The organism is Leifsonia sp. CL147 (assembly GCF_900114565.1).
GTDB lineage: Bacteria > Actinomycetota > Actinomycetes > Actinomycetales > Microbacteriaceae > Leifsonia.
In genome coordinates, this window is the sequence record NZ_FOTM01000001.1 from 392,214 (window position 1) to 449,884 (window position 57,671).

Here is a 57,671-nt window from a genome sequence, read left to right on the forward strand (position 1 = left end):
CACTGATGGCCGGCTTGCAGACACCCAAGGGACGCGAGATGCATCCCCTCAGCGGCGACCCCGACACGCTTGCGGGCGAGGTGACCCGCATGAAGAACGTCGCCTCCACCATCGAGAAGCTGACCGGGATGCTCGACCGCGTGCACTCGAGCAAGACGTCGCAGAGCCAGAAGGTCGACCAGATCCGGGATGCCGCGGGCCAGGCCAAAGACGCTCTGGCCAAAGCGAAGGAGATCTACAACAACACCGGCTGGGCGCTCGACGACTACCGCAAGCAACTGGCGACGAGCGTCGCGAACGCCAAGGCGGCCTACGACAACGCGGTCGCCATCCTCCCGCACGTGAACGCCGCAGAGCATGCCCACAGTGCGGCCGTCACGGCGAACGCGCAGGTCTCCGCCACCGCTTCGACGGACACGGCGCCGATGACCCCGGAGCAGACCGCCGCACACAACACGAAGGTCCAGAATGCGGCCGACGAGCTGACGACGGCGACCAACGACCTCGCCGGCAAGCAGGCGACCCTGCTCGGCTACGCGAAGCAGTGGGACACCGCCAAAGACGACCTCGACGCGGCCGCCGAGACGGCGCGGGGGCGCATCCGCTCGGCCATCGACAAGAACCCGGCGAAGGACAGCTGGTGGGACGACTTCGCCAGCTTCCTCTCGGCTCTCACGAGCATCCTCGGCTGGGTAGCGCTGGTGCTCACCATCGTCGCCATCTTCCTCACTGGACCGCTCGCCCTCGCGTTCCTGGCGATCGCTACTGCGATCACTCTCGTCAACCTGATCGCTCACACCGCGCTCGCCGCCACCGGCAAGGGGACCTGGGCCGACGTGGCGTTCGACGCGATCGGCCTGATCCCGTTCGGCAAGTTCTTCGGCCGCGGACTGTCGATCGCCGATCGGTTCGGCAACGTCGGCAAGGGCATCCTCGAGAACGCGAACGTCGTGCAGAAGTTCCGCGATGTCTCCCGCCTCCCAGCCCTCCTGGACGCCGCCGTCTCCAGGAACGCACTGAGCAGGAGCGGCCGGCTCTGGCAGAGCTGGGCCGATAACGCCAACCGGATCGTGGATGCGTCGAGCGAGAACGCGCCCTGGTACAACGCCTGGAAGTCCATGCAGGCGGGCGGATCGGCTCACTTCGCGCAGATGGCGGATGTGCTCGAGAACCTCCCGGGTCGCAACGGCCCGGCGCGCGAGGCCATCGAGACAGCGCTCGAATCGATCGGCGGCAAGCCGAGCCTCGCGACAGGGACGAACGCCTCCGTTCTGCTCGCGGCCGGCGCGGGCTGGCAGGGACACGGTGTGGCGACGGGAGGCGACTGGACCGTCAATCAGGTCGTCAACCTCTTCAGCCACGATCCGTCGGCTTCCGACCTGAAGTCGCGCATCCTGACGCCGTCGCTGGCGGTTCCGGCAGCACCGATCGCCGATCCGTACAAATGAGCGCTCCGACAAGGCCCGCAGGCCCGCGCCTAGGATTGACGCGTGGACCAGGTCGCTGAGGGAGCAGCCGAGTCGTACGAGATCGTGCTGCCGCCGGGGTGGAAGCAGCATCCCGTTCGACGCGGAATCGCCGAGGAGCTCTACGCGCACGTGCGCCAGGTTCTGGAGCCCACCGGCAACCGCGAGCTGATGGCTCAGCTGCGCGGCGCGATCCACAAGAGCATGCGCGACCTGCAGGAGCGCGGCGGCATCGACATCTTCCTGCCGGAGCGCCGCCCGGACGGCACCCTCGTCCCCGCTTCTCTCACGTCGAACGTGGTGAGCCTGGGCGATCGCGGGCTGGAGACCGCGCTGCGCGCGATCACCCGGGGGAAGGAGCCCGACGCTGTCGAGGTACCGGTGGGGACGGCGTATCGCTGGGAGACGCCCACCAGCGGCACGGGCGACCTGGCCGGTATCGAGACGAGCAACGTGCACTACCTGTTCGCGGTGCCGGGGGCGAAGAAGCCGGCCGGGCTGATGTTCACCTTCAGCATCCTGCGCTCGGACGACGTCCCCGACGAGTATCGCGAGATCCTGATTCTCATCTTCGACGCGATGATGCAGTCGCTGAGCTGGAGGTAGCGTGAAGACGATCACGATCGACCAGGACCCCGAGGTGTGGGCCGAGGTGCCCCTGGAGTACCCGGTGGGGCCGTACGCGACCCAGGCCGACTGGGCACGCGGGCTCGCGGAGGCGTATTCCGTCGGGCGGGACGACGCCGACGAGGTCGAGGCGGGTCTGTACGCCATCGCGAGCGCGCTTCCGGTCGCTCCACGGCTCGGACTCTTCGAGCTGCTCTGGCACCGCCCGGCCATCGGCACGATGCCCCTGCTCGTCAACGTCTATGTCGCGCCCGGCGACGGACTCGAAGACGTCTCGCTGACCGAGCTCGCGGGCGCGTACGAATCCGAGCCGGCGCGGCCGCCGATCGTGGACACGCTCGAATCGGGCGTCTTCGGCTCGGTGGCGCGGGTGCTGAGCTTCACCAAGGACGAACAGCGCGACCGGCTGCTGATGCACCTGAGCGCCGTCGGGCGATACGAGGACATCCTCGTCCGCATCGACGGGTACACGAACGACCTCGGACGCGGGACGGCGGCCGCCGACGACTTCACGGCGCTCCTGGAGACGTTCCGGTTCGGGGATGCGCCCGACTGAGCGCCTGCGCTCGCCGCCGGCGCGGAGTGGGGAGTCCTCCCCATCGACCCGCGTGGGGGGCCTTCGATAGCTTGGTCGCAGTTGGACATGCAGACCCGCACTGGGGAAGCCTCGACGCAAGAAGAAAGGTCGCATCACGATGAACGACATCAGCCTGACACCGGAGTCCATGCGTGGCACGGCAAGCAAGCTCGATGGCGGCCAGGGGGAGATCAAGGCTCTCCTGGCTCGTCTCCAGGGAGAGGTCAACAGCCTGCTCGGCAGCAACTTCGTCACGCAGAAGGCGTCGCCCGCCTTCGGAGAGGGCTACAGCAAGCTCAACTCCAGCATGGGCCAGGCCGTCGACGGCATCACCCAGATGACGGGCGCTCTGCGCAACATGGCGCAGTCCGCCGAGGACTGGGATGCGCAGAACGCGCACAGCTGATCGCTTCGCGCATCGCGCGATCGGAGTGGGTGAACCGGACGGCCGGTTCGCCCACTTCGTGCATTGCGATCGGTGCTCGTTAGGCTGTGCCCCGTGAGTTCTCCGAATCGGACGAAGAAGCCGCCGCCGGCGCCGACGCGCTCCCGTCTTCTCCGGTTCGTGGACAGGACCGGGCCGACCGAGCTGCTCATCCTCGCTCTGACGGTGGCGGTCGGTGTGTGGAGCTGGCTGACCTACGTGGTGGCGCAGCCGCAGGACTTCACCGCCTTCGCCTGGATCTTCTTCGGCGCGAGCATCGTCGGCTCGTTGATGCAGGCGGTGATGTTCACGTTCGTGCGTGCATCGGGAACGTTCCGGGAGCGCGCGTCGCTCCGGTCGTTCTCGCAATCGGGCTCGGGCTCGGGTGTCGTGTTCTGGGGTGTGCCGATCCTGTTCGCCATCGGTCTGCTGATCGTCACGCCGCCGTCCACTCCTGCGGCGGCGTTCGACCCGTCGATGTCGATCTATCAGGTGATCCTCTTGCTGTCGGGATTGAGCCTGGCGGCCTGCCTCCTGGGAGGGTTCGCGCTGTTCGGTCTGGTCGTCCTCCCGGTGATGTGGATCATCGCCGGAGCGCTGCCCGAGCGCGCACCCGCGCCGGGGAGGCCCGCTGCGGCCATGTCGCGCGGTGAACTGGTGACCGGCGGCCTGCTGCTGTTCGCGGTCGCCGGCTTCGGCGTCTCGATGTACGCGGTGGCACCGGAGGTCACGGGCGGCGCGTTCGGCACCCGGTTGCGGATGCTCGAGCAGCTCGGTGCCCTGGTGACGCTCCGGGGCGACCTGCCGGCGTCCGCGATGGTCGTGATCTGCCTGGTGGCCATCGTCGTTCTCGTCGTGCTGAACAGTCGTTACGCAGCCCGTCGCGTCGGGGCGAGCAGGACCGCGCAGCGGTAGCAGGCCGGGAGCGGACGGATGAATGCTGTGATCGATGTCAGCGCCCGCACCGATGTGGGGGCGGTGCGCCGGGTGAACGAAGACAGTCTGGTGGCGCGCCACCCGCTCTATCTCGTCGCAGACGGCATGGGTGGACACGCGCGCGGCGATGCGGCGAGCCAGACGGCGGCGGCCACGATGGCGCGGCTGCTCCCGGCGTCCTCGACGCCCACTCCCGATGACGTCCTCGATGCGATCAGGAGCGCCAATCGCGAGGTCCGCGCCCTCTCGCAGGCGGGCGCCTCCGGAGAGGCGGTCGCCGGAACCACCTTGAGCGGTGTCGTGGCCGTGCGGATCCCCAGCACGGGCGAATCGGGCTGGCTCGTCGTCAACGTGGGCGACTCGAGGGTGTATTCCTGGGACGGACGCGCCCTGCGCCAGCTCAGTCACGATCACTCGGCAGTGCAGGACCTCGTGGACTCGGGGATGATCTCGCCCGCGGAAGCGGCACACCATCCCGAGCGCAATGTGATCACGCGAGCGCTGGGCGCCGCCGACTCCGTCGAGGTCGATGCGCTGCTGGTGCCGGTCACCGGCCGTCAGTCCTTCCTCATCTGCTCGGACGGCGTGACGAAAGAGCTTCCGGATGAGCAGATCGCCCGGATCCTCGCCGATTCGCCGGCCGGTGCGCTCGCCGACGCGCTCGTCGAGGCTGCGGTTCTGGCGGGCGCCCGGGACAACGTGACGGCGATCGTGGTTGAATCGGTGTCGGGCGACGCGGAGCAAGCATCGCTCGAGACAGCCGATCGTCCGGGGGAGGACGCTTTCCTTGAGGACACCAGACCACGGAGATAGGAAAAGAGCGTTGTGGTCGAAGTGAGACAGTCGACCGCCGGGGGATGGGTGGTCGTGGCGGTTCAGGACCGGGTGCTGCTCGCTGAAGTGGGCGAGTCCGCGACCGCCGAGACGGTGACCGTCCTGCTGGACACGCTGCGCGGCGCCGACGCCTTCGAGCGCACGATCGAGAGGCTGACGGCTCAGGGGCTGGTGGCGACGCCGGCCTTCGCGTTGGTCGACCGGGATGCCGGGTCGACCGTGCGGTGTGTGCTCCGCGGGCCGGTCCTCTTGCGGGTGACGACCGCTGAGTGGCTGCGCGAGGTGCGTGCCGAGCAGGTCTCGACCTGGCTCGAGACGACGATCGCCGGCGTGACCTCGTTCCGCGTCTCGGTCGTCGGTGCCGTCGCGGAGGGCGTCGGCGCCCTCCCACTGGTCGAGGGAGCAGTGTGGGCGGTCGAAGCCGGCACGGTGGAGGCGTCGCTCGAGGATGCCACGGTGGTGGTGGCGCCGCGGGTACGCTCGCAGACTCCGGCCGTCCCTGCGGTCCCGGCTGTCCCGGTCCTCGCCGCGGAGGCCCCCGCGCAGCTCGCCGAAGCGACGATCGCCGACCCCGCTGTCCTCGACACCCCCGACGTGACGCTGTTGCGCGGCGCGGAGAGCCACGACGACGCCGAACCGGCCGAGTCGGCAGAACCGGGTGACCACGACGGCCTGACCATCATGTCGAGCGAGCTCGGCGGACGTCGCAGCGTCGCACCGCCGGCCGCCGACCCTCGGCCGCCGATGAAGGCCTCGCCACGCTATTTCGTGGAGCTGGCCGACGGGCGGCGCGAGGACCTCGCCGTCCCCATCGTGGTGGGCCGGGCGCCGAGCGCCGATTCGGCCTCCCGGTCGGCGCATCCTCGTCTGGTGGTCGTCCCGAGTGCCGAGCAGGACATCTCGCGCAGCCACGTGCTGGTCGCTGTCGAGGGGGACACCGTCGTCGTCACCGACCTGCACTCGCGGAACGGCACGGTCGTCGTCAACCCCGGCGCGCAGCCGCAGAAGCTGCGACGGGGCGAACCGACCGCGCTGATCGTCGGTTCGGCGATCGATCTGGGTGACGGCGTCGTCATGACGGTGGGCGCTGAGTCGTGAAGCGCTCCCCGTCGGTCGCCCCTGAACTGCCCGGCTATCGCTTCGTGCGGCTCCTCGGCTCGGGCGGTTTCTCCGACGTGTTCCTCTACGATCAGCAGCTCCCGCGGCGCAAGGTCGCGGTGAAGGTGCTGCTGGCGGAGAACCTCGACGAGTCGACGCGCGCGCGGTTCGTGACCGAGGCCAACGTGATGGCGCAGCTGTCGACGCACCCGTTCATCGTGACGATCCATCACGCGGCTGTGGCGGCCGACGACCGACCGTACTTCGTGATGGAGTACTGCTCAGGCCCCTCCCTGGCGGACCGCTACAAGCGGGAAGTCTTCAGCGTGGAGGATGCGCTGCGCACCGGCGTGCGCCTGTCGAGTGCCATCGCCACCGCTCACAGCGTGGGCATCCTGCACCGCGACATCAAGCCCGCGAACGTGCTGACCAACGACTACGGCTGGCCCGCCCTCACCGACTTCGGCATCTCCTCGGCGCTCGAGGAGGAGTTGCCGGTGCATACGACCTCGCTCCGGGAGCTCCAGCGCGAGGCGCGCGAGGTGGAGAGCAGCGGAAGCCGGGGGGTCGGCCTGAGCGTTCCGTGGTCGCCGCCGGAGATGTTCGAGGACGAGCCGCGGCCGGATGTCCGTTCCGATGTGTTCTCTCTCGCGGCGACCATCTACACCCTCCTCGCCGGGCGCACACCGTTCGAGATCCCGGGGCGATCGAACGGAAGCCTCGACCTCATCGGACGCATCGAGCGGGGCGCGATCACGCGGCTGGATCGGGCCGACGTGCCCCCGACCCTCGTCGCGGTGTTGCAGAAGGGGATGGCGACGGATCCCGGGAGCAGGTTCGGTTCGGCCGTCGACTTCGCTCGGGCGCTGCAGCGCGTCGAACTGGAACTGGGCTACGCCCCGACGGCCATCGATGTGCCCCACCTCGCGGTCGCGGCGCAGCCCCGCACCGACGACGAGCCGGAGGATGAGACCCGCGCGCGCTCGGTCGTCACGGTGGAGGCGCAGAAAGCGCAGCCGGAACGCATCGAGGTCCCCCCGCTGCCCCCGAAGGACCTCGACGTCACCCAGCGGCGGGCCCCGGCGCCGGTGGTCTTTCACGCCACCCCGCACGAGGAACGGACGGTCGCGCGGCCGGAGGCCGTCGCTGCGGTGCAAGCGCCCGCTGAACCTGCTTCGCTGACGGCTCCGGCTTCCGCAGCGGCGCGCTCGCGTCGGCCCATGCTTCTCGGCGTCGCAGGCGTCGTCGTCCTTGCCGTCGTCGTGGGTGCCGGTGCGCTCATCTCCACGGTGCTGCCGACGCCGGCGGTGGCCCCGGCCGCATCCACGGGTGGAGGCGACTCCGGTGGCGGGAGCATCGACGTGTCGGTCGTGCCCGACGCCGAGCTGGTGTCCGCGAAGGCGTCGCCCGACGGAACGAGCGTGGCCTTCGTATGGAAGAACCCGAAACCGAAGCCCGGTGACCAGTACCAATGGGTGCAAGAGGGCACCACCGACCCACCGGCCGTCACCGCCCGGCCGCAGGCGACGGTCACCGGTCTCACGCCCGGAGCCCGGGTCTGCATCGACGTGACCGTGATCCGCGACGGACGAACGTCCGCCAACCCGCTGAGGGCGTGTTCCTCGTGAGGCCCCTGACCATCGACTTCTGCGGCGAGCTCCACACCGTCGACGGGGAGCGCGAGTTCGGCATCGGACGCGAATCCGACTTGACGATCGACGACAACCCCTACCTGCACCGCAGATTCCTCAGCATCTACAGCGACTTCGGGATGTGGTGGCTGGCGAACGTCGGCACGCTGCTGACTGCGACGGTGACCGACGCGACCGGGACGGTGCAGGCGTGGCTCGCTCCCGGAGCGAAGCTCCCGATCGTCTTCCAGACCATGTACGTGATCTTCAGCGCGGGCTCCACGACGTACGACTTCACGATCCGCAGCGAGGAGGACTTCTTCAACACCTCGCTTCCGCTGAACGCGTCGGCCGGGTCGACCACGATCCTCCCCGTGAGTCTCACGACCAGTCAGCGTCAGCTCATCGTCGCTCTCGCCGAGCACGTGCTCACGCAGTCGGTGCCCGGAAGGGGGACCATTCCGACGTCGGCCGAGGCCGCGGCGCGACTGGGCTGGAGCATGACGACGTTCAATCGCAAGCTCGACAACGTCTGCGACAAGCTGGACAAGATCGGCGTGGCCGGGCTGCGCGGTGGCCGCGGGAAGCTCGCGACCAATCGACGCGGCCGCCTGGTCGAGTACGCGGTGGCCACGCATCTGGTCTCTGCGGAGGACCTTCCCCTGCTGGATGCGGCGCCCGCGGCCTCCACCGAAGCGTGACCCCAAAGACCTCGCATGTTAGCGTGGGGGAGTTCGTGGCGGTATTCGCCTGTTCAGGTTCAGCGGGGGTTCTGAGACGTGGGTGGGGTTTCGTCCTGGGTGCAGGGCCGCAAGACCGTCGCCTCCATCGCTGCCATCGCGTTGATCGCCGGAATCCCCCTGACGATCGCCGTGCTGCACAAGGGGTTCCCGGTCAGCGCCGTCAACCTCGACACACGTGACGTCTGGGTGACCAACGGCGAGAAGCTGCTCGGCGGTCGCCTCAACCATCAGATCGACGAACTGGACGCGGCTGTGGCGGGCTCGTCGCCGAAGCTCGACGTGCTGCAGGACGGCGGCGCCTATTTTCTGACCGACCCGGCCCAGGGCACGGTGAATCGCATCGACCCGGCCTTCGTGTCGCTGGTCGACAAGATCCAGGTGCCGGAGAACTCCCAGTTCGGTTACGGTGCGAACACCCTCAGCGTCCTCTCGCCCGATGGAAGACTCTGGGTTCTGGATGCGGCCGGCCGCCTCGACTTCGACAAGACGAAGACCAAGCCGACAGCGGCGCTCGGCACGGGCGCGAGGATCGCGGTGAGCAAATCCGGCACGACGTTCGCCGTCTCGCCGGAGAAGAAGGCTCTCTACACCGTCGACCACCCGGGAGCGGCCCCGGCGAAGTCGTCGTTCCCTGCTCTGGAGGCGTTTCAGCTCACCGCGGTCGGAGACCAGCCGGTCGTGCTGGACACCAAGGCGAACGACATCGTGAAGGCGGACGGCTCGAGGTTTGCGCTTCCGGCGAAGGGGGTGCGCCTCCAGCAGCCGAGCGACGGGGGCTCGTCGGTCGTGGTCGCCGGTGCGGACGGTCTGATGACGGTGCCGCTGGCCGGCGGCGACGTCACGGAGCAGGCGAGCGGGGCGAAGGGCGCGCAGGATTCTTCGTCCGACGTGTCGGCGCCGGTCCGGCTGGGAACCTGTTCGTACGGCGCCTGGTCCTCGACCGGCCGCTACCTGTATGCCTGCGACGGGCGGAAGCCGGTCTCGGTGCAGATCGACCAGTCGGTGACAGGTGACGCGCTCGAATTCCGCGTGAACCACGGAGTCATCGCCCTCAACAACCTGCGCAACGGCAACGCGTGGGTCGTGTCCTCCGACATGCGGCTGGTGCAGAACTGGGCCCAGGTGAAACCCAATGACACGACAGTGCAGGGAACGGCCGGCCAGGAGAAGCCGGTGCAGCAGTCCTACGCCGACACGCTCGCGCAGCGTTCCGCGAACAACCGGCCGCCGGTCGCGGTCAACGACCAATTCGGCGTGCGGCCGGGGCGCACGACGCTGCTTCCCGTGCTCGCCAACGACTCGGATCCGGATGGCGACATCCTGACGATCACCGATGTCCCGACGCTGCCTCCCGCCCAAGGCCGGCTCGACCTCGTCGAGGGCGACCGCTCCATCCAGTTCACTCCGGCCGACGGCAGCAACGGAACGATCTCCTTCCGGTATTCGATCAGCGACGGCCGCGGGGGAACGGCCTCCGCGCAGGTGGACGCCACGATCCGCCCGATCGACCTGAATGCGGCGCCCGTCTCGACCCGCACCAGCAACACGCAGGTCGAGCTCGGGCAGTCGATCTCGTACAACGTCCTGAACGACTGGATCGACCCGGACGGCGACGATATCTACCTGGTGGGGGCCGCTTCCACCTCCGGGGACAGTGTGCAGTTCAGCCCGGACGGAACGATCACGTTCCTGAGCACCACGGGTCAGACGGGCTCGAAAGAGGTCACCTTCACCGTCTCGGACGGCCGGGCGAGCGCGACGGGGAGCCTCCTGGTGACCGTCAAACCGTCCGGCAGCCTCGATCCGATCGCGGTGCCGGACTCGGCGACGGCCTTCGTCGGCCAGCCGGTCACGATCAAACCCCTCGCCAACGACGTGTCGCCCTCCGGCGATCCGCTCACGCTGGTCGGCATCGCCACGGACGCGGGATCCGGACTCACCGCCACGGCCGATGCCACACGGCAGACCGTCGGCCTCGTCGCCGCCACCGAGGGGACGTACTACGCCACCTACACGCTCGGCGCCGGCGCGAAGTCAACCAAGGGCCTCATCCGGGTGGACGTGTCGTCCGGAGCCGCGGGCGACGCGCCGCCGATCGCGGTGAAGGATGTCGCCTATCTGCGGCCCGGCGAACCGGTGGACGTTCCCGTGCTCGACAACGACGTGTCGCCGGTCGGCCGCGTCCTGGTGCTGCAGTCGGTGAAGCCGGCCGACCCGGCCAGCGGTCTCAACATCGAAGTCCTGGCGAACTCGATCGTGCGGATCACGTCGCCCACCGTCCTCCCGGCGCAGGCGCAACTCAGCTACACCGTCTCCGACGGCTACCACACGGCCTCGGCGGGCATCACGGTCGTGCCCATCCCGCCGCTCGTGGTGCACCAGCCGCCGATCGCCGTCGACGACGTGGCCACCGTCCGCGCCGGCGACATCGCGACAGTGCCCGTGCTCGCGAACGACTACTCGCCCGACAAGGAGCCGTTCACGCTCGATCCGGCGCTGGTGAAGTCGGCCGACATGGGCAACGGAGCGGCCGCATTCGTGAGCGGCAAGAACGTGCGCTACCAGGCGCCCGACCAGCCCGGCCAGTACTCGGTCACCTACGGCATCACCGACAAGTTCAAACAGACCTCGACCGCGACGGTCACGTTCGTCGTGCTCGCGAGGGGCGGCGCCAACGACCGGGCTCCGGAGCCGCAAGCGCTCACCGGGCGCGCGTTCGCCGGGTCCTTCGTGACCATCGACGTCCCGCTGGACGGAATCGACCCTGACGGCGATTCGGTGAGCCTGGCCGGCATCGCCACGCAGCCGACGCTCGGGCGCATCTCGGCGACGAGCAGTACCTCCTTCACCTACGACGCCTATCCGGGTTCGGCCGGGACCGACTCGTTCACGTACAAAGTCGTCGACACCTACGGCAAGACGGCGACCGGCACGGTTCGCATCGGCGTCGTCAAGCGGCCGGATGCGGTTCAGCCGCCCATCGCGGTCAACGATACCGTCGAGGTGAAGCCCGGAAAGGTCGCCTCGGTCCCGGTGCTCGCGAACGACTCCGATCCGAACGGCTACACCATCGCGCTGGCGAAGAAGCTCGTGAGCGTCGAGGCGCCGCTGAAGGCGCGGGTCGCCGGGCAGCTGGTGCTCGTGGACGCTCCCGGCCGGCAGGGCGCGTACCTCGTGCGCTATCAGATCGGCAACGGCCAGGGCGGTGTCGCGACCGCGTACATCCAGGTCATCGTGACCCCCGACGCCAAGCCGGTCTATCCCACCGCGGTCGACCAGGTCGTGGAGCCGTTCGCCGTCGCGGGAAAGTCGGAGGTGAAGGTCGCGGTACTCGATGGCGCGGTGAATCCGTCGGGCGTGGCGACGGACCTGAAGATCGGGCTCGCCGGCCCGCACGCCGATGCGGCGACGGTCGGATCCGACGGGACGGTCACGGTGCGGCCGGGAAGCGCGCGGATGGCGATCTCCTACACGCTCACCGACCCTTCGACGGGCTTGGCGGGCGAGGCCTTCATCGTGGTGCCGCCGAAGGGCGACGCCTCGGCGCCGCCGCACCTCAAGAACGCCCTGCCGGAGCAGATCGTCGCGACGGGCGCGACGAAGTCCTGGAATCTCTCCGACATCGTGGACGTCCCGTCAGGCCGGCCGATCAAGATCACCGGAGCCGCCGGAGTCACCGCGACGAACGCCTCCGTCCCCGGGTATGTCGACAGCCACACCATCCAGTTCGCCCCGAAAGCGGGTTACCGCGGACCGGCGTCGGTCACGTTCGAGGTGAACGACGGCCGCGATCCCGGACAGAGCAAGGACAGGGTGACCGCGCTCGTATTGCCGATCACCGTCGGCGATCCCGACCAGGCGGACGTGCCGCCTACGTTCACCCCGCCGAACGTGACGGTTCAGCCGGGAGAGGCCCCGGTCACGGTCGACCTCCGGGCATCGAGCTACCACCCCAACCCGGCCGTTCTGAACAGGCTCACCTACTCCGGCTTCAGCGGCTCGACCTCGGCCATCACCGCCACACCGAGCGGATCGACGCTATCTGTCGCGGCACCGCTCGGCGCGCTGCCGGGCACCTCGACCGTCATCCGCTTCACCGTCACCTCGGGCGCGCTCTCGATCCCGGGCTCCGTCAACGTGAAGGTCGTCAGTTCGAGCCGGCCGCTGGCGACCCAGAAGAACCCCCCGCAGACCTCCGACCTCAAACGTGGCATGAGCTACACGCTCGCCGGCGCCTCCGGAGACCAGTACTGGGTCAACCCGTTCCCGGGAACGCCCCTCGTCATCACCGATGCGAAGGCGTCGAGCGCACCGGCCGGCGTCACCGTCGGCCACACGGCGAACTCGATCACGGTGACGGCCACCTCCGGCGCATCGATCGGGTCGGTCAACGTGGTGTACCACCTGCAGGACGCCACGAAGGACCCGAACCGTACCGCGAGCACGATCGGCCAGTACCAGGTCACGATCCATGATGTGCCGGCCACGATGGCGGCGCCGGGGGCGCTCCAATCGGACACGTCCGACTCCTCGGTCAAGGTGTCGTTCTCCCCGCCGGCGAACAATGGGAAGGCGATCACCCAGTACAAGGTCACGGCCAAGAGCGGCGGTGGAGGCCCGTGGACCTTCACGAGTGCGGGAAAGCACCAGCTCTCAGGGCTGACCAACGGCACCGGCTATTCGTTCGTGGTGCAGGCCGAGAACGCCGACGGCTGGAGCGCGGAATCCCCGGTCAGCAACACCGTCACCCCGTACGGGACCCCGGCCAGACCCACCGGCCTCACGATAGCGAACAACAGCACCTACGCCCCGTCCACGTTCACCCTGAGCTGGGACGCGCTGACGGGACAGGCGACCGGCGGTGGAGCGGTGGACTACGAGTACACCTTCGACGGCTCACCCTGGACGAACGTCGGCAGCAGAACCACCGTGACGACCGGCCAGCGCGGAGCGGGAACCTACAGTTTCTGGGTTCGCGCGGTCAACCGCGGCAGTGGCCAGACCGGACCTCAAGCGAACTCCGCCAGTCGCACCATCACCGATCCGCCTCAGCCGTCGCCGTCCGCGGCGGTGGTCAAGGGTGCGCCGGTCCAGGGGATGCACTACCTGTGCGGGAGCTACGCCAACGCGCCCGCCGGAACGTACACGGTCACCGGGCTCCTCAACGGGTCCTCCACCTGGGCGAACGGCACCAGCCGGACGGTGTCCATCAGCAACTCGGGAACGGTCTGCCTGGACGCCTGGCTCGGAAAGCGCAACGGCGACACCATCCAGATGCGGTTCAGCGGCCCCAAGACCTTCACCGGCACCACGAACAACTGGGATACGTTGCCGGTCACCAGCAACCATTACTAGCTCACGTACGTCAGCATCGGGAGAGACAACATGGCAGTGACTCAAGAGCAGGCCGACTGGTTCGCCGACGCGTTCCGGCAGCTCGTCGCCAACATCGACAGGGCGATCCTCGGCAAGGAGGAGGCGATCCGTCTCGTCGTGGCCGCCATGCTCTCGAACGGGCACGTGCTCCTGGAGGATGTGCCGGGCACCGGCAAGACGGTGCTCGCCAAGGCGCTCGCCAACACGGTCGACGGCACCCAGTCGCGCATCCAGTTCACCCCCGACCTGCTGCCCTCCGATGTCACCGGCGTCTCGATCTACGACCAGAGCAACGGACGCTTCGAGTTCCACCGCGGACCGATCTTCGCTTCGGTGGTGCTCGCGGACGAGATCAACCGGGCCAGCCCCAAGACCCAGAGCGCGCTGCTCGAGGTGATGGAGGAGGGAGTGGTCACGATCGACGGTGTCGGCCATCCCGTCGGTGCGCCCTTCCTGGTCATCGCGACCCAGAACCCGATCGAACAGGCGGGCACCTACGCGTTGCCGGAGGCGCAGCTCGACCGTTTCCTGATCAAGACGGCGCTCGGGTACCCCGACCATGCGACGACGGTCAGCCTGCTGCTCGACTCCTCGAACCGGGCGCGTGCCTCGTCCATCCAGCCCATCATCGCCTCGGAGTCGATCGTCACCATGTCGCAGCTGGCGTCCGAGGTGTACGTCGACCCGGCTGTCATGGGATACCTGAGCGAGATCGTGACGGCCACCCGCGCCGACAAGGACTCCGCGCTCGGCGTCAGCATCCGCGGCGCCCTCGCCCTGGCGCGCGCCGCGAAGACGTGGGCGCTCGCGGCAGGCCGCACCTATGTGACGCCCGACGATATCCGGGAGCTCGCCGTACCCGTGCTCGCCCACCGCGTCATCGTCGACCCGGAGTCGGAGTTCGCCGGGGTGAGCGCGGAGGACATCGTCGTGCGGTCCATCGCCGAGGTGGATCCGCCCGCGTACCGGGCCGCGTGACGATGCCGGCCGCTTCGTCTGCGAAGAGCTCCCCGCTGCGCTTCGTGCTCGCCGAGTCGCGACGTTCGGGGGCGGCCCTGGCGGGAGGGCTTTGGGCCGCCGCGCGGAGGGCAGGATCGGGAGCCGGACGGTTCATGGCACCGGTGGTCCGGCCGATCACGGCGCTGGGATGGCTGGTCGCCGGTTCGGCTCTGGTCTCGCTCGCGCTGTGGTCTCTGCTGGGCTGGGCCGAGTTCGGCTTCGTCGGAGCGACCCTGCTCGCCGCGTTGGCGATCGCCGCCGGGTTCGTGATCGGCCGCGCCACCTATGCGGTCACGGTGGAGCTGGAGCCGCGCCGGGTCGTCGCCGGCGCGCGGGCGATGGGCCGGCTGGCCGTGACCAACTCGGGAGCGCGGCCTCTCTGGCCGACCCGGATGGAGCTCCCGGTCGGCTCGGGTGTCGCCGAGTTCCTGATCCCGCGGCTGACACCATCGGCCGAGCACGAAGAGCTCTTCGCCATTCCGACGAACCGGCGGGCGCTGATCGTCGCGGGGCCGGCGATCTCCGTGCGCGGCGACCAGCTCGGCCTGCTGCGGCGGAGCGTGGCCTGGACCGATCGCGTCGACTTGTTCGTGCATCCGAAGACCGCGCGGCTCGCCGCGACCGCCCGCGGTCTCGTCCGCGATCTGGAAGGCCAGACCACCGCGACGATCACCGACAGCGATCTCGCGTTCCACGCGCTGCGGCCCTACGAGTCCGGCGACGACATCCGCAACGTCCATTGGCGCACGTCGGCGCGAACCGGCCAGCTGATGGTGCGGCAGTTCCAAGAGACGCGACGCTCGCAGCTGCTGCTGCTGCAGAGCACGGAGTCCGCGCACTACGCCGGAGACGACGAGTTCGAATTGGGCGTCTCCGTCATGGCGTCGATCGGTGTGCAGGTCATCCGGGAGCAGACCGACATCGACGTGGCCTGGGACGGAGGCACCCTTCGCACCCGCACCCCCACCGCCCTTCTGGACGACTGCTGCCGGATCGAGCCCAGCCAGACCATCCATCCCACCCTCCGGGAGTTCGCACGCAGTGCCGGCCGCCGGGTGGGGACGCCGAGCCTGGTGATCCTGGTCGTCGGCTCGCTGGCCGAGCTCGGTGCGATCCGGTCCGTCTCCACCCTGTACGGGCCGGATACGACGACGCTCGCCGTGCGGGTGGAGGACGGCGCCGATCCCCGTCTGGCGAAGGTGGGCGACGTGATGGTCATGACCGTCGGCCGGTTGGGCGACATCGCCGGGCTCCTCGATCGGGTGGGCCGATGAGCGCGCAGGTACGGAAGACGTCGCAGGCGCCTGGCGTCCTGCCGGCGTCGTCCTGGGGCGATCTCGTGGTCATCGCGGTGCTCTGCCTCCTGGCCGTGTTCGGATTCGAGCCGGCGTTCGGGCAGTACTGGTTTCTGGTCGCCGCGGTCGGCGGGCTGCTGGTCGGAGGCGGTGCCGCCGTCCTCGGCGCCGTTCGCCGGTGGAGCGTGCTGCAGACCGTGGCCGTCGCCATCGCCGCGTACTTCCTGCTCGGAACGCCGGCGGCCGTTCCCGCGCAAGGGATCGGCGTGGTCCTCCCGTCGGTCGACAGCCTCACCTCCCTGGTCGTGGGTGCGGTCTTCGGCTGGTCGGACGCGATCACCCTGCGCGCGCCAGTCCAGCAGCCTCCGTACGTCGCGGTCGTCCCCTTCGTCGCGTCGTGGGTCGTCGCCCTCGTCACGATCACTCTGGCTCTGCGCTGGCTTCCTCGGCGCCCCCGCACAGCGCCGCGGGCCGGCGTGCTGCTCGTCGGGCCGCTCGCGCTGTTCCTCGCTGCGATCCTGATCGGGACCGAGGATGCGTTCTTCGCAGGAATCCGTGGTGTGGCGTTCGCCGCGATCGCGCTGCTCTGGCTGGGCTGGCGGCGACGCGGCCGCGCCGGCGAGGGAGTGGCGGCGGTCGACCCGAGCGCTCGACGACGCAAGGTCGTCGGCACGGCCGTGATCGTCCTCAGCGCGGTGGTCGTCGGCGCTGTGCTGGGTGGCATCATGACGCCGGCCGTCGCCTCGCGCTACGTTCTGCGTCAGGAGGTCACGCCACCGTTCGAGCCGCTCGAATACCCCAGCCCACTGGCGGGATTCCGCACCTACACGAAGAAGCTCGAGAAGACGGACCTGTTCACGGTGACCGGGCTGCAGGACGGGCAGCTCATCCGGCTCGCGACCATGGACAGCTACGACGGCGTCGTCTGGAACGTCACCGGACCGCGCGACCAGACCGCGGGATCGGGGAGCTTCGAGCTGCTGGGGCAGCGTATCCCCGCGCCGTACATCTTCACGCCGGGCGCCCATTCGACCGTCCGGGTGAGCATCGACGGCTACGACGACGTCTGGCTGCCTGCGCCCGGGTACGTCGATCGGCTCGCCTTCACCGCCCACAGCGGTGCCGACCCGACCACGATGGTGCGCGTGAACGCGATGACGGGCACCTCCGCCGTGACCACGGGCGTCCGGCGAGGCCTCAGCTACGCGCTCGACGTGACGTCGCAGAGGATTCCCAGCGAGAAGGCGCTGCAGAAGGTGCCGCCCGCGCGCATCCAGATGCCGCCGGTGACGAACATCCCGGATGTGGTGGCCGCGAAGGCGCAGGAGTACGCGGGCTCCGCCACCACGGCGATCCAGAAGCTGCGCAACATCGAACGTTCGCTCAAGACGCTCGGCTACCTCAGCCACGGCCGCGCCTCCGATCCGGTGCCGTCCCGTGCCGGCGAGGGCGCCGACCGGATGGCCGAGCTCTTCTCCCGACGGCCCATGGTGGGCGACGAGGAGCAGTACGCGTCGGCGTTCGCCCTGATGGCGCGGCACCTCGGGTACCCGAGCCGCGTGGTGATGGGATTCAAACCCACGGTGACCGGCGGACGGACCACGGTCGTCGGCGGCGACGTCACCGCCTGGGCGGAAGTGGCGTTCGACGGAGTCGGCTGGGTGCCGTTCTTCCCCACGCCCACCAAGACCGACGCGCCCCAGGACCAGACGACGAAGCCGAAACTGGAGCCGCAGCCGCAGGTGCGGCAGCCGCCGAACTCGAATTCGCAGTCGGATGCGCTGCTCACGCCGGTGAAGACCAAGAACGACGACCCCACCGACAAGAAGCAGTTCTCGTTACCGGGATGGGTGTACCTCCTCGGCTGGGTGATCGGCGTGCCCGTTCTGCTGTATATCGTGCCCCTCGCCGCGGTGGCCTGGCTCAAACAGCGCCGCCGGCGACGACGGGAGACCGCCGGGCCTCCGGATCGCCGGGCAGCGGGTGCGTGGAGCGAGCTCGTCGATCGCCTCGCCGAACTCGGGTTCCACACGCCTGCCCGGTCGACCCGCCTTCAGGCGGCGACGGACGTCGAACGGCAGATCCGAGCGCAGGGCCTCGACTGTCCGCCGGGCCAGGTCGACGCGGCCGCACGCCTCATCGACGCGGCCGTGTTCTCCGGGTCCGCAGTCGCCGACGAGCAGGTCGCCGAAGCATGGGAGCACACCGATTCGATCGTCGGCGAGGTCGCCTCGCGTGCGGGCCGGCTGCGACGCAGGCTCGCCGCGTTCCGGTTCCACCGGAGCAGGCGTGAGCCGTCGCGGCGAGTGGCCGCGAAACGGTCCGCACCCGATCCCGTTCTCGTGGTTTCGGGCGCCGACCTATAGTTGAGCCGTGGACAAGCCAGGCTTCATCGTCCCGCCGCCCGGGCTGATCCCTGCGGCGCCCGAGACCGTTCCGGACACCCGTCGGACGGCCCCACCGCGGCCGAGCCTTCCCGTCTTCGTGCCGACAGCTCCAGGGCAGGCGGCACCGGCGGCACCGGCGCCGGCGGCACCTGCTCCGGCGGCGCCTGCGCCGGCGACGCCTGCTCCGGCGACGGCCGAGACTCCCGTCGTCGACGTGCCCGCCGACATCGGCGCGTCTCTTGAGGTGGGAAGGTGGCGGCTGATCCTCGCGGACGGTTCGCAGTTGACGGTGCCGCCGAGCGTCGTTCTGGGCCGCAAACCTCAGGCGACCGGTGAGTGGCAGGCCGCCGCAGAACTGCCCCTCGACGATCCCGAACGGTCCGTGTCGAAGACGCACGCCGTGCTCTTCGTCGACGGCGCCGACCTCGTCGTCGTCGACCTGCACTCCACCAACGGCGTGGTCGTCGTTGGCGACGACGGCACTGTTTCGACGGTCGCCGCCGGCGATCGGCACCGCATCCAGGCGACCGCGACCATCGAACTCGGGCGTTTCGGCCTTCGCGTGGAACGGGACTGACCCCCGGGGCGCCAGCCGACGAACAAGTTGTTGGCAATTGGCGTCATGATTCCGCCCGGAAGCCATCTCTTAGACGTGATGACTTCGGTGGACTATCTTGCGGCGCGACGTCGGGCGCATGGTGAGGCATTGGTGGTTGCGTCGACGATGGCCGGCGTGCGTCGCCGTCCGACGGAGGACGATGTGGAGCGGTGGGTCGCGGCGTTCACCGCGCACCTGGCGGCGATGACCTCTGAGGGCTCGTCCGTGATTGTGCGCCGGCGGAGGCATCGCCCGGTGCCCACCTGGGCGACGCGACGGTGATCGGGCACGGGCAACCAGGCCCGGCCGTCTCCGCTCCCCTCCCGCTCCCCTCCCGGCCGTCTCCCGCTCCCCTCCCGCTCGCGCGCTCGAAACGGAGGATTTTGGGCGAATGGATGTCGCAACCTTCCTCCGTTTCCCGACCGACGGTGGCGCGTCGAGCCGGATGTCCTCCGTTTCCGGCGCTGACGTCCGCGGACCGCGCCACGCACAAAAGGGAGGGATGGAGCGGGATGCTGCGGCGCGTAAGCGGGAAACGGAGGACGTTCAGTCCCTGATGGCCCGATGATTCCTCCGTTTCTACGACTCGGCCGCGACATTCCGTGGGCCGACCGGAACGCCTGGGCGACGGACGCGGCAGATCGAAACGGTCTCAACACCTTCGCCTGACGACGCTTTGTGTTCGCGATCCCCCCTCTGCCCAGCGGAGGTAGTGGTGGATCTCGACCATTTCCAGGGCCGAGTCCATCGAGGGGGCCTCGATGATCGACATGCCGATCACGTCGGTGTCGCCCTGAGACATTCCTTCGGCTGTGACTTTCCGGGACTGCCCGGGAGGCTGCCCGGGGTCGACGAGCGCCGGCCCGAGTTCGGTGGCCCAGTCGATCCACGTTTGCAGCCCGAGCCGGGCTTCCTGGGGAGTGGCTTGAGCGAAGCGCTGCGCTACCGCGAGGGGAGCGTGGTAGAGCACGACTGGGTCGAGGGGAGGTTCTCAAGCGCGCCTTCCGGCCACTGGGGCTCCCTTCCGAGATCTGCTCGAACAGGGCTCGGCCCCGAGCTGTCAGGTGCACCACCTGTGTTCGCCGATCGGTGGGGTGCGGGCGATATTCTGCGAGTCAGTCCGCGACGATGGCATTCGCCACGCGTTGGGTGCTCTGCCGCGCATGGCCGATCTCTTTTGCCATCTCCGCCACGGTCATCCCGCCGAACGCTCGCCCCAGCACCTGCTAGCGCGCGCTTGATCCGCCGAGGGGGCCCACGATCCCTTCGCCGGCGAACTGCGCGGCGGGTTGCAAATCCCGCGGCGGTGTGTAACGATACATTCCATCGATCATGTATCGATACAGATCAGCCTCCGCGAATACTGCGAAGACGAATGGAGACAACGACGTGAACCGCTCGACGCCACAGACGGGGCCCTTCTTCGCCGACCCCGCGCTGGTCGCCTTCGGAGACAGCTTCTACCTCTATCCGACGACCGACGGCAACGAGAACTGGGACTCGGACAACTTCCGGGTCCTCGGATCGCGCGACCTGCGAGAGTGGACGGATCTGGGGGAGGTGCTCCGGCTCGGCCGCGATGTCCCCTGGGCCGACCGGAACGCCTGGGCGCCGGCCGCGGCATACCGCAACGGTCTCTACTACTTCTACTTCACCGCCGACGACAACATCGGCGTCGCCGTGGCGACGTCGCCGACCGGCCCGTTCATCGACTCGGGCGCGCCGATCGTCTCGCGCGGGCAGTTCGCCGGTCGTGCGATCGACCCGGCGGTGTTCGTCGATGACGACGGGACGTCGTACCTCATCTGGGGCAACACCGTCGCCCACATCGCCCGCCTCGGCGACGACATGGTGTCCATCGACCTGGATTCGGTGACGGCCTGGGAGCACCCCACGTTCCGGGAGGCCGCCCACATCCACCGCCGGGGCGACCTCTACTATCTGACCTGGTCCGAGAACGACACCCGCGACCCGGCATACCGCGTCCGCTGGGCGACGGGGGAGAGCCCCTTCGGTCCCTGGACCGAACGAGGCGTGCTGCTCGAGCAGTCGCCGGCCGACGGGATCTTCGCCACCGGCCACCACTCCATCCTCCGTGTACCCGGCACGGACGAGTGGCTCATCGCCTACCACCGGTTCGCCGTCCCGGACGGGGACGGCTTCCATCGCGAGATCGTCATCGACGAACTCACTCACTTGCCGTCCGGAGACCTGTCACCGGTACGAACAAGCGCTGACTCAATCCGATTGACACAGCCTGCATTACCCGAAACCCTCGACACCTAAGAGAAAGCAGAAAGCAATGTCGCTTCACCACAGTTCCTCGCCGCGCCGCCGCGGCAAGAAGGGGACGCTCCTCGCGGTCTCGGCGATCGCCGCCGCGGCCCTCGCGCTGACCGGATGCTCCGCCGGCAGCGGCGCATCGGGAGGCTCCAAGACGGTCAGCTTCCTCTCCTGGGACAACGAGCAGACCATGAAGCCCGTGTTCGCCGAGTTCGAGAAGGAGAACCCCGGCTACACCGTCAAGGCCTCCTACGCTCCGCCGGTCCCGCAGTACATCCAGAAGCTGCAGACCTTGCTCGGCTCCGGCACCGCCCCCGACGTCTTCATCATCACCGCAGAGAACAAGGCGCAGATCATGAGCGGCGGATTCGCCAAGGACCTCAGCAGCGAGTCCTGGATCTCCAACATCTCCCCGGCCGCCAAGGCCACCTACACCCAGAACGGCAAGGTCTACGGAGCCGCGACGGCATCGTGGGGTGGCGGCATCCTGATCAACAAGGATCTCCTCGCCAAGGTGGGCTACACGGATGCGCCCAAGACCTGGCAGGACTTCCTCGACCTCGGCAAGAAGCTCAAGGCCGCCGGGATCACGCCGTTCTACGAGGGCGGCGACGGCATCCCCGTCAGCCTGGCCGCGCTCCTCGGTCTGAAGAACCAGAGCCTCGGCGGCACGATGGACCAGCAGATCTGGGCCGGCAAGACCTCGTTCCAGAAGACCTGGACCGACGCGCTCGACACCTGGAACCAGCTGTTCACGCAAGGCGTCGAGCCTCGTACGGTGTCCGGGCTCACCGGCGACCAGGTGACGCAGCAGTTCGAGCAGGGCAAGGTCGCGATGATCGGGACCGGTTCCTGGGCTCTCGGCGGCATCCAGCAGGCGGCGCCCAGCCTGAAGCTGCAGTACCTCGCCGTGCCCAGCGCCGACGGCCAGAGCTACTGGTGCGGAGCGGTCTCCCCGGGCTACGCGATCAACGCGAAGGCCAAGGATCCGGAGGCCGCCGAGAAGTTCGTGCAGTTCCTGCAGAGCAAGAAGGGCGTCGAGGTCTACCAGAAGCAGACCCAGTCCATCACGACCACCAAGGACTTCACCCCGACGCTCGACCCGTCGCTCAGTGACATGACCGACGCTGTCCGCGCGGGCACGTTCTACCTTCCCCAGGTGAACTGGCCGACCCACAGCGACCAGATGGGAACCGAGGCCACCGCTCTCCTGCAGCAGCTGATCGGCGGCAGCATCACTCCGGATCAGGTCGCCAAGGGACTCGACGCGAAGCTCGACGCGATCAAGTAGCAGACTCTCGAGAGGTGGCGCCGCCCCCGGGCGCCACCTCTCGGGACATCCCAGAAAGCACGAGGACATGGCCAACGCAACAACGGTAGAACGCCCGGCGATCGCCCGAGACGTGCGGGCCGCGGTCCGCACGCGGTCGCGCTTCCGACGGGCCCGGGAGGGATTCGCCGCCTACTGGTTCGTCGTCCCCATCCTCATCGTCTTCGTTGTGCTGTACCTGATCCCGATGGCCCAGTCCATCTACTACAGCTTCACCGACTACAACGGGTACGTCAGCACCCCCGCTTTCGTCGGCTTCAAGAACTACGTCACCATCTGGAAAGACTCCTCGATGGTCTCCGCGTTCGGCTTCACGCTCTTCTACGCGGTCGCGACCACCCTCATCGTGACCGCCCTCGCGATCCCGCTGGCATTGGTGCTCAACCGTCGATTCGTGGGTCGTGGCTTCGTCCGCTCCGTGTTCTTCTTCCCCGCGGTGCCCAGCGTCGCGATCCTCGGGCTGGTGTGGGCCTTCATCCTCAGCCCCCTCGGCTCCGGGGTGATCAACTCGGTCATCGGCCGGCTGGGAGTGGCGCCGATCCCGTGGCTCTCGAACGAGACGCTCGCCCAGGTGAGCGTCATCATCGTCGCTGTCTGGTCTCAGACCGGGTGGCACGCGATGCTCTACCTGGCCTACCTCCAGGCGTTGCCCTCCGACATCTTCGAGGCAGCCAAGATCGACGGGGCCAATCGCCGGCAGGAGTTCACGAACCTGACGCTGCCGCTGCTCGTTCCGGCCGTCACCGTCAGCCAGCTCCTCCTGCTCACGAACGGGCTCAAGGTCTACGACCTGCCGTTCACGCTCACGCACGGCGGTCCGGGGTTCGCCACCCGGACGCTCACCCAGTCGATCATCGAGAACGGCATCGCCCAGTCCGACGTCGGCAAGGCGTCCGCTCTCAGCGTGCTCTTCCTCCTCGTCGTCGGGCTGATCATCCTCGGCCAGCTCGCCCTCTCCCGTCGCCTCGAGGAGCGCTACTCATGAAACAGACCCGCGGCATCGTGCTCAGCATCGTGATGATCCCCATCGCGTGCGTCGTCGCCCTCCCTTTCTATTACATCCTCGTCAACACGCTGAAGACGCAGCCCGAGACGGCGGCCAACCCGCTCGCCCTGCCGACGCACCTCTTCCTGGGCAACTACATCCAGGTCTTCCAGACGACGCCGGTGGTGCAGGCGTTCCTGAACACGCTGTACGTGACCGTGATCTCGATCGTGCTCATGCTGCTGATCGGGTCGATGGCGGCGTTCGGCGTGCTGATCGGCAAGGGCCGGTTCGCGACCATCGTCGGCGTCATCCTCGTGGTCGCGTTCCTCGTGCCCGGCCAGGCGACGCTCATCCCGCTGTACCGGATGCTCGCCGGCGTCGGGCTCGTCGACTCCCTCAACGGGCTCATCGTCATGTACAGCTGCGGTTCGATCTTCTGCTACTTCCTCATCGTCGGATACATGCGCACCTTGCCGACGGAACTGTTCGAGGCGGCGAAGATCGACGGCGCCGGAGCCTTCCGGGTCTACTGGTCGGTCGCGCTGCCGCTGATCCGTCCCATCCTCGTGACCGTCGGCGTCTTCCAGACGATGTGGGTGTGGAACGACTTCATCACCCCCAACGTGTTCATCAACTCGCCGGAGAAGCAGACCCTGGTGCTGCAGGTCTACACCGCGGTCGGGCAGTTCACGACGGACTGGCCGGCATTCATGACCTTGAGCGTCATCGTCATCATCCCGATGGTGATCTTCTTCATCGTGGCGCAGCGGCAGATCGTGAGCGGGCTGGTCAGCGGCAGCGTCAAGGGATGAGCCGAGGCGGACGAGCCTCGGAGGCGGTCTCAGCTGACCGCCGTCGACTCCCGCGCCACGAGCGTGAACGGGCTCACGAACTCGACGGCCTCACCGCTCCCGCCGTTGATGCGGTCCACCAGGAGGTCGACGGCTTTCGCGGCGATGAGATCCTTCGACGGATTCACACTCGACAGCGACGGGGTGAGGAACCGGCTGCTCTCGACATCGTCGAAGCCGATGACCTTCACATCGCCGGGGATCGCGATGCCCCGATCGGCGAGCGCGCGCATGACTCCGAGGGCGACGTAGTCGGTCACGCAGAAGACCCCGTCGAAGCTCAGACCGGCGTCGACGGCCTGATGAATGGCCGCGGAGGCCGCTTCCGGCGAGAACACGTCCAGGGTCAGCGTCAGCCGAGGGTCTTCCTCGATCCCGGCCTCGGCGAGCGCCCGGCGATATCCCGCGTGGCGCAGGGTCGATACGTCCGTGTCGTGGCTCAGCGAGCCGTGGATGGCGACGATCCGGGTGCACCCGCGCTCGATCAGGTGCTGGACTGCGGCGTAGGCGCCGTCGTCGTTCGGCATCGCGACGTGATCGAGGGGACCGCTGAAGATGCGCTCACCCAGGATCACGACGGGGAAGTCCACGCGGAGCAACTCGACGTCGGACTCGCCGAGCCCGACGGCGCCGAGGATGAGGCCGTCGTACATCCGAAGCCGGGAGAGGGCCAGCGCCGTCAGCTCGTTCTCACGCGACCGCTCAGTCTGTTCGATCACCACGTTGAGGTCGTGACGCCGGCCGTTCTCGATGATCGCGGCACCCAGCTCGCCGAAATACGGACGATCGACTTCGGGTACGGCGAGACCGATGGTGTGCGTCTTCCCGCGGCGCAGGTTGCGTGCGGCGATGTTCACCCGGTAGTCCAGGTCGTCGATCGTCTGCAGGACGCGCGCCCGCGTCGAATCCTTGACGTGCGGCCTGCTGTTGAGGACGTTCGAGACCGTCATCGGCGAGACTCCCGCGGCCTTCGCGATATCGCGGATCGTCACCATGACGTCTCTCCCTTCCGCCCCCTGCCGGGCGATGTCACTCTGCGTTGTATAACGTTACAACCTATGCGAGGTCCACGTTCGGACATCGGAATGAATGTGCGGAGTATGCGATGAGTGCGCCGATCTTCCGGGACCCCGTCTACGACGGCGCGACCGACCCGACGGTCATCAGGAACAGCCGGACGGGCGACTGGTGGATGTTCTACACCCAGCGGCGGACCACCGAACCGGGCGAGGGCGTGCGCTGGATCCACGGCACGTCGATCGGAATCGCGATCTCGTCGGACGACGGAGCCACATGGCACTACAGCGGAACGGCGAATGGGCTCGGCCGTGACGACACGCTCTGGGCTCCCGAGGTCATCGCCGCCGGAGACCGCTACCGGATGTATCTGACGGTGGTCGACGGTGTCCCGGACTCGTGGACGGCCGCCGATGCCCACATCGTCGAGTTCGTCAGCGACGACCTCCTGAACTGGGACCGCGTCGGCGAGCTCGACCTCGGCTCCGACCGGGTGATCGACGCGGCGGTCGCGCTGTGCGGAGACGGGAACTGGCGCCTCTGGTACAAGAACGAGCGCGACGGCTCCTCGACCTGGTCCGCCGTCAGCCCGGACCTGAACGGCTGGCGCGTCGAAGGGCGGGCCGTGCCGGCGACCCCGCCGCATGAGGGCCCGAACGTCTTTCCGCTGGGCGGCTGGTATTGGATGATCACCGACGAGTGGCGCGGGCTCGGCGTTCACCGCTCCCGTGACGCCCGGACCTGGCAGCGTCAGGGATCGAACGGGGGACTCATCCTCGACACCCCGGGCAGCCACCCCGACGATCGCGGAATCGGCCATCATGCGGACGCGGTGGTCCTCCCGGCGACAGCCGGACGGGCGGAGTCGGCGATCCTCTTCTACTTCACGCATCCGCGGCGCGACGACCCCAGCCGGACGGTCGCGCGGAGCAGCCCCATCCACGCCGCGCGTCTCACCGTGAGCGACGGACAGCTGATCGCCGATCGCGACATCGCCGTGCCGCAGCGCCTCCTCGGTGACACCGCAGCAGAGGCCACGGCCTCGGCAGAAAGGACGACATGAGCCCGAGCTACGACGGATTCCTCCTGGCCTACTTCCAGAACGGGAACGGCCCGGATCGCGAGCAGATCCGATTCGCGGTGACCCCCGGCCGCGAACCGGACGAGTGGATGCCCGTCGCCGGCGGTCGCCCCGTCCTCCGCTCCGATGTCGGAGAGCGCGGGGTGCGGGACCCGTTCCTCGCGCGCGACCCGAGGACGGGCTCGTTCGTCCTCATCGCAACGGATCTGCGAACCTTTCCCGATCAGGACTGGGAGCGCGCGGTCCGGCACGGGAGCCGGTCCATCGTGATCTGGCAGAGTGACGATCTCCTCACCTGGACGCCGCCCCGCCTCGCCGGGATCGCTCCGGAGCAAGCCGGCAACGCCTGGGCGCCGAAGGCGTTCTGGTCCGCCGCCGACAATGCGTGGCTGGTCTTCTTCGCCGCTGCCCTGTACGAGCCGGGATCGGATCGCGCCCGGCAGGAGCACCAGCGGATCCTCGTGACCGAGACGCAGGACTTCCAGCACTTCAGTCCTGCCCGCAGCTACCTCGATCCGGGCCACGACATCATCGATGCGACCTTCCTCGAATGGCAGGGAGAACTCGCCCGGTTCACCGCGGACTCGCTCACAGACGATCCAGAGACCCGTTCTCGGTTCGTCTCGCAGGAACGAGGGGGAACGCACCTGTCCCCGGACTTCCGCCTGGTCGCGCGCGAGCTGGGATCGGCAACCCAGGCCCGTGCGGAAGGGCCGGCCGCCTTCGCGGGAATCGACGAGAAGGCGGCGTATCTGCTTCTGGACGAGTTCGAGCTCCGCGGCTACCAGCTCTACCGCAGTGCCGACCCGCTCGCCGGCCTCTGGGAGCATCGGGCCGCCGCGCGTCTTCCGGAGGGGGCCCGCCACGGCTCGGTGATTCCGATCACCTCGGCGGAGCGCGAGCGACTGATCGGCAGCTGAATCCGTCGTGAATCCGCCCACGAATCGGGCGCAGACTGGATGAGGAAAGAGGACACAGTGTCAACCATTCGGACCACAGCGCGTCGCCGGAGGATCGCGGTGAGCGCGGGCTTCATCGTGGTGGCTCTCCTCGCGGCCCTGGCGGTCGGCCTCTTCGCGTTCCTGCACTCGCATCCCTCGCCCGCCGCGAACGCCGCTCCGGCAGCCCCGTCGGCCGTTCCCCGGCTGGGGGCGGATGAGCAGGTCGCCACCGTGAACGGGATCCCCATCCCGATGCGCGAGTTCCAGATCTTCCTGGACAAGGAGCGTGCCGTCACCCTGGCGCGGTACCCGTCAGGCTCGTCGGCGGGCGACGGCGAATCCTACTGGAACCGACCTGTCGACGGCGTCACTCCCGCCGGCTACCTCACCCGGACGGCACTCGCCGACGTCGCTGCGACGACCGTCGAGCTCCAGCTCGCGGCCACGTACAAGCTCATCCCGGACCCGAGCTACCACTCGTTTCTGGCCGCCTTCCAGGAGGAGAACGAGCGCCGCGCCAGAGCCATCGCGCAGCGCCAGGTCGTATATGGGCCCATGAAGTACGCGGAAGCGAACTATCTGGACTACGTGACCGGTGAGTACGCCTACGAACTCGAGTCCCGACTCCAAGAGGACGGCACCCTGCCTGCGACGGGCGATGCTCAGGACGCCGCCTCCGCGTATCGCCGGCTGATCGACGGCCTCGCGTCGCACGCGCAGATCGTCACTCAACGCATCGACATCATCGCGACCGGCGGCTGCCTGGTGACCGGCCAGTGCACCCGCTGATCGCTTGACAGCGGGACCCGCATAGTAAATCATTCGTGTATCGATACAAACACAATCCCTCGGCAGGGTCCGCCCGTCGAGCTGTATCGATACACATCACGTCAAGGTCGACGAAAGGATCAGGATGCCACAACGCACACGATCGCTCCTCAGGGGAGTGATCGCCGTCCTGCTGGGAGTGAGCGCCGCGCTGGTGGGCACCACCGCGGCGTCTGCAGCGGGCTGCACCACGTACTACGTCTCTTCCGCGACGGGAAGCGACTCCAACGACGGCTGCAGCAGCACGACGCCGTGGCAGAGCCTCGCGAACGTGAACGCGACGACATTCGCTGCCGGGAACCAGCTCCTGTTCGCGAAAGGCGGCTCGTGGTCCGGCGAGCTGAAGCTGCTGGGGTCGGGAGCGAGCGGTAGCCCCATCGTCGTCTCCAGCTACGGAAGCGGAGCAGCCCCGATCATCGCCGGAGGAGGTGCCGCTGCAGCGATCGCCCTGGTCAACGAGCAGTACGTCACCATCCAGAACCTCGAGATCACCAACACGACGACCTCGGCGGCCGTGCGCGCGGGCATCCTCGCGGAGAACGACACCAGCGGGATCCTGAACGGCATCCACATCCTGAACAACAACATCCACGACGTCCTCGGCTACTGGGATAAATCCACGGGCCAGCCGAGCAACGACTCCGGCATCGGCTTCAACCTGAGCGATTCGTACACGACCAACGGCTGGAACGACGTCGACATCGACGGCAACACGCTGACCAAGGTCGACGCGGGCGGGATTTACATCGGATCGGTGGCGGGAACGAACCACAGCATCGTGACCGCGAACGTCGTGATCCAGAACAACACGATCACGAACACCGGCGGCAACGACGTGGTCTGCGTCTACTGCAACGCTCCGACCGTCCAGAACAACGTCACCACCGACAGCGGCTACCGGTACTCGGGCGCCGGCTACTGGATGGCGCTGAACAACGGCGGCGTCTGGCAGAACAACGAGATCGCACGTCAGTGGCGTGCGCTGTGGGACGGCGAAGCGTTCGACATCGACCACGACAACACCAACGTGACCCTGCAGTACAACTACACGCACGACAACCCGTACGGGTTCATGGAGTTCTGCTGCAGTACCACCTTCGGCTCGCTCGGGACCTCGGTCATCCGCGACAACATCAGCCAGAACGACGGATCGACCAATGCGGTCTTCTCGACGCTCAACGGCGTCGAGGCGGGAGCGTCCGCGCAGTTCTACAACAACACGGTCTACATGGGGCCGAACGACAACGGTTACGTCGCCAGCGGAACGCCGGCGAGCAGCGCAGCGGTCAGCTTCACCAACAACCTGATCTACCACCTCGGCCAGGGCGGTTACAACGCCGGAAACGTCTCGTGGTCGCACAACCTCATGTACGGAGTCCACCCGTCGACGGAGCCTGCGGACAGTTCGAAGATCACGTCCGACCCGAAGCTGGCCGATCCCGGTGCCGCCGGCTCGGGCCGCAGCTCGGCTTCGGTCTACCAGCTCCTCAGCGGATCGCCCGCCCTCGGCGCCGGTGCCGTGATCTCCAGCAACGGCGGCGAGGACTACTTCGGAAACCCGGTGTCATCGACAGCCGCCCCGAACATCGGCGCCTACAACGGCGCGGCGGTCTCCGCCCTCGCCTCCTCCTCGGGTGGCCACTGGCGATTCGACGAAGGAACCGGCACCGCAGCATCCGACTCCACCGGGCACCTGAACAACGGAACGCTTCAGGCCGGCGCGGGCTGGACCACCGGCCAGCTGGGCAGCGGAGCGCTCTCGCTCAGCGGCGCGACCAACAGCTGGGTCGACATCCCGACGACGGCGATCGACACGAGCGCGAGTTACACGGTCTCCGCCTGGGTGCAGCCGTCCACCGTCACCGGGAACCAGACGTTCGCGAGCATCGACGGAACCACCATCAGCCCGTTCTACCTTCAGCTCTCCGCGGGAAAGCTGACCCTGACCGAGCGGAGTTCCGACTCGACGGCCTCGACCGCCACCCAGGTGGTCGGACCGGCCGCCGTCGCCGGGACGTGGTATCAGCTGGTCGGTGTCTACGATGCGACCGCGGGGACGATCAAGCTGTACGTGAACGGCGTGCTTCAGGGAACGACAGCGTACACCTCCGGCTGGAAGGCCACCGGGCACACCACGATCGGTCGAGCCAAGTGGAACGGCGGGAACGTTGACTTCGTCAACGGCGCCATCGACGACGTGCAGCTGATCCCGCGCGCCGTCACCGACCGTGAGGCGTTCGCCATCGGCACCGGAGCGACCGCCTACTACGCATTCGACGAAGGCTCCGGCAGCAGCACCACCGATGCGAGCGGCGACATGCCGAACGCGTCGCTCGAGGGCAATGCGGGCTGGGCCGCCGGCCACATCGGGACGGGCGCTCTCTCGCAGACCGGGCAGTCCGGCGCCTTCGCTCAGACGCCGGGCGCGGCCATCGACACGCGCAAGAGCTATGCAGTGGCAGCATGGGTGAACCTGAATACGACGAGTGGTGGCAACCAGACGATCGTCAGCCAGTTCGGGTCCAACATCAGCCCGTTCTATCTGCAGCTCACCGGCGGCAAGTTCGCCTTCGTGGTGCGGAGTTCGGACTCCACGAGCTCGACAGCGACGTCCGTGACGGCGACGTCCGCGGCGACTGCAGGCACCTGGTATCACCTGGTGGGGATGTGGGACAGCTCTTCGGGAACCATCTCCCTCTATGTGAACGGGACGCTGCAGGGGACGGCCGCGTACAGCACACCGTGGACGGGAGTGCTCGGCACGACGGTGATCGGCGCCGGCGAGTGGGCGCTGTCCCCGGTGGACTTCGTCAACGGATCCATCGACGACGTCCACCTCTACAACCGCACGCTCACGAGCGCGCAGATTACCACGCTGGCGACGCCGTGATCCCCGGAGGGGCGGAGTTTCGGGACTCCGCCCCTCCGGTTGTCGGCGACCCGCTCAGGGGAGGAGCGTGAATCCGGACTCGTAGTGCGTCTTGGCGATCGCCGCCAACACGATCTGCAGAAAGCCCAGCGCCTCGAGCTCCCGCGCACGCGACAGGGGCCCAGCGTCAACGGCTCGGAGCCCTGCTGCCTCGATCAGGGCGACGACGGCGATCTTCGCCTCCGCATCGTCACCGGCGAGAAGAACCGTCGTGGGTGTGGTGCCATTGGTGCCGGTGGCCAGCGTGTCGCCGAAATTGGCATTGAACGCCTTCACTACCGCCGCGCCCGGGATCTCGTGAGCGATTTCGGCAGCGGCAGAGGAGTCGGCCGGGACGAGCAGCTCATCGTAGGTGGTGAAGTCGATCGGATTGCTGATATCGATGACGACCTTTCCCCTGAGTCGGCTCCGATACCGGGCGAGGACGTCCGCGACCGCTTCATAGGGGACGGCGAGGACCACGAGATCGCCGGTGAGCTCGTCGCCGATCACCCCGTATTCCGCGTCAGCACGTTCGGACGACGAGCCGGCACCGGCCCTGCGTCTGATGATCTGGATGTCGGCTCCGGCCCGGGCGGCCACGTCGGCCAGAGCCGAACCCATTTTGCCGGTGCCGATGATGCTGATGGATGTCATGCGGACGGGACCCTTCTCAGTCGCTTGAGTGTCTTCTCGGCGGCAGCCACGGCGTCGTAGTCGAAGACGACGCCCCGGCGGAAGTCGCGCCCGGCCCGCAATTCCGCGTCGCGTTTCCGGATGTCCTCGAACTCGTTCTGCGAGTCGAACTGCGAACCGCTTCTGCGGGAGCTGTTCTGCAGGATCGCCGTTCGCTGCATCCGAACCGACGTATAGCGTTTGAAGGCTTCGGCGATGCCGTCCGAGCCGTCGCATTCCCGGAGGAAGAAGGCGAGGGCGATGCTGTCTTCGATGGCCTGGTTCACGCCCTGGCCTGCGTGAGGCAGCATCGTGTGTGCGGCGTCGCCGAGCAAGGTGATCCGACCACGCGACCAATTGGTCAGAGGCTCGCGGTCGTACAGCCCCCACCAGAAGGTCGTGTCGATGAGTCCGATGAACTCGCGGAGTCTCGGGTCCCATCCATCGCCCCCGAACTCCGCGGCGAGCTCGCTGACATCCCCGGCGGATGACCAGGATTCCTCGAGGGGCTTGTCACTGGGTACGAACCCCACATAGTTGAACAGCTTCCGCTGCTGCAGCGGATAGCACATGAAGTGCTTTCCCTCGCCCATCCAGACCTGGCTCTTCATCGGCCAGTCGACGGGGAGGCGACTCGCGTCGAGCACTCCGCGGTAGGCGATCGATCCGGAATAGACGGGATCCGGGACTTTCATGATGGAATCCCGCACCACCGAGTGGACGCCATCCGCACCCACCACGGCATCGAATTCACCGGTCACGCCGTTGTCGAATCCCAGGCGGACGCTCGTGGCCGACTGGTGAATCGACGTCAAGCGATGTCCCAGGCGAACCGAGTCGGCGGGGACCGCTCGCGTCAGGACCTCGACCAGATCGGGCCTGTACATTCCCACGTTCTGGTACCGCCGGGCTGAGTCCTCCCACGCTGCTTCGGCGATCAGCGCGCCCCTGGCGTCGAGGTAGACACCGGGTCCCTCCATGCGTGCGCCGACGCGCTTGATCTCATCGAGCAGACCCAGCGTGTCGAGAATGCGCTGGGCATTCGGGGCGACCGTGACGCCCGCGCCCACGTCGCCGAACCTTCGCGCCTGCTCGAATACCGTGACCTGGACGCCGGCGATCCTCGTCAGCGCGATCGCGGCGGTGAGCCCGCCCATCCCGCCGCCGATGACCGCGACTCTCGTGGTGTGATCTGCCATATGTCCTCCTCGACCGAATCGGGTGATATCCGAAACTGCTTTCCCTCGTGCGGTGTCGCTATCGCTTCTCCGCCAACTCCATCCGGGCCCCGTTCGGGACGAACACCGTGGCCCCGCTCGCCTGCTCCGCCTCGTGGTCCGGCCCGAGCGGGATGCCGCGACGGTCGCGCAGGCACAGCGCCGCCCCGGCTCCGAGGAGGGTGGCCACGAGGAGGTATCCCGAGATCGCGACGGTGGTGCCGGTTCGCTCCAGCAGGGCCTGGGCGATGGTCGGCGCGAACGCCCCGCCGAGGACCGCCCCGATCGCGTAGGCGATGGATACGCCGGAGAAGCGGATGGACGCCGGGAAGATCTCCGCGTACCACGCGGCCAAGGGGCCATAGGTGAGGCCGAGGCCGATCGAGATCAGGATCAGCGCGGTGTAGAGCCCGGAAAGCGTTCCGGTGTCGACGAGCCAGAAGATCGGGAAGACGATCAGGGCTTGCAAGGCGAAGCCGATGAGGATGGTGTTCCGCCGGCCGATCGAGTCGGCCAGGCGACCGGAGATCAGCGTGGACACGAACCACACCATCGAGGCCACCGCGGCCGCGACGAGCACCGCCGTCGTGTCGATCTTCAGCCTGCCGGTGGCGTAGCTGTTGAGGAATCCGCCGGTCGTCATGTAGCCCGCGGTGTTGTTGCCCACGAACACGAGTGCGGCGAGGATCACGAGGTGCCAGTGCCGCCGGAAGAGGACCAGGATCGGGACCTTGATCTGCTTGCCGCGCTCGGCGATCTCCGTGAACACAGGGCTTTCCTCGACGGAGCGGCGGACCAGGAAGCCGACGACGATGAGCACGATGCTGAGCAGGAACGGCACACGCCAGCCCCACTCGAGGTAGGCCGCGCCGGGGGAGAAGACGCCGGTCATGAGGGCCGTGACGCCTGAGGCGAGGAGAAAGCCGAGCGGGACGCCGAGCTGCGGCACGGCGCCGGCGCGGCCGCGGCGGTCCGCAGGGGCATGCTCGACGACCATGAGAACCGCTCCGCCCCACTCCCCGCCGGCAGAGACGCCTTGGAGGATGCGGAGGAGGAGCAGGAGGATCGGCGCTGCGATGCCGATCTGGGTGAACGTCGGCAGGACGCCGATGAGTGTCGTCGCCGTCCCCATGAGGACGAGCGTGATGACGAGCACCGTGCGGCGACCGATCACATCGCCGAAGTGCCCCGCAAGGAACGCCCCGAGCGGGCGGAAGAGGAACGAGATGCCGACCGTGGCGAAGGACAGCAGGAGCGCGATGTCCTGACCGGCTGGGGCGAAGAAGAGCTGAGCGAAGACGAGTCCCGCCCCGGTCGCGAAAATGAAGAAGTCGTACCACTCGATGGTGGTGCCGATGATCGTCGCAATGGCGACCCGGCTCTGGGTCGCGCGACTGCCGGCGGCAGTGGAGGTGGTCATCGTGTCCCTAACGTCATTGTTCGCCCCCCAACCAAGAGGGGCGCGAGAGAACTGTTTCTCTATATTGGAAGTCGCAGATCTCCGTGTAAAACTCAGAAATCTGTGGATGTTGTTCTGTCGTACTTATGTAACCGTTCGAGAAGAGGTGGCCGTGGCCGATGTGAGCTTGAGGCAGCTCGAGTTGTTCGCCGCCCTGCCGAACTTCACGACGCTGAGTGCTGCGGCGGCCCATCTGCACATCTCCGAATCGGCGCTGTCGCAGGCCGTCACAGGGCTCGAGAAGACCGTCGGGGAGCAGCTGTGCATCCGCCGAAAGGCACGGGGCCTCACCCTGACTCCCGCGGGCCAGGAGTTCGCCGCGCAGGCTCGCCGGATCCTCGCGGATACCCGAGAGCTCGTCCTGGGCGCCCGGCGGGGGGAGTTGCGCGGCCCCGTGAAGCTCGGCTGCTACGCGAGCTTCGCGACGAGCGTGGTGCCCGAGCTTCTCGAAGGGTTCCCGCGAAGGCATCCGGGGGTGCACCTCGAGGTCACGGTCGGCACCAACGAGGAGTTGTTCTCAGCACTCCAGGCGGGGTACCTCGACGTCGCCTTCACGTACGACGTGTCCCTGCCCACCGGATACCGTCGCCGCACGATCTATCCGACCGCGCTGGAGGCCCACCTGCATCCGGCCCATCCTCTCGCAGCCGGCGACACCGTCGATCTTGCCGATCTCGCCGGTGAGCCGCTCATCCACTACGACGCGAGCCCCGGCACCGTCAACATCACGGAGGCATTCGCGGCCCGTGGGGCGGAGCTCACGATTCACGCGCGGGTCACTCAGATCATCCTCGTCGAGGCGCTGGTGGGCCGCGGGGTGGGTTACGGCCTGCTCATGTCCCGGCCCAACACGCTCCCCGTGAGCATCGAGGGGCGGCCGATCGCCATCCGCCCCCTCGACCCGCCCGTGACCCTCGCCCACGTCGTGGGAATCTGGCCCGAGGAGATGACCCTCACGCCGCGCGCCGCGGCCCTGCTCGACTATGCGGTCGAGAAGCTCGGCGGTTTTAAGAGACCTATCGGGTGACCTTTTTGTGCCCGCTGCGGTGACGAACAGCGCGCACCTCGTTCCGAGGCTCTACGACGCGGGAGGCGCGGTCGACTCGCGCACCACCAGGCGGGTGGGGATCGGGATGGACTCCGCGGCGGCCTCCGGCTCTTCGAGCGCGATCAGGACCTGCTGCATGGTGAGCGCGCCGAGGGAGGCGAAGTCCTGGCGGACGGTCGTCAGCGGCGGCACGAAGTAGGCCGCCTCCGGTACGTCGTCGAAGCCCACGACGCTGATGTCTTCGGGGATGCGCAGCCCGCGGCCGCGCAGCGCCGCCATGACGCCGATCGCCATCTGGTCGTTCGCGACGAACACCGCAGTGGCCGACCCCGCTGCCAGCTGCGAGCCGAACCGGAAGCCGCTCTCGGCCGACCAGTCGCCGTGACTGAGCTCGGTCGCCACCAGGCGCGCCTCGGACAGCTCATCGCGCCATCCGCGCACACGTTCGATGGCATCGGGCGAGACTTCGGGACCGGCCAGGCTCGCGATGCTGCGGTGGCCGAGCTCCACCAGGTGGCGCACCGCCTCGCGAGCACCGCGGTACTGGTCGATCGACACGGTGAGCGGGCCCCGATGCTGGCCCGCCGCCACCGCGATGATGGGGACGCCGGCTTCGAGGGCGCGGACGACATCCAGCTGGGCGACGTCCTCGGCGATCAGCACGACCGCCTCGACGCGCTCACGCAGCAGCGACTCGACCACGCCGCGGATCGAGCCGACGTCGCCGGAGACCGACGCGACGCTGATGACGCTGTAGCGGGCCTCGCGCGCCGCCTCGCTGAAGTGGATGGCGATGGAGGAGGGGCCGAAGTCGGCGCTCGCCGGGGTGATCAGCCCGATCATCCGGGTGCGGCGGGTGACCAGCGCGCGCGCGGCCGGCGAGGGGGTGTACCGGAGCTTCTTGATCGCCTGCTCGACACGCTGACGGGTGGCAGGCCGCACTCCGGGAACATCGTTGAGCACCCGCGACACCGTCTGATGCGACACGCCCGCCAGGCGTGCGACATCGAAGATGTTCGCCACCTTCGCCGGCCTGTCCTCTGCGCTCACCTCTCGGTCCGCCTGATCCCAGCACGGCCCGCGGTGCGTGCCGGCCCGGTCGTCCCCGCCTCGGCGCTCTTCGGCTCTGCTGCCTCAGGCTCCTCCGAATCGGCACTGGCGACCATCGCCAGGAGGGATTCGAAACTGACGTCGTCCGCATCCAGCGTGGCGATCACCTCCCGGTCCCTCAGAACGACGATGCGGTCGCCCACCCGCAGGACCTCCTCGAGCTCCGCCGAGATGAACAGGATGGTCATACCCGATTCTGCCAGTTCGCTGACGAGGCGCTGGATCTCGACCTTCGCACCGACATCGATGCCCCGGGTGGGCTCGTCGAGGGCGAGGATGCGCGGCGACAGGGCGAGCAGCCGCGCGAGCATGACCTTCTGCTGGTTGCCGCCGGAGAGTGCACCGGCCGGCCGTTCCGGGTCGGCGGGCCGGATGTCCAGGGCCTCGATCCAGCTCGCCGTCAGTTCGTCCTGACGTGCGCGCGGGATGCGGCGGAGCCACCCCTTCTCGGCCTGCAGTGCGAGCGTGATGTTCTCGCGGACGGTCAGTTCGCCGATGATCCCTTCGAGCTTCCGGTTCTCGGACGAGTACGCGATGCCCGCGCGCAGGCCGTCGCGCGGGCCGGACAGCCGCCGCGGCGCTCCGTCGACGACGATGGACCCTGCTTCGATGCCGTCGATTCCGGCCAGGAGCCGCGCGAGTTCCGTGCGGCCCGATCCGAGCAGCCCCGCGAGTCCGACCACTTCTCTTTCATACAGGTCGACGTTCGCGGGTTTCAGCATCCCGCGCCGCTCGATCCCCCTCGCGGACAGCACCGGGGCGGACGCCGCGACGCTGGACGGGGTGTCGGGCCGGGCGTCGACGCTCTCGAGCTCCGCACCCTCCCTGCCCAGCATCTTGTGCACCAGATCGATCCGCAGCAGCTCGGTCGTCAGGTATTCGCCGACCAGCTCGCCGTTGCGGAGCACGGTGACCCGGTCGCAGATCTCGTAGACCTGTTCGAGGAAGTGCGAGACGAAGAGGATGGCGATGCCGCGCGAGCGCAGCTCCCGGATGACGCGGAAGAGTTCCGTCACCTCGTCCTGGTCGAGGCTCGACGTCGGCTCGTCGAGCACCAGCACCTTGAGGTCGGCGGAGACGGCGCGGGCGATCGCGACCAGCTGCTGCACCGCCAGTGAGTATGAGCCGAGCGGGCTGGCCGGGTCGATGTCCAGCCCGAGGCCGACGAGGGCGCGCTGTGCTTCTGTGCGCATGCGCGCCCAGTCGATCCCGCCGCGGCGGCGCGGCTCGCGGCCGAGCATGACGTTCTCGGCGACCGTGAGGTTGGTCAGCAGGTCCACCTCCTGGTAGACCGTGCGGATGCCCGCCTTCTGAGCCTGCCGCGGGTTCGCGAACGTGCGGACCGCCCCGTCCAGCCGCACCGTGCCGGAGTCGAGGGGGATGACGCCGGTGATGGCGCGGATCAGCGTCGACTTGCCTGCCCCGTTCTCGCCCATGAGCGAGTGGACTTCGCCCGGGAACATCCGGAAGTCGACGTTGGAGAGCGCCGCGTCTCCCGCATACCGCACGGACGCACCGCTGACCTCGACGACAGGGTCGACATGCATCGTCGCCTCGCGCTCCTTGTCCGCCTGGGTGACGGAGTACACACTACTATCGGCTGCTACGCCCGTCCTGCTGCGTTCATTTCCGGCTGGTCCGGGCGACGATGAGCCGCTGCACGACCACGAACGCCAGCAGCAGGATTCCGATGGTGATCCGGGTCCAGGAGGCGTCGGCGCCGAGGAAGGTGATGGACACCTTGATGACGCCGTAGACGAGCACGCCGATGAGCGACCCGATGGCGTAGCCGCTCCCGCCCGTCAGCAGGGTGCCTCCGATGACGACGGCGGCGATGGTGTCGAGCTCGGTGCCGATGCCGTTCAGGCTGTACCCCGCGGCGGTGTACGAGGTGAACAGCAGGCCGGCCACGCCGGCGCACGTCCCACTGATGACGTAGACGAGGACACGGGTGCGCGCGACCGGCAGGCCCATCAGCAGTGCGGACTGCTGGTTGCCGCCGACGGCGTAGACCGTGCGCCCGAAGCGCGTGTAGCCGAGGACCCAGATCGCGGCCGCGACGACGAGCAGAGCGATGATCACGGTCGGAGTGATGTACCAGCCTCCGGAGCCCAGCTTGGTCGATTGCAGCCACAGCACCGCCGGCTCTTTGACCTGGATCGCCTCGAGGCTGACCACGAAGCACAGGCCCCGCGCCAGGAACATCGCAGCAAGGGACGCGATGAACGGCTGCACATCGAAGTAGTGCACCATCACACCGATGGTCAGACCGAACAGTGCTCCGGCGGCGATCATCAACGGGATCACCAGCGGCGTCGGGATGCCCGCCGCCAGCAGCTTGGCGCCCAGGATGCCCGTGAAGGCCATCACGGCGCCGACCGAGAGGTCGATCCCTCCGCTCAGGATCACGAAGGTCATTCCGGCGGCCAGGACGATCAGGTAGGCATTGTCTACGAAGAGCGACGACAGGATGCGCGGGGTGACGAACACCCCGAAATACGCCTGACCGGCGGCGAGCATCAGGATGAGGATGGTCACCGCAGCGAGGACCGGCGCCCACGACGCCTTGTTCCTCAGCCGGTGCCGCCACGACGGCCCGATACGGACGCTCCGGGTCGGTTCGAGGATCGGGGTCGCGCTCATGCCGCGCTCCTTTCGGTTTCCGCCGTGCGCGCTGCGATGCGCGGCTGCGGTGGTCGCAGTCGTCCGAGCCACGCGCGCACCCGCCGCGACTGCGACAGGCACACGATGATCACGACGGCCGCCTTGAAGACCGGTGTCACCGCCGGCGGAACGCCGAGGAAGGTGATGGTCGAGGTCAGGGTCTGCAGGATGAAGACGCCGATGACGGTGCCCGCGAGCGTGAACTTGCCGCCCGCCAGCGAGGTGCCGCCGAGCACGACCGCGAGGATCGCGTCGAGCTCGATGTTCAGGCCGGCGTTGTTGGCGTCAGCCGCCATGATGTTGGAGCTGTAGAGGATCCCGGCGATCCCGGCCAGCAGACCGCTCAGGCCGTAGAGGCTCCACACGATGCCGCGAGAACGCACCCCGGCGAGACGGCTGGCCGACGGGTTGATGCCGACCGACTCGGTCAGCACCCCGAGCGCGGTGCGGCGCACGAGCAGGCTGATGACGATGATCGCGCCGATCGAGACGATGAAGGCGAAGGGCAGCCCGAAGACGTACCCCTGAGAGATGTACGCGTACGGTGCGCTCGTGATCGTCGTGATGAAGCCACCGGTGATCAGCAGGGCGATCCCGCGCCCCGCCAGCATCAGGACCAGTGTCGCGATGATCGGCTGGATGCCGAGCACCGCCACCAGGAAGCCGTTCCAGAGCCCGAACAGCAGACTGATCACGACGGCGGTCAGGATGGCCGTGCTCACCGTCCCCAGGCTGCCCGGCGACCCGGACCCGGAGATGATCGTCAGCGCAACGGCGCCGGAGATCGCCATCTGCGCACCGACCGACAGGTCGATCCCGCGCGTCGCGATGACCAGGGTCATCCCGAGGGCGATCAGCATCAGCGGCGCGCTGTTGCGCAGGATGTCGATGAGCGACCCGTAGAGCTCGCCGTCTTTGACGGTGATGCTGAGGAAGCTGGGCCGGGAAATGGTGTTCAGGACGATGAGCGCCAGCAGTGCGCCGATCGGCCACACCAGCCGATGCCTGAAGATCGTGCTCATGCTGCGCCCTCCTTGGCGATCAGCGCGACGATGTCATCGACATCGACGTGACTTTCATTGTCGAGTTCCGCGATCTTGCGGCGATCCCTCATGACTACCACCCGTTGCGAGAGCCGCACCACTTCATCCAGCTCGGAGGAGATGAAGATGAGGGCGAGGCCCCCCGACGCCAGTTCGACGATCAGCCGCTGGATCTCCGCTTTGGCTCCGATGTCGATGCCGCGGGTCGGCTCGTCGAGGATGAGCAGCTGCGGGTCCGTTGCGAGCCACCGGGCGAGAAGGACCTTCTGCTGGTTGCCGCCCGAGAGGTTGCGGATCAGTGCGTTGGGATTGGCCGGCCGGATGCCGAGGGACTCCATGTACTGCCCGACGATCCGCGCCTGCTCCGCCTTGGTCACCCGGCGGAGCCAGCCGCGCTTCGCCTGCACTCCGAGCACCAGGTTCTCGGCCACCGTCAGGTCCGCGATGATGCCCTCCTCGCGGCGATCCTCGGACGAGAAGGCGATGCGCTGCTCGACGGCGTGGCGCGGGCTCGTCAGCCGCGCCGTGGACCCCCTGACCGAGACGCGTCCCTGATCGGCGCGATCCGCGCCGTAGATGAGCCGGGCCAGCTCCGTGCGACCGGAGCCGAGCAGGCCGGCGATGCCGACCACCTCGCCGTCGTAGACCTCGAGGTCGAACGGCTCGACCGATCCCTTGCGACCCACGAGTGCTGCGCTCAGAACCGGCGCGCCTGCGCGATCGACCCGGCGGTCGGCCGACCGGCCGATGGACTCGAACTCGGCCAGTTCCCGGCCGAGCATCGCCGCGATGAGCTCCGTGCGGCTGATCTCCTCGATGGCGTGCTCGCCGATGAGGCGACCATTGCGCAGCACGGTGAGACGGTCCGAGATCTCGTAGATCTGGTCGAGGAAGTGCGAGACGAAGAGGATGGCGACGCCGCGGTCGCGCAGCGCCCGCATCACGGCGAAGAGCTGCTCGACCTCGAACCGGTCGAGGCTGGACGTCGGCTCGTCGAGCACCAGGACCTTGCAGTCCACCACCACGGCCCGGCTGATGGCGACCAGTTGCTGCACCGCCAGGGAGTGGGACGACAGTGGCGACCGCGGATCGATGTCGAGGCCGAGCTCGCCGAGGAACCGGGACGCCTCTTTGTGAGTGGTCCGCCAATCCACGCCGAACGGCCCGCGCTTCTCGTTGCCGAGCATGACGTTCTCGCCCACCGAGAGATTGGTGCAGAGGTTCACCTCTTGGTAGACGGTGGCGATGCCGGCGTCCTGCGCGTCGGCGGTGCCGGCGAAGGTGCGCGGCTCGCCCCCGACCGTGATCCGGCCGCTGTCGATCGGGTAGACGCCGGTCAGCGCCTTGATGAGCGTGGACTTGCCCGCTCCGTTCTCGCCGAGCAGCGAGTGGATCTCACCCGGCCGAAGGGTGAAGTCGACCTGGTCGAGGGCCTTCACCCCGGGGAACGAGATGGAGATGTCCCGCATCTCGACAACATTGTCGGTCACGTGTGAGCCTGCTTTCCTCGATGGGATGGCCACGGGGCGAGCCTGCGCGCGCCCCGTGGCCTCCTATTCCGTCTGATCAGTACTTGCGGGTGGGGAGGGCTTCCTTGGCCGCCGCCTGGTCGAACGCGAGGTCCTTCGCGGTGTAGGCCTTCTCGACCTTCTTGCCGGCGATGACATCCTTCACCACGGAGGCGACCTGGTCGCCGAGCAGCGGGTTGCACTCCACGACGTAGTTGAACTGGCCGTTCGCCAGAGCGGTGAGCCCGTCCTTCGTGCCGTCGATGCTGACGATCTTGATGTCCGTTCCCGGCGTCAGACCGGCGGCCTTGATGGCATCGAGGGCGCCGAGTCCCATGTCGTCGTTCTGAGCGAACAGCAGGTTGATCTTCTTGCCGTACTTCTGCAGGAAGCCTTCCATGACGGTCTTGCCGTCGGCGCGGGTGAAGTTACCGGTCTGCGAGTCGAGCGTGGTGATCGACGTCCCGGCGATGCTCGACGAGAAGCCCTTGGCTCGGTCGATCGCGGGAGCGGAACCGGTGGTCCCCTCCAGGACGACCATGTTGGTCGGGGAGGTTCCGAGCGTGCTCGCCGCCCAGCTGCCGGCGGTCTCGCCCTCCTTCTTGAAGTCGTCGCCGATCCAGCTGGCGTAGAGGCTCGGGTCGGCGTCGATCGTGCGGTCTTCGAGGATCACCGGGATCTTGGCGTCCTTCGCCTCCTTGAGGACATCATCCCAGCCGGTGGTGACGACGGCGGCGATCACGATCGCGTCCACTCCCTGGTTGATGAAGCTGTGCACTGCGGCGATCTGGTTCTCCGGCTTGTTGTCAGCCGCGTTGAAGATCAGCTTGAAGCCGTTCTTCGCCGAGAACGCTTCTTTCATCGACTGGGTGTTGGCCGCTCGCCAGCCGCTCTCGGATCCCGTCTGCGCGAAGCCGACGGTGATGACCTTGTGGCCATCGCCTCCGCCCGCTGCGCCTGCTCCGCCTGCGGAGCATCCCGTCAATGCGACGGCCATCAGCCCCAGGGCAGCCACGGCGCCCATAAGTTTCTTCATGCCAAACCTCCTCGTTCGGGTGCCGGACCTCGCCGGCTCGTCGCAATGTTAGCCTTCACATTGCGTTCAAGAGCAACACTTGGTTGGTAACGATTGGGTAACGTGCCCGGGATGACGGGCAGGATTCAGCAGGGTTTCGGTTCACGGGAGGCGGAGAAGTGGCAGTTTGTGAGGGATAACATTCCGCAGATGGTGTGTCGTCGGACGGCGGCGCACTTCCGGCAGGCGACTCAGGTGCGCGGTGCTCGACGTGTCCATCCTGCTCGATCGGGCGCGAGCGCGGTACTTCAGCCGCCGCGCAGCTGAGGCAGTGCCGCGCGGGGTAGCGTTACTCCTCAGCGGAATGCTGGATGTGAGCGCGCCGATGTGCTCGAAGGGGAGGACCCATGCCGATTCGTCGTCAGGCTGAACAGATGCGCGACCTGTACGCGAACGAGATCGCGGCAGCGGTCGCCGACGGACGGCAGCCGTCCGCTCTGCAGATCGCCTCGTGGGTCCGGTACCACGACGCCGCGATCGCTGCGGACCCTCGCGCGGTCCTGATCCAGTCGGAGGGCGCCGCCGAGCCCGCCTAGCTTCCGCCCGGCCCCGGCCCCCGCGGCCGCGAGTGCGTGTCTTCGGAACGTGTGCGGCGGGGCGAGCGACCGCAGACGTTACAAGACGCAGCAGACACCCGCTGCGCGACCGAGGCTCAGCGGCCGTCCTTCCGGATCCAGCGGAAGGTGAGGCGGGAAGCGACGAGGCCCGCGACCAGCCAGATCAGCAGCACGATCGCGATCCAGCCGAGCTGCCAGCTGCCGCTCGGCTCCGCCGATTCGAAGCTCGCGGGCAGGAACACGCTGCGCATGCCCTGCGCGATCCACTTGAGCGGGAACAGGCTGGCGATGTTCTGCAGCCAGGCCGGCAGCAGGCTGAACGCCAGGTACACGCCCGAGATGAACTGCAGCACCAGGACGATCGGGATGATGACCGCTGTCGCGCTCTTCCCGGTGCGCGGCACCGCGGACAGTGCGATCCCGAGCACCGCCGACGTCACGATCCCGAGCGCGTAGATCCACGCGAACCGCAGCCACAGCTCGGGGTCGGTCGGCAGCGCGACGCCGAACGCGAAATGCGCCATCAGCAGCAGGAGCAGGATCTGCAGGATGCTCGTCGCGATGACCTGCCCCATCTTGCCGAGGAAGTACGACACGACCGGGAGCGGTGTGCCGCCCAGCCGCTTGAGCGTTCCGTCGCTCTTCTCCACGGCGATGTCGACCGCGAGGTTCTGCACGCCGCTCAGGAGGATACCCGCCGCGATCATCCCCGGCAGGTAGTAGGCGGCCTGGGTGATCCCGCCGCTGCCGTCGGGCGCGGCTCCGACCTTGCCCAGACCCTGGAAGGCGACGGAGAAGATACCGAGCATCACGACCGGGAACAGGAACGTGAAGAAGATCGTGTCCGACTGACGGAAGTAGATCAGGATCTCGTAGCGGATGCGGGACCAGCCCAGCGCGACAGTGCTCATGCCGCCGCCTCCGGGGCGTGTTCGTCGGCCTCCCGCACGAGCCCGAGGTAGATGTCCTCCAGGCTCGGGCGGACCACCTCCAGATCGCGCAGTTCCCCTCCGGCCTCCGCCGCGAGACGTGCCACCACGGCAGCGGGAGTCTGCGTGCGCTCCTCCCGCAGGGCTCCGGCCGCGTCGCGCCAGCGCACGATCGGCACGCGCGCCGACGCCCCGCCGATCTCGTCCACCGCACCGATGTCCACCAGCGACCCGTGCGCGATCACGGCCACGCGGTCGCTGAGCCGGGCCGCCTCGTCGAGGTAATGGGTGGTGAGCAGGATGGTCGTCCCCTCCCGTTTGAGCGATCGGACCAGTTCCCAGAACTGCCGCCGGGCCTCCGGGTCGAACCCGGTCGTCGGCTCGTCGAGGAAGAGCAGCTCGGGCCTCCCCACCATCCCGAGCGCCACATCCACCCGCCGTCGCTGGCCGCCCGACAGGTTGCGGATGCGCGTCTTCGCCTTGTCCTCCAAGCCGACCGCGGCGATGACCTCGTCGACGTCCCTGCTCCGCGGGTAGTAGCGCGCGAACTGAGCCAGCTGCTCCCGGACGGTCACGTCCGCGGCCTCCGACCCGGACTGGAGGACGATGCCGAGCCGCGCCTTCCACGCGGTGCCGCCCGTGCCCGGGTCGACGCCCAGCACCGAGGCCTCGCCAGCCGACCGATCGCGGTAGCCCTCGAGGATCTCGATCGTCGTACTCTTGCCCGCGCCGTTCGGTCCGAGCAGCGCGAACGTCTCGCCCTCGGCGATCGCGAAATCGATGCCGCGGACGGCCTCGAACGCCCCGTACGACTTGCGGAGACCGCGCACCACCACGGCCGCAGAAGTTGACATACGCACATCATGCCGTAGCCGCCATCCGCCCGACGCGTTCAGCGTCTGCTGTCGGCGAGGGTCGGACTGGCGTCTGCGTTCCTACGGAACATGTGCGGCGGGGCGAGCAACGGCAAACGTTCCAAAACGCAGCACTCAGGTGCGGCCGGCTTCACACGGCGTAACCGTGCCTTCCGACGAGCCGCCCGGCCGCATAGTCTTCCCGCGGTCCGTTGCGAGTGCGCGCGAGCGAGGAGGAGGTCCGGGATGTCCGACAGCGACACCGAACGCAGCCGAGCGCTCGTGTTCCTCGCGGTGATGAGTGCGCTTCTCTGCGTTGCCGCGATCGTCAGCCTGACGACCGAATCGTCGTGGTCCACGCCGGGCGTGATCGCGACGGCCTTCGTCCTGCTGGCCGGCGCCGGCTCGGGGCTGGTCGCCTCCGTCGTCGCGCTCGTGCGCCGGCGCGGGGTCGTGGCGGATGCTCAGGGCGCGGTGGAATCCGGCTGCACGGCGAAGTAGCGGTCGAGCGCGAGAGCGACCAGCTGCGGATCCGGCGGACCCCCCGCGCGCAGCAGCGGATCGGTCACGATGTCCGCGGCAGAGGCACGGACCTGATCGTGGAAGAAGCCGGGAGCCAGCAGATAGCTCGCTGCGACGACCCGGCCCGTCGCATCCGCAGCCGACCGTGCATGCCCGATCGCAGCATCCAGTCGCGGTTCGGCCGCGCTGAGGAAGCCGACCGCGACCTCCCGCTCGCAGGCGGTGGCGAGAAGCGCGCCGGCATCGAGGCCGTCGCGAACGCCGTCCGGATCGCTGGATCCCGCGGCTGCGAGGACGAGCGCGTCCCCGGGATCGGCTCCGGCCTCCCGGATCCGGCGGAGGAGGACGCCGGCGAGCCGGGCATCCGGGCCGAGCGCTCCGGCGATGACGACGCGCTCGCCGAAGGGGGCCGCCGCCTGCGGGATGTCGTGGCCGAGGTGGTAGCCGCGCGACAGCAGCAGCGGAACGATCACGATGGTGGCCTCGGCCGGGAGATCGCTGAGCGCTGCTCCCACCTCCGGCTGCTGCACATCGACGAAGGCGTGAGCGGCGACATCCGCCCCGGCCTCGCGGTGGATCGCCTCGGCGTATCCCTCGATGGCCCGCTGGCCGAGCGGGTCGGAGGTGCCGTGCGAGACAGTGAGGATGGCGATCATGGGCTCTCCGCGACGTGGATGCGCGGGCCGTCGGAACGGCCCGCTTCGGTCGTCCCAGGATGCCTGAGCGGTCGTACACGGTGTCCGCATTGCGTCGGTTTATTACCCCCGGCATTCCGTCCGGGACCCTTGGCCGCTTAGCGTCGATCTCCGATCCGCCTGCAGTTCAGAAAGGACGAGTCCGTGACGATCTCCGAACAGAGCGCCCCCGCGGCGACGGCTCGGCCGCGCCGATCCGACGCCCGGCCGAACGGTCAGTGGGCCATCGACGGGAAGGCGCCGCTCAACGGGAACGAGGCGTGGAAGCAGGAGGACGGCGGTCTCGCGGTCCGCGAACGGATCGAGAGCGTCTACGCCGACGGCGGTTTCGCCTCCATCGACCCGACGGACCTGCACGGCCGGTTCCGCTGGTGGGGCCTGTACACGCAGCGCAAGCCCGGCATCGACGGCGGCAAGACCGCGACCCTCGAGCCGCACGAGCTCGAGGACGAGTACTTCATGCTGCGGGTCCGCATCGACGGCGGCCAGCTGACCACCGAGCAGCTGCGCACGATCGCCGGCATCTCGACCGAGTTCGGGCGCGACACCGCCGATCTGACCGACCGTCAGAACATCCAGCTGCACTGGATCCGGGTGGAGGATGTGCCCGAGATCTGGCGGCGCCTGGAGGCTGTGGGCCTGAGCACGACGGAGGCATGCGGCGATGTGCCGCGCGTGTTCCTCGGCTCTCCGGTCGCGGGGATCGCCGCAGACGAGCTGATCGACCCGACGCCGCTGATCCAGGAGATCGCCGACCGGTTCCTGCTCGACCCCGAGCTGGCCAACCTGCCGCGCAAGTTCAAGACCGCGATCAGCGGGCACCCGAGCCAGGATGTGGTCCACGAGATCAACGACGTCTCGTTCGTCGTGGTCGAGCATCCCGAGCTCGGGGTCGGCTTCGACCTCTGGGTGGGCGGCGGCCTCTCCACGACACCGCGGCTGGCGGAGCGTCTCGGCGCCTTCGTCGCGGGCGAGCGGGTCCCGGAGGTGTGGCACGGTGTGGTGCAGATCTTCCGCGACTACGGCTACCGGCGGCTGCGCAACAAGGCCCGCCTGAAGTTCCTGCTCGCCGACTGGGGCGTGGAGAAGTTCCGGCAGGTTCTCGAGGACGAGTACCTCGCCGAGCCGCTTCCGGACGGGCCGGCGCCGGCCGCGCCGACGACCCCGGGCGACCACGTCGGAGTCCACAAGCAGAAGGACGGCCGCTACTTCATCGGCGTCACGCCGTTCGTCGGCCGCGTCTCCGGCACGACCCTGGGACAGCTCGCCGACCTCCTGGAACGGCACGGCTCCACCCGGCTGCGGACGACCCCGCACCAGAAGATCCTCGCCCTGGACATCCCCGAGGCGAACCTGGAGCAGGCCGTCGCGGACCTCGACGACCTCGGGCTCTCCTCGCGGCCGAGCGTGTTCCGGCGCGGCACGATCGCCTGCACCGGCATCGAGTTCTGCAAGCTCGCGATCGTGGAGACGAAGGTGACGGCGGCGACGGCGGTTCAGGAGCTGGAGCGCCGGCTGGAAGGCCTCGACCTGCCGACCCCGCTCAGCCTCCACGTCAACGGCTGCCCCAACTCGTGCGCCCGCATCCAGACGGCCGACATCGGCCTCAAGGGCCAGCTGCTCCCGGACGGCAACGGCGGCCAGGTGCCCGGGTTCCAGGTGCACCTCGGCGGCGGCCTCGCCTCGCACGACCGCGAGGAGGCCGGACTCGGCCGCACCGTGCGCGGGCTGAAGGTGACCGCCGACGGGATCGCGGACTACGTCGAGCGCATCGTCACGCGGTTCCTGTCCGACCGCACCGAGGAAGAGACGTTCGCCCACTGGGCGCACCGGGCCGACGAGGAGGCGCTGCAATGACCGCGACGAACCTGGGCAGCCTGTCGGCACGCCCCGCCGGCCTCCGGCCGGTCAGCGAGCTCCGCGCTCTCGCCGAGCGCGGCGCACGCGAGCTGGAGAACGCGACCGCGGAGGAGATCGTCCGCTGGGTCGCCGACAACTTCGCCGTTGAGCGCACGGCTGTGGCCTGCTCCATGGCCGACGCCGTGCTCCCGCACGTGGTCGCCTCGGCCCTCCCCGGCGTCGATGTGCTGTTCCTCGACACCGGCTACCACTTCATCGAGACGTACGTGACGCGCGACGAGGTCGAGCGCGCACTGGACGTGCGCGTGGTCGACGTGAAGCCGAAGCAGACGGTGGCCGAGCAGGACGCCGAGTTCGGCGCGGAGCTGTTCGCGCGCGACCCCAACCTGTGCTGCGCTCGCCGGAAGGTCGAGCCGCTGCAGCGTGCGCTGACCGGATACGAGCTCTGGTTCACCGGCGTGCGCCGCGAGGAGGCGCCCACCCGGACGGCGACCCCCTTCGTGAGCTGGGACGAGAAGAACGGCCTGGTGAAGGTCAACCCTCTCGCAGCGTGGACGTTCGACGAGCTCGTCGAGTACGCCACCGCCAACGCGGTGCCGCTGAACCTGCTCCTGACGGCGGGGTATCCCTCCATCGGCTGCGAACCGTGCACCAAGCCGGTCGCCGAGGGGGAGGACCCGCGCTCCGGCCGCTGGGCCGGCCTCGCCAAGACCGAATGCGGGCTCCACGAATGACCGGCACACTGATCGCCCCGCCCTCGCTGACGCTCATCGACCAGCTGGAGAGCGAGTCCATCCACATCATCCGCGAGGTCGTCGCCGAGTTCGAGCGGCCCGTCCTGCTGTTCTCCGGCGGCAAGGACTCCGTGGTCGTCCTCCACCTGGCCGCGAAGGCGTTCTGGCCGGCGCGCATCCCGTTCTCGCTGCTGCATGTGGACACCGGGCACAACTTCCCGGAGGTCCTGGACTTCCGCGACGCGACCGCCGAGCGGTTCGGGATCCCCCTGGCCGTGGCCCGGGTGCAGGACTACATCGACGACGGCCGGCTGAGCGAACGCGCCGACGGCACCCGCAACCCGCTGCAGACGGTTCCGCTGCTGGATGCGATCGAGGCCGGACGGCACGACGCCGTGTTCGGCGGCGCTCGCCGCGACGAGGACAAGGCCCGGGCGAAGGAGCGCATCCTCTCGCTGCGCGACGGCTTCGGGCAATGGGACCCGCGCAACCAGCGGCCCGAGCTGTGGAGCCTGTACAACGGGCGGCACACGCCCGGCCAGCACGTGCGCGCCTTCCCGATCAGCAACTGGACCGAGCTCGACATCTGGCGGTACATCGAGCGCGAGCAGATCGAGCTGCCGTCGCTGTACTACGCCCACGAACGCGACGTGTTCGCCCGCGACGGCATGTGGCGTGCGATCGGACCGGTCTCCCCGGCCGATCGCGGCGAGACCGTGGAGAAGCGGCTGGTGCGCTACCGCACCGTCGGCGACATGAGCTGCACCGGGGCCGTCGAGTCCGACGCCCGCGACGCGGCCGCCGTCGTGCGCGAGGTCGCGGCCTCCACGCTCAGCGAGCGCGGTGCGACCCGCGCCGACGACCGCATCTCCGAGGCCGCGATGGAAGACCGGAAACGGCAGGGATACTTCTGATGACGCTCCAACTCGACGACGACACCCGCGCGGCGGCGCCCGGCGAGCGCGCCGTGACTCGCGGCACGCTGTTCCGCTTCGCGACCGCAGGATCGGTGGACGACGGCAAGTCGACCCTGGTCGGCCGGCTGCTGCACGACTCCAAGGCGATCCTCGCCGACCATCTGGATGCGGTCGAGCGCACGTCCCGCGAGCGCGGCTTCGGGGGAGACGCCGGTGGCCTGGACCTCGCCCTGCTCACCGACGGGCTCCGCGCCGAGCGGGAGCAGGGCATCACGATCGATGTCGCCTACCGCTACTTCGCCACCGACGCCCGCTCGTTCATCCTCGCGGACTGCCCCGGGCACGTGCAGTACACCCGCAACATGGTCACCGGGGCGACCACCGCCGACGCGGTGGTGCTGCTGGTCGACGCCCGCAACGGTGTGCTGGAGCAGACGCGCCGCCACCTCGCCGTGATCAGCCTGCTGCGCGTGCCGCACGTGATCGTCGCGATCAACAAGATCGACCTGATCGGCTTCGACGCCGACCGGGTGCGCGAGGTGACGGAGGAACTGGTCGCCGTGACCGGGGAGCTCGGCATCCGCGACCTCCACGTCGTCCCGGTGTGCGCAGTCGACGGCGACAACGTCGCGGAGCGTTCCCCACGCACGCCCTGGTACCACGGTCCCGCTCTACTGGAACTGCTGGAGTCCCTCCCGACCGGCGACCAGGTCGAAGCCCTCGCCGAGCTGCGGCTGCCCGTGCAGCTGGTGCTGCGTCCCCAGGGAGCGCTGGCCCCCGGGCTGGACGCGGCCGAGTACCGGGACTACCGCTCGGCTGCCGGCCGGATCGCCTCCGGAACCGTCGCCGTGGGGGATCGGGTGAGCGTGCATCCGGGAGGCGCGGCCTCGGTCGTGACCCGCATCGACGTCGCGGGCCGCAGTGTGGAGGTCGCTGCCGCACCGCAGTCCGCCGCCGTGAGCCTCGCCGACGATCTCGACCTCGCCCGCGGTGCCCTGATCGGCACCGCCGGAACCCTCCCCGAGCCGCAGTCGACCCTGACGGCGGAGGTGTTCTGGCTGGACGCCTCCCGCGGCCTGCCGGGCGCCCGGCTGCTGCTGAAATGGGGTACGGCCACCGTCCAGGCACGGCTGACCGCGATCGCCGGCCGCCGCGACCTCACGACGCTGCAGGTCGTCCCGGCCGGCGCGCTCGAGGTCAACGACATCGGACACGTCACGCTCCAGCTCGCGGAGGCGCTGCCGGTCGAGCCGTACGCCGCCAACCGGCACACCGGTGCCTTCCTGCTCATCGACCCGCAGTCCGGCGCGACGCTCGCCGCCGGCATCGTCTCGTGAAGAAGGGCCTCCCCGTGCGAACACCGCTCCGCACCGCCGCCGTCCTCGCGCTCGCGGCGGCCACCGCCCTGCTCACCGGCTGCGCGGCCTCGGCCGAGGGCGCCGCCCCGACCCCGGCGACGGCGATCCGTGTCGGCTACTTCGACAACGTCACGCACGCGCCTGCGCTGGTCGGCATCCACGACGGGCTGCTGCAGAAGGCTCTGGGTAAGACGGAGCTGCAGACCAAGCAGTTCAACGCCGGTCCGGCCGAGATCGAAGCGCTCAGCGCCGGTGCGATCGACGCCGCCTACATCGGTCCGAGCCCCGCCATCAACTCCTACCTGAAGAGCGGCGGCCAGTCGCTGAGGATCGTCTCCGGTGTCGCCACGGGCGGCGCAGCCCTCGTCGTGAAGGGCGACATCACCTCGGCCGGCGAGCTGAAAGGCACGACGATCGCGTCGCCGCAGCTCGGCAACACCCAGGACGTGGCCCTGCGCTACTGGCTGACGAAGCAGGGTCTGCACACGTCGCTCAGCGGCGGCGGAGACGTCACCATCGCGCCGACCGACAACGCCCAGGCGCTGACGCTGTTCCAGGCCGGGAAGATCGACGGCGCCTGGGTGCCGGAGCCCTGGGTGTCGCGGTTCGTGATCGACGGGAACGCGAAGGTCCTCGTGGACGAGGCGTCGCTGTGGCCGGCCAAGCGGTTCCCGACGACCGTGCTCGCGGTTTCCACGGCCTTCCTGAAGGCGCATCCGCAGACCGTGCAGGCCCTCGTGCAGGGCAACGCCGACGCGGTCGCCGCGCTGCGGGACCCGGCAAAGGCAGCAGCCGACATCAACGCCCAACTGAAGGCCGACACGGGCAAGACCCTGGCGACCGACGTGATCGCGCGTGCGCTCGACCACGTCTCGTTCGACACCGACCCGGATGCCGCGGCGTTCCCGACGCTCGTGCAGCATGCGGCGGCCGTGGGCCTCGCGACGAAGGGCTCGCTGAAGGGCCTGTTCGACCTCACCGCCCTCAACGCGGTCAGGAAGACCGCCGGACAGGCGGCCGTCTCCTCCGGCGGACTGGGGTAGCACCATGGCCGACCTCGATCGCACCGCCGTCGCACTGACCGGCGTCAGCAAGCGCTTCGGCGCCCACGCACCCGTCGTCCTCGACGACGTGGACCTCCGCATCGGCGACGGCGAGTTCGTCTGCCTGCTGGGCGCGTCCGGATGCGGCAAGTCGACCATCCTGAACCTCGTCGCCGGGCTGGAGGAGCCGACGACCGGCGCCATCGCAGTGCCGAGCGGCCCGGTCGCCATGATGTTCCAGGATGCTGCGCTGCTGCCCTGGCTGACCGCCCGCCGCAACGTCGAGCTCGCGCTCGACCTCGCCGGGACGCCGCGCGACGGGCGTCGCGCGCGCGTGGACGAGCTCCTGGAGCTGGTCTCGCTCTCCCACGCCGCCGACCGGCGCCCGCACCAGCTCTCGGGCGGGATGCGACAGCGCGTCGCCCTGGCCCGTGCGCTCGCGCAGGACCGGCACGTGCTGCTGATGGACGAGCCGTTCGCGGCCGTCGACGCCATCACCCGCGACCTCCTCCATGTGGAGCTGGAGCGGATCTGGCGCCAGACCGGCCGCACCATCCTGTTCGTCACCCACAACGTCCGGGAGGCGCTGCGCCTCGGCCAGCGGATCGTGCTGCTCAGGTCGCGCCCCGGCACCGTCGCCGCCGAATGGGAGGTCCCGGCCGAGGTACGCGCCGGAGCCGACCCGGTGGAGGCCGCGCGCCTGGACGACGAGATCACCCGCCGGCTGCGAGAGGAGCTGATCCGCAATGCCGCCTGAAGCCACCATCGCACTGGCCGCCGGACGCGACGGCGCCGAGGCATCGGAGCTGCACGCTCTGGAGGCCGGACTCGACTCCCTCCAGACCGCACGGGATGCTGCGCCCAGCCGGGCCCGCCGCTTCGCCCGCGCCACCGTCCCGACCACGGTCTTCGTGCTCGTCGCACTGATCGGCTGGCAGCTCTACACCGCGATCGCCCACCCGCGGCCCGATCTCTACCCCGGCCCTGCCGACGTGGTGTCGGCGCTCGCCGGCGCTGCGAGCTCGGGCCACCTCGCCACGGCCATCGGGACGAGCCTCGGCCGCGGCGGCCTCGGATTCCTGATGGCCGTGCTGATCGCCACCCCGCTCGGGCTGCTGCTGGCCGAGGTGCGCTGGCTGCGCCGGGCGGTCGGGCCGATCCTGTCCGGACTCCAGGTGCTGCCCTCGGTGGCGTGGGTACCGGCGGCGATCATCTGGTTCGGGCTGACCGACGCGGCCGTGTACTTCGTCGTGCTGCTCGGCGCGGTCCCCTCGATCATCAACGGCCTCCTGGCCGGCATCGACCAGGTCCCGCCGCAGCTGCGCCGGGTGGGCGTCGTCCTCGGAGCCTCGCGCAGCCAGCTGCAGCTCCGCATCCTCTTCCCGGCCGCGCTGCCCGGCTATGTCGCGGGGCTCCGCCAGGGCTGGGCCTTCGCCTGGCGGTCCCTGATGGCCGCCGAGATCATCGCCAACTCGCTCGGCTTCGGGCTCGGTACGATGCTCGAGCAGAGCAGGGAACTGGCCGATCTGCCGACGGTGCTCGCGACGATCCTGACCATCCTCGTCGTGGGGATCGTCGTGGAGCTGTGCGTGTTCGCACCGGTCGAGCGCTCGTTGCTGCGCCGCCGTGGGCTCACGGGGGCGACCCGATGAACGACACGACAGCGGGCTCCGTGGCGGGCTCGGAGGCTGTGGGATCGGTCGCGCTCGTCGGCGGCGGCCCCGGCCATCCCGACCTGATCACCGTACGTGGCCGCCAGCTGCTCAGCGCTGCCGATGTCGTCATCGCCGACCGGCTCGGTCCGCGCGCACTGCTCGATGACCTCGCGCCCGGTGTCGAGGTCATCGACGTCGGCAAGCAGCCGCACCACCACCCGGTTCCGCAGACGCGGATCAACGAGCTGCTGGTCGAGCACGCCCGCGCCGGGAAGCGCGTCGTCCGGCTCAAAGGCGGCGACCCGTTCGTGTTCGGGCGCGGCGGCGAGGAGGCCGCGTTCTGCCGTGAGGCCGGCATCCCGGTGGAGGTCGTGCCCGGCGTGACCAGCGCCATCGCCGTCCCGTCGATCGCCGGCATCCCCGTCACGCACCGCGGAGTGGCGGCCGGGTTCACCGTGCTCTCGGCCCACACCGACATCGACGAGGTGCCCGGCGGCCCGGAGCACACGGTGATCCTGCTGATGGGCGTCTCCGGGCTCGCCGCAACCGCCGCGACCCTCGCCGCCGGCCGTCGCGGCACGGATTGCCCCGTCGCCATCGTGGAGGACGGCTACGGCGAAGGCCAGCGGGTCACCGTCGGAACCCTCGGCAGCATCGCCGCGGACGCCGCTGTGCGCGGCGTGCGGTCGCCGGCCGTCATCGTCGTCGGCGACGTCGTGCGACTCGCCGATCCCGACCTCCTCCCGGCGCCTGCATCCCACGGCGCCGCCCCCCGCAGCACCGCATCCTCCCGCACTGCCCACCACAGAGAGGCCTCCCAATGACCCGACCGTTCCGCGTGGCCGTCGTCGGCGCCGGACCCGCCGGAATCTACGCCGGCAACATCCTGCGCACCCGTGCCGCCGAGGCCGGCATCGACGTCCGCATCGATCTGTTCGAGTCGCTGCCTGCGCCCTACGGCCTCATCCGCTACGGCGTCGCCCCCGATCACCCGCGCATCAAAGGCATCGTCACCTCCCTGCACGACATGCTCGCCGACGGCGCGATCCGGCTGATCGGGAACGTGGAGGTCGGCGCCGACGTCACCATCGACGAGCTGCAGTCCCTCTACCACGCGGTCATCCTCGCCACCGGTGCGCAGCGCGACGCCGTGGTCGACCTCCCCGGGCTCGACCTGCGCGGCAGCTTCGGCGCCGCCGACTTCGTCTCCTGGTACGACGGTCACCCCGACGTCCCCCGCCACTGGCCCCTGGAGGCGACACAGCTCGCCGTGCTCGGCAACGGCAACGTGGCCCTGGATGTCGCCCGCGTTCTCGCGAAGCACCCCGCCGACCTGCTGACGACCGACATCCCGGACAACGTCCACGCGGGCCTCGTCGCCTCCCCGGTGGAGGACGTGCACGTCTTCGGCCGCCGCGGACCGGAGGACATCAAGTTCACCCCCATCGAGCTCCGCGAGCTCGGCGAGGTTCCCGGCGTCGACATCGTGCTCTACGACGAGGACTTCGATCGCGTGAGCGAGGAGGTCTCGACGGGAGAACGGCGTGCCGCGGGCAACCAGGCCAAGGTCATGGCCCGCATCCTCCAGTCGTGGCGCGACCGCGAGCCGACCGGCGCGCCGCGCCGGCTGCATCTGCACTTCTGGCACCGTCCGGTGGAGATCCTGGCCGACGCTGCACAGGGCGAGGCCGTCGCGGGCATCCGCTTCGAGCGCACCGAGCCGGACGGCCAGGGTGGAATCCGCGGCACCGGCGAGTTCGTCGACTACGACGTGCAGGCGGTCTACCGCGCGATCGGCTACCGGGGGACACCCGTGCGCGACGTTCCGTTCGACGAGCGCGCCGGGGTCGTCCCGAACGACGGCGGGCGCGTCCTCGACGACGGCGAGCCGGTGCCCGGCCTGTACGCCACCGGATGGATCAAGCGCGGCCCGGTCGGCCTCATCGGCCACACCAAGGGCGACGCGGGGGAGACCATCGAGAAGCTGCTGGAGGACCACGCGCTCCTCGCCGGCGCCGAACGACCGGATGAGGACGCCATCACCGAGTTCCTCACGGACCGCGGCGTGCGGTACACCACCTGGGACGGCTGGCTCGCCCTCGACGCCCACGAGCGCGCCCTCGGCGACGGCTTCGCAGGCGAGGCGACCCGGGAGCGGATCAAGGTCGTCCCGCGCGAGGAGCAGGTCGCGATCTCCAACCGCGAGGTGATCGCCCGATGACCTACATCATCGCCCTCCCGTGCGTGGACGTGAAGGACCGCGCCTGCATCGACGAGTGCCCGGTCGACTGCATCTACGAGGGCGAGCGCTCCCTCTACATCAACGCGGACGAGTGCGTCGACTGCGGAGCGTGCGAGCCGGTCTGTCCCGTCGAGGCGATCTACTACGAGGACGACCTCCCCGAGGAGTGGGCGGACTACCACGCCGCGAACGTCGACTTCTTCAGCGAGCTCGGCAACCCGGGCGGGGCCTCCAAGGTCGGTCCTCAGCCGTACGATCACCCCCTGATCGCCGCCCTCCCTCCCCAGGAGGTCGCCCATGCCTGAGGTCGTCGTCATCGGGGGAGGGCCGGCCGGGCTCTCCGCGACGCTCAACCTCGCCCGCGCCCTCGTGGATGTGGTGCTCGTGGATGCGAGCAGGCCGCGCAATTCCGCCACGCTCCGCTCGCACGGCTTCCTCACCCGCGACGGCATCCGCCCGACCGAACTGCGCACCCTGGCGAAGGCGGAGCTGGCCGCGTACGAGAACGTCGAGCACCTCGAACGACGGCCGGTCACCTCGGTCCGCCCGTCCGCCGACGGCTTCGACATCGAGGTGGCGGGACGCGCGCCCGGCGAGCAACGCATCCTCTCGGCGAAGACCGTGCTCCTCACCACAGGGCTGACCGAGACGCTCCCGGCTCTGCCGAGCATCCGCTCCTACTACGGGATGAGCGTGTTCAGCTGTGTCGCCTGCGACGCCTGGGACCTCCGCGGCCGCCCGCTCGCCCTCATCGGTGAGACGGCGGATCTCGCCCGCCGGGCCGTGCACCTCGCGCGCTGGACCAGCGACCTCACGGTGTTCACCAATGGCACGCCCGCGGTCGACGAAGCGGAGGAGCCGGCTCTGGCCGCCCTCGGCATCCGCGTGGAGCGCACCCGCATCAGCGATCTGGATGGGGAACGCGGCACGGTTCGCGCCGTGCTGCTCGAAGACGGCAGGTCCGTCCCCATCGACGGCGGCTTCATCCGCCCGGAATGGCATGTTGCGAGCGACTTCCTCGACGGCCTCTCCCCGCAGCGGTCGGACGACGGCTTCCTGGTCACCGACGACGGCGGGAGGACGTCCGTCCCCGGCCTCTACGCGGCCGGGGATATCGTTGTCCCGGGACCGCAGCAGATGATCATCGCCGCCGGCGCCGGCGCGCGAACGGCTGCCACCATCGTCGACGACCTCCAGACCGCGCACGTCACCCCCCTCCGCCTGACCGAGCTCACCTGAGCTCACCTCCTGATCCCATCCATCCACCGGAAAGAGAGCACATGCCAGC

51 protein-coding genes and 1 pseudogene (2 of these 52 cut by a window edge) are annotated in these 57,671 nt (G+C 68.9%); 38 read left to right on the top strand and 14 right to left on the bottom strand.

Going from position 1 to position 57,671, the window contains the following annotated elements:
* The 15 genes from BM287_RS17735 to BM287_RS01885 all read left to right on the top strand — a co-directional run.
* On the top strand, positions 1-6 hold the final stretch of the coding sequence (locus BM287_RS17735) for a hypothetical protein (RefSeq protein WP_170857386.1). 330 nt of this gene lie to the left of the window's left edge; 6 of the gene's 336 nt are visible here — the last part of the coding sequence; the start codon falls outside the window, past its left edge; the stop codon is at positions 4-6.
* A complete protein-coding gene (locus tag BM287_RS17430; RefSeq protein WP_139230593.1) occupies positions 6-1,448 on the top strand; it encodes a hypothetical protein in 1,443 nt (480 codons plus the stop codon). The genes BM287_RS17735 and BM287_RS17430 overlap by 1 nt, the downstream gene beginning before the upstream one ends.
* Before the next feature lie 42 nt (positions 1,449-1,490).
* The gene (locus BM287_RS01825) at positions 1,491-2,072 is read left to right on the top strand and encodes a hypothetical protein (RefSeq protein WP_090034825.1); all 582 of its coding nucleotides are present in this window, start codon (positions 1,491-1,493) and stop codon (positions 2,070-2,072) included.
* A gap of 1 nt (position 2,073) precedes the next feature.
* Positions 2,074-2,649 (top strand): hypothetical protein, encoded by a 576-nt coding sequence (locus tag BM287_RS01830; RefSeq protein ID WP_090034822.1) that lies wholly within the window; start codon positions 2,074-2,076, stop codon positions 2,647-2,649.
* Between the two features lie 139 nt (positions 2,650-2,788).
* Positions 2,789-3,076, top strand: coding sequence for a WXG100 family type VII secretion target (locus tag BM287_RS01835; RefSeq protein ID WP_090034819.1), 288 nt, complete (start codon positions 2,789-2,791; stop codon positions 3,074-3,076).
* Positions 3,077-3,169: 93 nt separating this feature from the next.
* A complete protein-coding gene (locus BM287_RS01840; protein ID WP_090034815.1) occupies positions 3,170-4,009 on the top strand; it encodes a hypothetical protein in 840 nt (279 codons plus the stop codon).
* A gap of 18 nt (positions 4,010-4,027) precedes the next feature.
* Positions 4,028-4,843 (top strand): PP2C family protein-serine/threonine phosphatase, encoded by an 816-nt coding sequence (locus BM287_RS01845; RefSeq protein WP_090034810.1) that lies wholly within the window; start codon positions 4,028-4,030, stop codon positions 4,841-4,843.
* Between the two features lie 12 nt (positions 4,844-4,855).
* The gene (locus BM287_RS01850) at positions 4,856-5,962 is read left to right on the top strand and encodes an FHA domain-containing protein (protein ID WP_090034806.1); all 1,107 of its coding nucleotides are present in this window, start codon (positions 4,856-4,858) and stop codon (positions 5,960-5,962) included.
* The gene (locus tag BM287_RS01855; protein ID WP_090034803.1) at positions 5,959-7,590 is read left to right on the top strand and encodes a serine/threonine-protein kinase; all 1,632 of its coding nucleotides are present in this window, start codon (positions 5,959-5,961) and stop codon (positions 7,588-7,590) included. The genes BM287_RS01850 and BM287_RS01855 overlap by 4 nt, the downstream gene beginning before the upstream one ends.
* Positions 7,587-8,294 (top strand): hypothetical protein, encoded by a 708-nt coding sequence (locus tag BM287_RS01860; RefSeq protein WP_090035582.1) that lies wholly within the window; start codon positions 7,587-7,589, stop codon positions 8,292-8,294. The genes BM287_RS01855 and BM287_RS01860 overlap by 4 nt, the downstream gene beginning before the upstream one ends.
* 78 nt (positions 8,295-8,372) lie before the next feature.
* Positions 8,373-13,691: an Ig-like domain-containing protein gene (locus tag BM287_RS01865; RefSeq protein ID WP_139230595.1), complete on the top strand. Its 5,319-nt coding sequence runs from the start codon at positions 8,373-8,375 to the stop codon at positions 13,689-13,691.
* A gap of 30 nt (positions 13,692-13,721) precedes the next feature.
* Positions 13,722-14,690, top strand: coding sequence for an AAA family ATPase (locus tag BM287_RS01870; RefSeq protein WP_170857387.1), 969 nt, complete (start codon positions 13,722-13,724; stop codon positions 14,688-14,690).
* A gap of 134 nt (positions 14,691-14,824) precedes the next feature.
* Positions 14,825-15,985, top strand: a complete 1,161-nt coding sequence (locus tag BM287_RS01875) for a DUF58 domain-containing protein (protein WP_244527817.1) — start codon at positions 14,825-14,827, stop codon at positions 15,983-15,985.
* On the top strand, positions 15,982-18,372 hold the full coding sequence (locus BM287_RS01880; protein WP_090034793.1) for a transglutaminase TgpA family protein: 2,391 nt from the start codon (positions 15,982-15,984) through the stop codon (positions 18,370-18,372). Before BM287_RS01875 ends, BM287_RS01880 begins: the two co-directional genes overlap by 4 nt.
* Positions 18,373-18,379: 7 nt before the next feature.
* Positions 18,380-18,970, top strand: a complete 591-nt coding sequence (locus tag BM287_RS01885) for an FHA domain-containing protein (RefSeq protein ID WP_175463919.1) — start codon at positions 18,380-18,382, stop codon at positions 18,968-18,970.
* A 673-nt stretch (positions 18,971-19,643) separates the two neighbouring features.
* Here the strand turns inward: BM287_RS01885 and BM287_RS01890 are convergent.
* A complete protein-coding gene (locus BM287_RS01890) occupies positions 19,644-19,961 on the bottom strand; it encodes a hypothetical protein (protein ID WP_090034787.1) in 318 nt (105 codons plus the stop codon).
* A gap of 419 nt (positions 19,962-20,380) precedes the next feature.
* Between BM287_RS01890 and BM287_RS01895 the strand changes: the two genes are divergently transcribed.
* From BM287_RS01895 to BM287_RS01910, 4 genes are all read left to right on the top strand, one after another.
* On the top strand, positions 20,381-21,277 hold the full coding sequence (locus tag BM287_RS01895) for a family 43 glycosylhydrolase (protein WP_244527818.1): 897 nt from the start codon (positions 20,381-20,383) through the stop codon (positions 21,275-21,277).
* Positions 21,278-21,293: 16 nt separating this feature from the next.
* On the top strand, positions 21,294-22,565 hold the full coding sequence (locus BM287_RS01900) for an ABC transporter substrate-binding protein (protein ID WP_090034781.1): 1,272 nt from the start codon (positions 21,294-21,296) through the stop codon (positions 22,563-22,565).
* A gap of 67 nt (positions 22,566-22,632) precedes the next feature.
* Positions 22,633-23,589 carry a carbohydrate ABC transporter permease gene (locus tag BM287_RS01905; RefSeq protein WP_090034778.1) on the top strand — a complete coding sequence of 319 codons (957 nt, stop codon included), beginning with the start codon at positions 22,633-22,635 and terminating at the stop codon, positions 23,587-23,589.
* Positions 23,586-24,404 carry a carbohydrate ABC transporter permease gene (locus BM287_RS01910; protein WP_090034774.1) on the top strand — a complete coding sequence of 273 codons (819 nt, stop codon included), beginning with the start codon at positions 23,586-23,588 and terminating at the stop codon, positions 24,402-24,404. Before BM287_RS01905 ends, BM287_RS01910 begins: the two co-directional genes overlap by 4 nt.
* A gap of 29 nt (positions 24,405-24,433) precedes the next feature.
* Here BM287_RS01910 and BM287_RS01915 read toward each other — a convergent pair whose 3' ends face one another.
* Positions 24,434-25,438, bottom strand: coding sequence for a LacI family DNA-binding transcriptional regulator (locus BM287_RS01915; protein ID WP_090034772.1), 1,005 nt, complete (start codon positions 25,436-25,438; stop codon positions 24,434-24,436).
* A gap of 110 nt (positions 25,439-25,548) precedes the next feature.
* Here BM287_RS01915 and BM287_RS01920 point away from each other — a divergent pair, with 110 nt between their 5' ends.
* The 4 genes from BM287_RS01920 to BM287_RS01935 all read left to right on the top strand — a co-directional run bounded on the left by BM287_RS01920 (position 25,549) and on the right by BM287_RS01935 (position 31,200).
* Positions 25,549-26,523, top strand: a complete 975-nt coding sequence (locus BM287_RS01920; RefSeq protein WP_175463918.1) for a glycoside hydrolase family protein — start codon at positions 25,549-25,551, stop codon at positions 26,521-26,523.
* Positions 26,520-27,461 (top strand): glycoside hydrolase family 43 protein, encoded by a 942-nt coding sequence (locus BM287_RS01925; protein ID WP_090034766.1) that lies wholly within the window; start codon positions 26,520-26,522, stop codon positions 27,459-27,461. The genes BM287_RS01920 and BM287_RS01925 overlap by 4 nt, the downstream gene beginning before the upstream one ends.
* 99 nt (positions 27,462-27,560) lie before the next feature.
* Positions 27,561-28,271 carry a hypothetical protein gene (locus BM287_RS01930; protein ID WP_090034763.1) on the top strand — a complete coding sequence of 237 codons (711 nt, stop codon included), beginning with the start codon at positions 27,561-27,563 and terminating at the stop codon, positions 28,269-28,271.
* 124 nt (positions 28,272-28,395) lie between these two features.
* Positions 28,396-31,200 (top strand): LamG domain-containing protein, encoded by a 2,805-nt coding sequence (locus BM287_RS01935; RefSeq protein WP_090034759.1) that lies wholly within the window; start codon positions 28,396-28,398, stop codon positions 31,198-31,200.
* 54 nt (positions 31,201-31,254) lie between these two features.
* Here BM287_RS01935 and BM287_RS01940 read toward each other — a convergent pair whose 3' ends face one another.
* The 3 genes from BM287_RS01940 to BM287_RS01950 are packed head-to-tail and all read right to left on the bottom strand — an operon-like array spanning position 31,255 to position 34,530.
* Complete coding sequence (locus tag BM287_RS01940; protein WP_090034754.1) at positions 31,255-31,875, bottom strand: NADPH-dependent F420 reductase; 621 nt, start codon at positions 31,873-31,875, stop codon at positions 31,255-31,257.
* Positions 31,872-33,092, bottom strand: coding sequence for an FAD-dependent monooxygenase (locus tag BM287_RS01945; protein WP_090034751.1), 1,221 nt, complete (start codon positions 33,090-33,092; stop codon positions 31,872-31,874). The genes BM287_RS01940 and BM287_RS01945 overlap by 4 nt, the downstream gene beginning before the upstream one ends.
* 58 nt (positions 33,093-33,150) lie before the next feature.
* Positions 33,151-34,530: an MFS transporter gene (locus tag BM287_RS01950; RefSeq protein ID WP_090034748.1), complete on the bottom strand. Its 1,380-nt coding sequence runs from the start codon at positions 34,528-34,530 to the stop codon at positions 33,151-33,153.
* 151 nt (positions 34,531-34,681) lie between these two features.
* Here BM287_RS01950 and BM287_RS01955 point away from each other — a divergent pair, with 151 nt between their 5' ends.
* Complete coding sequence (locus tag BM287_RS01955; protein ID WP_244527819.1) at positions 34,682-35,596, top strand: LysR substrate-binding domain-containing protein; 915 nt, start codon at positions 34,682-34,684, stop codon at positions 35,594-35,596.
* Positions 35,597-35,647: 51 nt separating this feature from the next.
* On the opposite strand, the gene BM287_RS01960 is transcribed toward BM287_RS01955, so the two are convergent.
* The 6 genes from BM287_RS01960 to BM287_RS01985 all read right to left on the bottom strand — a co-directional run bounded on the left by BM287_RS01960 (position 35,648) and on the right by BM287_RS01985 (position 42,978).
* The gene (locus BM287_RS01960) at positions 35,648-36,667 is read right to left on the bottom strand and encodes a LacI family DNA-binding transcriptional regulator (protein WP_090034743.1); all 1,020 of its coding nucleotides are present in this window, start codon (positions 36,665-36,667) and stop codon (positions 35,648-35,650) included.
* Positions 36,664-38,274 carry a sugar ABC transporter ATP-binding protein gene (locus BM287_RS01965; RefSeq protein ID WP_090035576.1) on the bottom strand — a complete coding sequence of 537 codons (1,611 nt, stop codon included), beginning with the start codon at positions 38,272-38,274 and terminating at the stop codon, positions 36,664-36,666. Before BM287_RS01965 ends, BM287_RS01960 begins: the two co-directional genes overlap by 4 nt.
* A 76-nt stretch (positions 38,275-38,350) precedes the next feature.
* The gene (locus BM287_RS01970; protein ID WP_090034740.1) at positions 38,351-39,370 is read right to left on the bottom strand and encodes an ABC transporter permease subunit; all 1,020 of its coding nucleotides are present in this window, start codon (positions 39,368-39,370) and stop codon (positions 38,351-38,353) included.
* Complete coding sequence (locus tag BM287_RS01975) at positions 39,367-40,413, bottom strand: ABC transporter permease (RefSeq protein ID WP_090034737.1); 1,047 nt, start codon at positions 40,411-40,413, stop codon at positions 39,367-39,369. Before BM287_RS01975 ends, BM287_RS01970 begins: the two co-directional genes overlap by 4 nt.
* Positions 40,410-41,903, bottom strand: coding sequence for a sugar ABC transporter ATP-binding protein (locus BM287_RS01980; protein ID WP_090035575.1), 1,494 nt, complete (start codon positions 41,901-41,903; stop codon positions 40,410-40,412). The genes BM287_RS01975 and BM287_RS01980 overlap by 4 nt, the downstream gene beginning before the upstream one ends.
* Before the next feature lie 97 nt (positions 41,904-42,000).
* Positions 42,001-42,978, bottom strand: coding sequence for an ABC transporter substrate-binding protein (locus BM287_RS01985; RefSeq protein ID WP_090034734.1), 978 nt, complete (start codon positions 42,976-42,978; stop codon positions 42,001-42,003).
* A 413-nt stretch (positions 42,979-43,391) separates the two neighbouring features.
* On the opposite strand from BM287_RS01985, the gene BM287_RS17740 reads away from it, so the two are divergent.
* Positions 43,392-43,553 carry a hypothetical protein gene (locus BM287_RS17740; protein ID WP_170857388.1) on the top strand — a complete coding sequence of 54 codons (162 nt, stop codon included), beginning with the start codon at positions 43,392-43,394 and terminating at the stop codon, positions 43,551-43,553.
* Between the two features lie 116 nt (positions 43,554-43,669).
* On the opposite strand, the gene BM287_RS01990 is transcribed toward BM287_RS17740, so the two are convergent.
* Entirely contained in the window at positions 43,670-44,485 is an 816-nt protein-coding gene (locus BM287_RS01990; RefSeq protein ID WP_090034731.1) for an ABC transporter permease, read from the bottom strand.
* Positions 44,482-45,357: an ABC transporter ATP-binding protein gene (locus tag BM287_RS01995; protein ID WP_090034727.1), complete on the bottom strand. Its 876-nt coding sequence runs from the start codon at positions 45,355-45,357 to the stop codon at positions 44,482-44,484. Before BM287_RS01995 ends, BM287_RS01990 begins: the two co-directional genes overlap by 4 nt.
* A gap of 246 nt (positions 45,358-45,603) precedes the next feature.
* Here BM287_RS01995 and BM287_RS02000 point away from each other — a divergent pair, with 246 nt between their 5' ends.
* Complete coding sequence (locus BM287_RS02000; protein WP_090034723.1) at positions 45,604-45,858, top strand: hypothetical protein; 255 nt, start codon at positions 45,604-45,606, stop codon at positions 45,856-45,858.
* Here the strand turns inward: BM287_RS02000 and BM287_RS02005 are convergent.
* Positions 45,822-46,535, bottom strand: a complete 714-nt coding sequence (locus tag BM287_RS02005) for a sirohydrochlorin chelatase (protein ID WP_090034720.1) — start codon at positions 46,533-46,535, stop codon at positions 45,822-45,824. The genes BM287_RS02000 and BM287_RS02005 overlap by 37 nt on opposite strands.
* A 183-nt stretch (positions 46,536-46,718) precedes the next feature.
* On the opposite strand from BM287_RS02005, the gene BM287_RS02010 reads away from it, so the two are divergent.
* The 12 genes and pseudogenes from BM287_RS02010 to cysK form a co-directional block, all read left to right on the top strand.
* Entirely contained in the window at positions 46,719-48,431 is a 1,713-nt protein-coding gene (locus BM287_RS02010; RefSeq protein WP_090034716.1) for a nitrite/sulfite reductase, read from the top strand.
* Positions 48,428-49,168: a phosphoadenylyl-sulfate reductase gene (locus BM287_RS02015; RefSeq protein WP_090034713.1), complete on the top strand. Its 741-nt coding sequence runs from the start codon at positions 48,428-48,430 to the stop codon at positions 49,166-49,168. Before BM287_RS02010 ends, BM287_RS02015 begins: the two co-directional genes overlap by 4 nt.
* Positions 49,165-50,082, top strand: coding sequence for a sulfate adenylyltransferase subunit CysD (gene cysD, locus BM287_RS02020; protein WP_244527820.1), 918 nt, complete (start codon positions 49,165-49,167; stop codon positions 50,080-50,082). The genes BM287_RS02015 and cysD overlap by 4 nt, the downstream gene beginning before the upstream one ends.
* Complete coding sequence (locus BM287_RS02025) at positions 50,082-51,422, top strand: sulfate adenylyltransferase subunit 1 (RefSeq protein ID WP_090034706.1); 1,341 nt, start codon at positions 50,082-50,084, stop codon at positions 51,420-51,422. The genes cysD and BM287_RS02025 overlap by 1 nt, the downstream gene beginning before the upstream one ends.
* Before the next feature lie 14 nt (positions 51,423-51,436).
* Positions 51,437-52,486: an ABC transporter substrate-binding protein gene (locus BM287_RS02030; RefSeq protein WP_090035573.1), complete on the top strand. Its 1,050-nt coding sequence runs from the start codon at positions 51,437-51,439 to the stop codon at positions 52,484-52,486.
* Positions 52,487-52,490: 4 nt separating this feature from the next.
* Complete coding sequence (locus BM287_RS02035; RefSeq protein WP_090034702.1) at positions 52,491-53,243, top strand: ABC transporter ATP-binding protein; 753 nt, start codon at positions 52,491-52,493, stop codon at positions 53,241-53,243.
* A complete protein-coding gene (locus BM287_RS02040; protein ID WP_090034698.1) occupies positions 53,233-54,138 on the top strand; it encodes an ABC transporter permease in 906 nt (301 codons plus the stop codon). Before BM287_RS02035 ends, BM287_RS02040 begins: the two co-directional genes overlap by 11 nt.
* Before the next feature lie 38 nt (positions 54,139-54,176).
* Positions 54,177-54,965: pseudogene (cobA, locus tag BM287_RS02045) on the top strand (uroporphyrinogen-III C-methyltransferase); the annotation flags it as partial.
* A complete protein-coding gene (locus BM287_RS02050) occupies positions 54,962-56,362 on the top strand; it encodes an FAD-dependent oxidoreductase (protein WP_090034691.1) in 1,401 nt (466 codons plus the stop codon). The pseudogene cobA and the gene BM287_RS02050, both read left to right, overlap by 4 nt.
* Positions 56,359-56,688 (top strand): ferredoxin, encoded by a 330-nt coding sequence (gene fdxA, locus BM287_RS02055; protein ID WP_090034689.1) that lies wholly within the window; start codon positions 56,359-56,361, stop codon positions 56,686-56,688. The genes BM287_RS02050 and fdxA overlap by 4 nt, the downstream gene beginning before the upstream one ends.
* Positions 56,681-57,622 (top strand): NAD(P)/FAD-dependent oxidoreductase, encoded by a 942-nt coding sequence (locus BM287_RS02060; protein ID WP_090034685.1) that lies wholly within the window; start codon positions 56,681-56,683, stop codon positions 57,620-57,622. The genes fdxA and BM287_RS02060 overlap by 8 nt, the downstream gene beginning before the upstream one ends.
* 41 nt (positions 57,623-57,663) lie before the next feature.
* On the top strand, positions 57,664-57,671 hold the 5' portion of the coding sequence (cysK, locus tag BM287_RS02065; RefSeq protein WP_090034682.1) for a cysteine synthase A. Its footprint extends 931 nt past the window's final position; 8 of the gene's 939 nt are visible here — the first part of the coding sequence; its start codon is at positions 57,664-57,666; its stop codon lies off the right edge, out of view.

Excerpts from the sequence above, each read along its gene's own strand:
- BM287_RS17430 (WP_139230593.1), top strand. The coding sequence starts at position 6 with ATGGCCGGCTTGCAGACACCCAAGGGACGCGAGATGCATCCCCTCAGC.
- BM287_RS01835 (WP_090034819.1), top strand. The coding sequence starts at position 2,789 with ATGAACGACATCAGCCTGACACCGGAGTCCATGCGTGGCACGGCAAGC.
- BM287_RS01845 (WP_090034810.1), top strand. The coding sequence starts at position 4,028 with ATGAATGCTGTGATCGATGTCAGCGCCCGCACCGATGTGGGGGCGGTG.
- BM287_RS01870 (WP_170857387.1), top strand. The coding sequence starts at position 13,722 with ATGGCAGTGACTCAAGAGCAGGCCGACTGGTTCGCCGACGCGTTCCGG.
- BM287_RS01875 (WP_244527817.1), top strand. The coding sequence starts at position 14,825 with ATGGCACCGGTGGTCCGGCCGATCACGGCGCTGGGATGGCTGGTCGCC.
- BM287_RS01880 (WP_090034793.1), top strand. The coding sequence starts at position 15,982 with ATGAGCGCGCAGGTACGGAAGACGTCGCAGGCGCCTGGCGTCCTGCCG.
- BM287_RS01900 (WP_090034781.1), top strand. The coding sequence starts at position 21,294 with ATGTCGCTTCACCACAGTTCCTCGCCGCGCCGCCGCGGCAAGAAGGGG.
- BM287_RS01905 (WP_090034778.1), top strand. The coding sequence starts at position 22,633 with ATGGCCAACGCAACAACGGTAGAACGCCCGGCGATCGCCCGAGACGTG.
- BM287_RS01910 (WP_090034774.1), top strand. The coding sequence starts at position 23,586 with ATGAAACAGACCCGCGGCATCGTGCTCAGCATCGTGATGATCCCCATC.
- BM287_RS01915 (WP_090034772.1), bottom strand. The coding sequence starts at position 25,438 with ATGGTGACGATCCGCGATATCGCGAAGGCCGCGGGAGTCTCGCCGATG.
- BM287_RS01920 (WP_175463918.1), top strand. The coding sequence starts at position 25,549 with ATGAGTGCGCCGATCTTCCGGGACCCCGTCTACGACGGCGCGACCGAC.
- BM287_RS01925 (WP_090034766.1), top strand. The coding sequence starts at position 26,520 with ATGAGCCCGAGCTACGACGGATTCCTCCTGGCCTACTTCCAGAACGGG.
- BM287_RS01935 (WP_090034759.1), top strand. The coding sequence starts at position 28,396 with ATGCCACAACGCACACGATCGCTCCTCAGGGGAGTGATCGCCGTCCTG.
- BM287_RS01940 (WP_090034754.1), bottom strand. The coding sequence starts at position 31,875 with ATGACATCCATCAGCATCATCGGCACCGGCAAAATGGGTTCGGCTCTG.
- BM287_RS01945 (WP_090034751.1), bottom strand. The coding sequence starts at position 33,092 with ATGGCAGATCACACCACGAGAGTCGCGGTCATCGGCGGCGGGATGGGC.
- BM287_RS01950 (WP_090034748.1), bottom strand. The coding sequence starts at position 34,530 with ATGACCACCTCCACTGCCGCCGGCAGTCGCGCGACCCAGAGCCGGGTC.
- BM287_RS01965 (WP_090035576.1), bottom strand. The coding sequence starts at position 38,274 with ATGCATGTCGACCCTGTCGTCGAGGTCAGCGGTGCGTCCGTGCGGTAT.
- BM287_RS01970 (WP_090034740.1), bottom strand. The coding sequence starts at position 39,370 with ATGAGCGCGACCCCGATCCTCGAACCGACCCGGAGCGTCCGTATCGGG.
- BM287_RS01975 (WP_090034737.1), bottom strand. The coding sequence starts at position 40,413 with ATGAGCACGATCTTCAGGCATCGGCTGGTGTGGCCGATCGGCGCACTG.
- BM287_RS01980 (WP_090035575.1), bottom strand. The coding sequence starts at position 41,903 with ATGCGGGACATCTCCATCTCGTTCCCCGGGGTGAAGGCCCTCGACCAG.
- BM287_RS01985 (WP_090034734.1), bottom strand. The coding sequence starts at position 42,978 with ATGAAGAAACTTATGGGCGCCGTGGCTGCCCTGGGGCTGATGGCCGTC.
- BM287_RS17740 (WP_170857388.1), top strand. The coding sequence starts at position 43,392 with ATGCGCGACCTGTACGCGAACGAGATCGCGGCAGCGGTCGCCGACGGA.
- BM287_RS01990 (WP_090034731.1), bottom strand. The coding sequence starts at position 44,485 with ATGAGCACTGTCGCGCTGGGCTGGTCCCGCATCCGCTACGAGATCCTG.
- BM287_RS01995 (WP_090034727.1), bottom strand. The coding sequence starts at position 45,357 with ATGTCAACTTCTGCGGCCGTGGTGGTGCGCGGTCTCCGCAAGTCGTAC.
- BM287_RS02000 (WP_090034723.1), top strand. The coding sequence starts at position 45,604 with ATGTCCGACAGCGACACCGAACGCAGCCGAGCGCTCGTGTTCCTCGCG.
- BM287_RS02005 (WP_090034720.1), bottom strand. The coding sequence starts at position 46,535 with ATGATCGCCATCCTCACTGTCTCGCACGGCACCTCCGACCCGCTCGGC.
- BM287_RS02015 (WP_090034713.1), top strand. The coding sequence starts at position 48,428 with ATGACCGCGACGAACCTGGGCAGCCTGTCGGCACGCCCCGCCGGCCTC.
- cysD (WP_244527820.1), top strand. The coding sequence starts at position 49,165 with ATGACCGGCACACTGATCGCCCCGCCCTCGCTGACGCTCATCGACCAG.
- BM287_RS02025 (WP_090034706.1), top strand. The coding sequence starts at position 50,082 with ATGACGCTCCAACTCGACGACGACACCCGCGCGGCGGCGCCCGGCGAG.
- BM287_RS02035 (WP_090034702.1), top strand. The coding sequence starts at position 52,491 with ATGGCCGACCTCGATCGCACCGCCGTCGCACTGACCGGCGTCAGCAAG.
- BM287_RS02040 (WP_090034698.1), top strand. The coding sequence starts at position 53,233 with ATGCCGCCTGAAGCCACCATCGCACTGGCCGCCGGACGCGACGGCGCC.
- BM287_RS02050 (WP_090034691.1), top strand. The coding sequence starts at position 54,962 with ATGACCCGACCGTTCCGCGTGGCCGTCGTCGGCGCCGGACCCGCCGGA.
- fdxA (WP_090034689.1), top strand. The coding sequence starts at position 56,359 with ATGACCTACATCATCGCCCTCCCGTGCGTGGACGTGAAGGACCGCGCC.
- BM287_RS02060 (WP_090034685.1), top strand. The coding sequence starts at position 56,681 with ATGCCTGAGGTCGTCGTCATCGGGGGAGGGCCGGCCGGGCTCTCCGCG.